General features: G+C 73.5%; 52 protein-coding genes and 1 pseudogene. 33 read left to right on the forward strand and 20 right to left on the reverse strand.

Annotated elements, in window-relative coordinates; genetic code table 11:
* Positions 1-218: 218 nt before the first annotated feature.
* Positions 219-1,253 carry a LacI family DNA-binding transcriptional regulator gene (locus tag AC0B61_RS22970; RefSeq protein WP_471742594.1) on the forward strand — a complete coding sequence of 345 codons (1,035 nt, stop codon included), beginning with the start codon at positions 219-221 and terminating at the stop codon, positions 1,251-1,253.
* A 25-nt stretch (positions 1,254-1,278) separates the two neighbouring features.
* Here the strand turns inward: AC0B61_RS22970 and AC0B61_RS22975 are convergent, their stop codons facing one another.
* Both AC0B61_RS22975 and AC0B61_RS22980 read right to left on the reverse strand, forming a co-directional pair.
* A complete protein-coding gene (locus AC0B61_RS22975; protein WP_471742595.1) occupies positions 1,279-2,316 on the reverse strand; it encodes a sphingomyelin phosphodiesterase in 1,038 nt (345 codons plus the stop codon).
* A 230-nt stretch (positions 2,317-2,546) separates the two neighbouring features.
* The gene (locus tag AC0B61_RS22980) at positions 2,547-3,065 is read right to left on the reverse strand and encodes a GNAT family N-acetyltransferase (RefSeq protein ID WP_471742596.1); all 519 of its coding nucleotides are present in this window, start codon (positions 3,063-3,065) and stop codon (positions 2,547-2,549) included.
* 450 nt (positions 3,066-3,515) lie between these two features.
* On the opposite strand from AC0B61_RS22980, the gene AC0B61_RS22985 reads away from it, so the two are divergent.
* Together AC0B61_RS22985 and AC0B61_RS22990 are read left to right on the forward strand one after the other, a co-directional pair.
* Positions 3,516-3,887 (forward strand): YciI family protein, encoded by a 372-nt coding sequence (locus AC0B61_RS22985; protein ID WP_471742597.1) that lies wholly within the window; start codon positions 3,516-3,518, stop codon positions 3,885-3,887.
* A 93-nt stretch (positions 3,888-3,980) separates the two neighbouring features.
* Entirely contained in the window at positions 3,981-5,231 is a 1,251-nt protein-coding gene (locus AC0B61_RS22990) for an RNA polymerase sigma factor (RefSeq protein ID WP_471742598.1), read from the forward strand.
* A 40-nt stretch (positions 5,232-5,271) separates the two neighbouring features.
* On the opposite strand, the gene AC0B61_RS22995 is transcribed toward AC0B61_RS22990, so the two are convergent.
* Complete coding sequence (locus tag AC0B61_RS22995) at positions 5,272-5,739, reverse strand: MarR family winged helix-turn-helix transcriptional regulator (protein WP_471742773.1); 468 nt, start codon at positions 5,737-5,739, stop codon at positions 5,272-5,274.
* A gap of 173 nt (positions 5,740-5,912) precedes the next feature.
* On the opposite strand from AC0B61_RS22995, the gene AC0B61_RS23000 reads away from it, so the two are divergent.
* A complete protein-coding gene (locus AC0B61_RS23000) occupies positions 5,913-6,695 on the forward strand; it encodes a dioxygenase family protein (protein ID WP_471742599.1) in 783 nt (260 codons plus the stop codon).
* A gap of 61 nt (positions 6,696-6,756) precedes the next feature.
* Here the strand turns inward: AC0B61_RS23000 and AC0B61_RS23005 are convergent, their stop codons facing one another.
* Complete coding sequence (locus AC0B61_RS23005) at positions 6,757-7,404, reverse strand: NAD(P)-dependent oxidoreductase (RefSeq protein ID WP_471742600.1); 648 nt, start codon at positions 7,402-7,404, stop codon at positions 6,757-6,759.
* Between the two features lie 148 nt (positions 7,405-7,552).
* On the opposite strand from AC0B61_RS23005, the gene AC0B61_RS23010 reads away from it, so the two are divergent.
* On the forward strand, positions 7,553-8,158 hold the full coding sequence (locus tag AC0B61_RS23010; protein WP_471742601.1) for a maleylpyruvate isomerase N-terminal domain-containing protein: 606 nt from the start codon (positions 7,553-7,555) through the stop codon (positions 8,156-8,158).
* 71 nt (positions 8,159-8,229) lie between these two features.
* Here the strand turns inward: AC0B61_RS23010 and AC0B61_RS23015 are convergent, their stop codons facing one another.
* From AC0B61_RS23015 to AC0B61_RS23025, 3 genes are read right to left on the reverse strand one after another with little or no spacing between them, the layout of a single operon-like run.
* On the reverse strand, positions 8,230-8,616 hold the full coding sequence (locus AC0B61_RS23015) for a VOC family protein (RefSeq protein ID WP_471742602.1): 387 nt from the start codon (positions 8,614-8,616) through the stop codon (positions 8,230-8,232).
* Positions 8,617-8,621: 5 nt separating this feature from the next.
* The gene (locus AC0B61_RS23020) at positions 8,622-9,248 is read right to left on the reverse strand and encodes a GNAT family N-acetyltransferase (protein WP_471742603.1); all 627 of its coding nucleotides are present in this window, start codon (positions 9,246-9,248) and stop codon (positions 8,622-8,624) included.
* Positions 9,245-9,706: a group II truncated hemoglobin gene (locus tag AC0B61_RS23025; protein WP_471742604.1), complete on the reverse strand. Its 462-nt coding sequence runs from the start codon at positions 9,704-9,706 to the stop codon at positions 9,245-9,247. Before AC0B61_RS23025 ends, AC0B61_RS23020 begins: the two co-directional genes overlap by 4 nt.
* Positions 9,707-9,927: 221 nt before the next feature.
* On the opposite strand from AC0B61_RS23025, the gene AC0B61_RS23030 reads away from it, so the two are divergent.
* The 3 genes from AC0B61_RS23030 to AC0B61_RS23040 all read left to right on the forward strand — a co-directional run bounded on the left by AC0B61_RS23030 (position 9,928) and on the right by AC0B61_RS23040 (position 12,817).
* Positions 9,928-10,689 (forward strand): SDR family NAD(P)-dependent oxidoreductase, encoded by a 762-nt coding sequence (locus tag AC0B61_RS23030; protein ID WP_471742605.1) that lies wholly within the window; start codon positions 9,928-9,930, stop codon positions 10,687-10,689.
* Positions 10,690-10,719: 30 nt separating this feature from the next.
* The gene (locus AC0B61_RS23035; RefSeq protein ID WP_471742606.1) at positions 10,720-11,085 is read left to right on the forward strand and encodes a MerR family transcriptional regulator; all 366 of its coding nucleotides are present in this window, start codon (positions 10,720-10,722) and stop codon (positions 11,083-11,085) included.
* A 196-nt stretch (positions 11,086-11,281) separates the two neighbouring features.
* Complete coding sequence (locus tag AC0B61_RS23040; protein ID WP_471742607.1) at positions 11,282-12,817, forward strand: AMP-binding protein; 1,536 nt, start codon at positions 11,282-11,284, stop codon at positions 12,815-12,817.
* 65 nt (positions 12,818-12,882) lie between these two features.
* On the opposite strand, the gene AC0B61_RS23045 is transcribed toward AC0B61_RS23040, so the two are convergent.
* Positions 12,883-13,638, reverse strand: a complete 756-nt coding sequence (locus tag AC0B61_RS23045; protein ID WP_471742608.1) for a helix-turn-helix transcriptional regulator — start codon at positions 13,636-13,638, stop codon at positions 12,883-12,885.
* Positions 13,639-13,855: 217 nt separating this feature from the next.
* Here AC0B61_RS23045 and AC0B61_RS23050 point away from each other — a divergent pair, with 217 nt between their 5' ends.
* Positions 13,856-14,683, forward strand: coding sequence for a TIGR03084 family metal-binding protein (locus AC0B61_RS23050; RefSeq protein ID WP_471742609.1), 828 nt, complete (start codon positions 13,856-13,858; stop codon positions 14,681-14,683).
* 31 nt (positions 14,684-14,714) lie between these two features.
* Positions 14,715-15,332: a hypothetical protein gene (locus AC0B61_RS23055; RefSeq protein WP_471742610.1), complete on the forward strand. Its 618-nt coding sequence runs from the start codon at positions 14,715-14,717 to the stop codon at positions 15,330-15,332.
* A gap of 84 nt (positions 15,333-15,416) precedes the next feature.
* On the opposite strand, the gene AC0B61_RS23060 is transcribed toward AC0B61_RS23055, so the two are convergent.
* The 3 genes from AC0B61_RS23060 to AC0B61_RS23070 all read right to left on the reverse strand — a co-directional run bounded on the left by AC0B61_RS23060 (position 15,417) and on the right by AC0B61_RS23070 (position 21,229).
* On the reverse strand, positions 15,417-18,737 hold the full coding sequence (locus AC0B61_RS23060; protein WP_471742611.1) for an error-prone DNA polymerase: 3,321 nt from the start codon (positions 18,735-18,737) through the stop codon (positions 15,417-15,419).
* Between the two features lie 73 nt (positions 18,738-18,810).
* Positions 18,811-20,472, reverse strand: a complete 1,662-nt coding sequence (locus tag AC0B61_RS23065) for a DNA polymerase Y family protein (RefSeq protein WP_471742612.1) — start codon at positions 20,470-20,472, stop codon at positions 18,811-18,813.
* A gap of 1 nt (position 20,473) precedes the next feature.
* On the reverse strand, positions 20,474-21,229 hold the full coding sequence (locus AC0B61_RS23070) for a hypothetical protein (protein ID WP_471742613.1): 756 nt from the start codon (positions 21,227-21,229) through the stop codon (positions 20,474-20,476).
* A gap of 229 nt (positions 21,230-21,458) precedes the next feature.
* Here AC0B61_RS23070 and AC0B61_RS23075 point away from each other — a divergent pair, with 229 nt between their 5' ends.
* From AC0B61_RS23075 to AC0B61_RS23125, 11 genes are all read left to right on the forward strand, one after another.
* Positions 21,459-21,644, forward strand: a complete 186-nt coding sequence (locus tag AC0B61_RS23075; protein WP_471742614.1) for a hypothetical protein — start codon at positions 21,459-21,461, stop codon at positions 21,642-21,644.
* Positions 21,645-21,875: 231 nt separating this feature from the next.
* Positions 21,876-22,448, forward strand: a complete 573-nt coding sequence (locus tag AC0B61_RS23080) for a YceI family protein (protein ID WP_471742615.1) — start codon at positions 21,876-21,878, stop codon at positions 22,446-22,448.
* Between the two features lie 123 nt (positions 22,449-22,571).
* The gene (locus tag AC0B61_RS23085) at positions 22,572-23,099 is read left to right on the forward strand and encodes a hypothetical protein (protein ID WP_471742616.1); all 528 of its coding nucleotides are present in this window, start codon (positions 22,572-22,574) and stop codon (positions 23,097-23,099) included.
* 96 nt (positions 23,100-23,195) lie between these two features.
* A complete protein-coding gene (locus tag AC0B61_RS23090) occupies positions 23,196-23,912 on the forward strand; it encodes an ArsR/SmtB family transcription factor (protein WP_471742617.1) in 717 nt (238 codons plus the stop codon).
* Positions 23,909-24,646 carry an SRPBCC family protein gene (locus AC0B61_RS23095; RefSeq protein WP_471742618.1) on the forward strand — a complete coding sequence of 246 codons (738 nt, stop codon included), beginning with the start codon at positions 23,909-23,911 and terminating at the stop codon, positions 24,644-24,646. The genes AC0B61_RS23090 and AC0B61_RS23095 overlap by 4 nt, the downstream gene beginning before the upstream one ends.
* Positions 24,647-24,768: 122 nt before the next feature.
* Complete coding sequence (locus AC0B61_RS23100) at positions 24,769-25,341, forward strand: dihydrofolate reductase family protein (RefSeq protein ID WP_471742619.1); 573 nt, start codon at positions 24,769-24,771, stop codon at positions 25,339-25,341.
* 90 nt (positions 25,342-25,431) lie between these two features.
* On the forward strand, positions 25,432-26,022 hold the full coding sequence (locus AC0B61_RS23105; protein WP_471742620.1) for a DinB family protein: 591 nt from the start codon (positions 25,432-25,434) through the stop codon (positions 26,020-26,022).
* Between the two features lie 359 nt (positions 26,023-26,381).
* Positions 26,382-27,503, forward strand: a complete 1,122-nt coding sequence (locus AC0B61_RS23110; protein ID WP_471742621.1) for an SUKH-4 family immunity protein — start codon at positions 26,382-26,384, stop codon at positions 27,501-27,503.
* A 36-nt stretch (positions 27,504-27,539) separates the two neighbouring features.
* Entirely contained in the window at positions 27,540-28,118 is a 579-nt protein-coding gene (locus tag AC0B61_RS23115) for a hypothetical protein (protein WP_471742622.1), read from the forward strand.
* 110 nt (positions 28,119-28,228) lie between these two features.
* Positions 28,229-29,239: a DUF2332 domain-containing protein gene (locus AC0B61_RS23120; RefSeq protein WP_471742623.1), complete on the forward strand. Its 1,011-nt coding sequence runs from the start codon at positions 28,229-28,231 to the stop codon at positions 29,237-29,239.
* 224 nt (positions 29,240-29,463) lie between these two features.
* Positions 29,464-30,222: a MerR family transcriptional regulator gene (locus tag AC0B61_RS23125; protein ID WP_471742624.1), complete on the forward strand. Its 759-nt coding sequence runs from the start codon at positions 29,464-29,466 to the stop codon at positions 30,220-30,222.
* A gap of 70 nt (positions 30,223-30,292) precedes the next feature.
* On the opposite strand, the gene AC0B61_RS23130 is transcribed toward AC0B61_RS23125, so the two are convergent.
* The gene (locus AC0B61_RS23130; protein WP_471742625.1) at positions 30,293-32,713 is read right to left on the reverse strand and encodes an FtsX-like permease family protein; all 2,421 of its coding nucleotides are present in this window, start codon (positions 32,711-32,713) and stop codon (positions 30,293-30,295) included.
* A gap of 64 nt (positions 32,714-32,777) precedes the next feature.
* Positions 32,778-33,491 carry an ABC transporter ATP-binding protein gene (locus tag AC0B61_RS23135; RefSeq protein ID WP_471742626.1) on the reverse strand — a complete coding sequence of 238 codons (714 nt, stop codon included), beginning with the start codon at positions 33,489-33,491 and terminating at the stop codon, positions 32,778-32,780.
* Between the two features lie 279 nt (positions 33,492-33,770).
* Between AC0B61_RS23135 and AC0B61_RS23140 the strand changes: the two genes are divergently transcribed.
* The 4 genes from AC0B61_RS23140 to AC0B61_RS23155 all read left to right on the forward strand — a co-directional run bounded on the left by AC0B61_RS23140 (position 33,771) and on the right by AC0B61_RS23155 (position 38,314).
* Entirely contained in the window at positions 33,771-35,234 is a 1,464-nt protein-coding gene (locus AC0B61_RS23140) for a sensor histidine kinase (RefSeq protein ID WP_471742627.1), read from the forward strand.
* The gene (locus AC0B61_RS23145; protein WP_471742628.1) at positions 35,186-35,833 is read left to right on the forward strand and encodes a response regulator; all 648 of its coding nucleotides are present in this window, start codon (positions 35,186-35,188) and stop codon (positions 35,831-35,833) included. The genes AC0B61_RS23140 and AC0B61_RS23145 overlap by 49 nt, the downstream gene beginning before the upstream one ends.
* A 397-nt stretch (positions 35,834-36,230) precedes the next feature.
* Complete coding sequence (locus AC0B61_RS23150) at positions 36,231-37,310, forward strand: isopenicillin N synthase family dioxygenase (RefSeq protein ID WP_471742629.1); 1,080 nt, start codon at positions 36,231-36,233, stop codon at positions 37,308-37,310.
* Positions 37,311-37,555: 245 nt separating this feature from the next.
* Entirely contained in the window at positions 37,556-38,314 is a 759-nt protein-coding gene (locus AC0B61_RS23155; RefSeq protein ID WP_471742630.1) for a MerR family transcriptional regulator, read from the forward strand.
* Positions 38,315-38,365: 51 nt separating this feature from the next.
* Here AC0B61_RS23155 and AC0B61_RS23160 read toward each other — a convergent pair whose 3' ends face one another.
* From AC0B61_RS23160 to AC0B61_RS23175, 4 genes are all read right to left on the reverse strand, one after another.
* A complete protein-coding gene (locus AC0B61_RS23160) occupies positions 38,366-40,603 on the reverse strand; it encodes a 3-hydroxyacyl-CoA dehydrogenase NAD-binding domain-containing protein (RefSeq protein ID WP_471742631.1) in 2,238 nt (745 codons plus the stop codon).
* Between the two features lie 32 nt (positions 40,604-40,635).
* Positions 40,636-41,850, reverse strand: coding sequence for an acetyl-CoA C-acetyltransferase (locus AC0B61_RS23165; protein ID WP_471742632.1), 1,215 nt, complete (start codon positions 41,848-41,850; stop codon positions 40,636-40,638).
* A 75-nt stretch (positions 41,851-41,925) separates the two neighbouring features.
* Positions 41,926-43,068, reverse strand: coding sequence for an acyl-CoA dehydrogenase family protein (locus AC0B61_RS23170; RefSeq protein WP_471742633.1), 1,143 nt, complete (start codon positions 43,066-43,068; stop codon positions 41,926-41,928).
* A 2-nt stretch (positions 43,069-43,070) separates the two neighbouring features.
* On the reverse strand, positions 43,071-44,318 hold the full coding sequence (locus AC0B61_RS23175; protein WP_471742634.1) for a CaiB/BaiF CoA transferase family protein: 1,248 nt from the start codon (positions 44,316-44,318) through the stop codon (positions 43,071-43,073).
* 170 nt (positions 44,319-44,488) lie between these two features.
* On the opposite strand from AC0B61_RS23175, the gene AC0B61_RS23180 reads away from it, so the two are divergent.
* The 5 genes from AC0B61_RS23180 (at position 44,489) to AC0B61_RS23200 (ending at position 48,996) form a co-directional block, all read left to right on the forward strand.
* Entirely contained in the window at positions 44,489-45,031 is a 543-nt protein-coding gene (locus AC0B61_RS23180) for a GNAT family N-acetyltransferase (RefSeq protein WP_471742635.1), read from the forward strand.
* Between the two features lie 81 nt (positions 45,032-45,112).
* Positions 45,113-46,198 (forward strand): hypothetical protein, encoded by a 1,086-nt coding sequence (locus AC0B61_RS23185; RefSeq protein ID WP_471742636.1) that lies wholly within the window; start codon positions 45,113-45,115, stop codon positions 46,196-46,198.
* Positions 46,195-47,460, forward strand: a complete 1,266-nt coding sequence (locus AC0B61_RS23190; RefSeq protein ID WP_471742637.1) for a sensor histidine kinase — start codon at positions 46,195-46,197, stop codon at positions 47,458-47,460. The genes AC0B61_RS23185 and AC0B61_RS23190 overlap by 4 nt, the downstream gene beginning before the upstream one ends.
* Positions 47,457-48,233 carry a response regulator transcription factor gene (locus AC0B61_RS23195; RefSeq protein ID WP_471742638.1) on the forward strand — a complete coding sequence of 259 codons (777 nt, stop codon included), beginning with the start codon at positions 47,457-47,459 and terminating at the stop codon, positions 48,231-48,233. The genes AC0B61_RS23190 and AC0B61_RS23195 overlap by 4 nt, the downstream gene beginning before the upstream one ends.
* A 112-nt stretch (positions 48,234-48,345) precedes the next feature.
* Positions 48,346-48,996, forward strand: a complete 651-nt coding sequence (locus AC0B61_RS23200; protein WP_471742639.1) for a Pr6Pr family membrane protein — start codon at positions 48,346-48,348, stop codon at positions 48,994-48,996.
* 86 nt (positions 48,997-49,082) lie between these two features.
* Here the strand turns inward: AC0B61_RS23200 and AC0B61_RS23205 are convergent, their stop codons facing one another.
* Positions 49,083-50,690, reverse strand: a complete 1,608-nt coding sequence (locus AC0B61_RS23205; RefSeq protein ID WP_471742640.1) for an ABC-F family ATP-binding cassette domain-containing protein — start codon at positions 50,688-50,690, stop codon at positions 49,083-49,085.
* A 569-nt stretch (positions 50,691-51,259) separates the two neighbouring features.
* Here AC0B61_RS23205 and AC0B61_RS23210 point away from each other — a divergent pair.
* The 3 genes and pseudogenes from AC0B61_RS23210 to AC0B61_RS23220 all read left to right on the forward strand — a co-directional run.
* Positions 51,260-52,495, forward strand: coding sequence for a trypsin-like serine peptidase (locus AC0B61_RS23210; RefSeq protein ID WP_471742641.1), 1,236 nt, complete (start codon positions 51,260-51,262; stop codon positions 52,493-52,495).
* Positions 52,496-52,622: 127 nt separating this feature from the next.
* Positions 52,623-54,278 carry an ABC-F family ATP-binding cassette domain-containing protein gene (locus AC0B61_RS23215; protein ID WP_471742642.1) on the forward strand — a complete coding sequence of 552 codons (1,656 nt, stop codon included), beginning with the start codon at positions 52,623-52,625 and terminating at the stop codon, positions 54,276-54,278.
* Positions 54,279-54,408: 130 nt separating this feature from the next.
* Positions 54,409-54,657, forward strand: a pseudogene (locus AC0B61_RS23220) (nitroreductase family protein); the annotation flags it as partial.
* Between the two features lie 19 nt (positions 54,658-54,676).
* Here the strand turns inward: AC0B61_RS23220 and AC0B61_RS23225 are convergent.
* Positions 54,677-54,730 carry a hypothetical protein gene (locus tag AC0B61_RS23225; protein ID WP_471742774.1) on the reverse strand — a complete coding sequence of 18 codons (54 nt, stop codon included), beginning with the start codon at positions 54,728-54,730 and terminating at the stop codon, positions 54,677-54,679.
* On the reverse strand, positions 54,724-55,176 hold the full coding sequence (locus tag AC0B61_RS23230; protein ID WP_471742643.1) for a DUF6325 family protein: 453 nt from the start codon (positions 55,174-55,176) through the stop codon (positions 54,724-54,726). Before AC0B61_RS23230 ends, AC0B61_RS23225 begins: the two co-directional genes overlap by 7 nt.
* Positions 55,177-55,251 lie beyond the last annotated feature (75 nt).

Consider the following 55,251-nt stretch of genomic DNA (forward strand, 5'->3'; position numbering starts at 1 on the left):
CTCCTGAAGACCGCCCCTGACGGACAATCAGCCCACTACACTGCACCACGCAGCCTCTGACCAGGCAAAACACCGAAGTCCTGCTGGAGTACTAGCTGTTCCGACCCGTGAGGCGGACGCCACTGACCGGGCGTGCGCCCGGGAGCCGCCCCGCAGCCGACCGGTGTGCGGAAACGCGCTGGTCGGGGTGTCGGAGGTGCTGTGTAGGCTCAACGCTCATGGCGAGGGTGACGAGGGACGATGTGGCGCGGGCGGCGGGGACGTCCACGGCGGTCGTGAGTTATGTGATCAACGACGGGCCGCGGCCGGTGGCGCCGGCGACCCGGGCGCGGGTGCTCGCGGCGGTCGACGAGCTCGGCTACCGGCCCAACCGGGTCGCCCAGGCCATGGCGCGGCGGCGGACCGACCTGCTCGGGATGGTCGTGCCGGACGCCCGCCAGCCGTTCTTCGCCGGGCTCGCCCACGCCGTCGAGCAGGCCGCCGCCGAGCACGGCCGGCTGCTGCTGATCGGCAACTCCGACTACGCCGACGAACGCGAGGCGCACTACATCCGGGCTTTCCTCGGGATGCAGGTGGACGGCCTGATCCTGGTCACCCAGGACCCGGCCACCCCCGGGCTGACCGGCTTCGACGTGGCCGACGGCACCCCGGTCGTGCTGCTGCACCACCGGGCGGAGAGCGCCGACGGCGTCGCCGTGGTCGCGGACGACGAGGGCGGCGCCCGCGAGGTGGTCCGCCACCTGCTGGGGCACGGGCACGCCGGGGTGCACTGCTTCGGCGGCACCCGCGCCCTCAGCCCGCACGACCCGGTGACCGGCCGGACGGCCGGCTGGATCGCCGCGCTGGAGGAGGCCGGGCTGTCCACCGAGGGTCAGCTCACCCCGGCGCCGTTCGACCGCGTCCGGGCGCACGCCGAGGCGCTGGCGCTGCTCGCCCGGCCCGACCGGCCGTCCGCCGTGTTCTGCGCGACGGACGACCAGGCGATCGGCCTGCTGCGGGCCGCCGACGACCTGGGGATCCGGGTGCCGGAGGACCTCGCGGTGGCCGGTTTCGACGACATCGCCGAGGCGGTGATCGCCGGACCGGCGCTCACCACCGTGACCACCGCGCAGGACGAGATGGCCCGCGCCGCGCTGGAGCTCGTGCTCGGCGGGGCCGAGCGCCGCGCCACCGGCGCGCGGACCTTTCCGGCCCGGCTGGTGGTGCGGCGCTCCTGCGGCTGCCCGGCGCCGGGCCGGGCGGCCCTGGGCTGAGCCGCCGACTCGTCCTCGCCGGGCGTCAGTTCAGCTGGAACGCGGCCTCGACCGGGTAGTGGTCGCTGGGCGCGTTGGTGTCGGGCTGCCCCGGCGCCCAGCCCGGCTGCGGGTCGAAGTCGACCTTCACGGTCGACATCGCGGTCGGCACCGGCCGGCCCGGGGCGTTGAGGTAGCCGATGTAGTCGAGGTCGTCGCGGTAGTCCTTGGGGAAGGTCTCGACGCCCGCCATGTACTGGCACCAGGCGGAGACCGGGCAGTCCATGGTGGCCAGGCTCTGGCCGGGGTCGGTGGCCGGGGTGCCGAGCACGCCGTTCACCGCGTTCTGGGCGTTGGCGTAGTCGCCGCGGGCCTGCCCGTGGTCGTACTCGACGTTGAGGTCGCCGCCGATCAGCACCGGGGCGCCGCTGCCGACGATCCCGTCCACCCAGGCGCGGATCTCGGCGAGCTGGCCGAGCCGGGTGGACTGGGTGGTGTCGGTGGAGACGTCCGACTCGTCGGCCTGCAGGTGGGTGCCGACCACCCAGGCGGTGCTGCCGTTCTTGGTCACCTTCACCAGTGCCGCGCCCTTGTTGGCGTGGTAGTCCCAGGTGCCGTACGTCGAGTTGCCGAACACGTGGGCGTACTGGGCGGCGATCGGGTACTTGGAGAGGATCATCGTGCCGCCGTTGATGACGAACCACGAGCTGGAGCAGTTGCCGCTGACGCCCGTCCAGCCGCCGCCGGAGCAGGTGCCGCCGACCACCGGGGTGCGGTACGGGTAGAGGTCGGCGAGCTTGCTGTTGATGTCGGCGGTCGAGCTGTTGTTGAACTGCTCGTCCAGGATGACGACGTCGGCGTTGTGCTGACGGACGATCTGCTCGATCACCGGGGTGCGGCGGGCGGCCTGCTCGTTCTGGGTGCTGTCGACGACGGCGGTGCCGAGGTCGACGTTGAACGCGAAGACGGACAGCGTGGTGGGGCTCGCCGGGGTGCCGGCGATGGCGCTCGGGGCGGTGCCGCCGAGCAGCAGTGCGGCGGCGGCCGCCGAGGTGAGGGCGGTGGCCGTGCGACGCGAGAGCATGGGCGTTCTCCTGGGGGATTCGTCTACCCTGCGGGCCCGGCAGCCGGGTTGACCGGCGGCCGGGGACTGGCGGACGAACGTTAGCTACCGCCCGGTACTTGGGGAAGAACGCCAGGAGAGCAGCTCCGGCCGATCACGTGGCCGCGAGATGTCTGTACAGGTCACGGCAGGTGGGTGGAAAGATGTCTGTACACCCTCGCACCGTCTGCCGGAGTCCGCGCGAACCGCCGTCAGTCCTCCAGCAGTTCGTCCGCGAGCAGATCCATCAGCAGGTTGTCGTGCCAGGTGCCGTCCGAACCGCGCTCGTACTGGCGCATGGTGCCGACGGTCCGGAAGCCGACCTTGGTGTAGCAGCGGATAGCGGCGAGGTTGTCCGCGGCCGGGTCGATCACCAGCCGGTGGTAGTGGTGCTCGTGCACCAGGTGCCGGGCCATCGTGCGCACGGCGTCGGTGCCCAGGCCCACGCCGTGCACCGACGGGTCGAGGTAGAGGTCCATCCCGGCGTGCCGGTACTCGTCGTCGTTGTTGGCGTACCACTGGATGGCGCCGACCACCTGGCCACCCACGTCGATCGCGAAGGTCTCGGTGTCGGGCGATTCCAGGTCGTTGGCGACCTCGGCGGGCAGGTCGTCACCACCCCGCCAGCGGGCGAACACCTCGGGCGTGCCACGGATGGCCGCCAGGGCCGGGATGTCCTCGACGGTGGCCGGGCGGAGCGTGACCAGGGTGCCGTGCAGAATCGTCCCCATATGGGGCATGTTGGCACGGAAACCCGGCTCCTGCGAGCGCTTTTGCCACACTCTTCCCAAGGCGCCACCGCGGACCGCGGGGTCACGCGGTGCGGTGCAGCTCGACGGGCCGGTCGAGGTGGCCGTGCAGCCGGACGGTGGGTCTCACGGGGGTCAGGGAGCTCATGACGCTCCCTCCTTCCGGGCCGCGGCGCTGCGACCCGGAGGAGGAGCACCCGAGGGACGGGCGTGACATTCGCAGCTGCGGTACTGAAAGGCGTTATTCATCCGCAGATGCCATGGTGAAGGCGGGGTTTCCTCGGGGTCTGCGGCACGGGCGATCCCGGAAGTCGCGGAACCGTGGAAACCTGGGGAAATTTTCTTCGCGGCGGGTGTCGATCCGGCGCGAGCCCGTTCGACGCAGGGGTGAGAGGCGGGGAGAAGCCCCGCCCGACCAACCGAGGAGTCACCATGCCGCGCTTCATGACGCTGATCCGGATCGACGAGCAGGCCCGCACCGGATGGGAGCCGGACCCGGAGTTCGACCAGCGGATGGGGGCCCTGTTCGAGGAGATCACCAAGGCCGGGGTGATGCTGGAGACCGCCGGGCTGACCCCGACCTCCCAGGGCACCCGGGTGGCCTGGAACGACGGGAAGATCGGCTACACCGACGGGCCGTTCACCGAGACCAAGGAGGTCATCGGCGGCTACGCCATCCTGCAGTGCAAGGACAAGGCGGAGGCCCTGGAGTGGACCCGCCGCTTCCTCAGCATCCACCCGGCCCAGTGGCGGGTCGAGTCGGAGGTCCGGCAGATCGAGGAGATGGTGCAGCCCCCGCAGTGATCCCCCGCGGTGATTCCCCGCGGTGATTCCCGTGGCAACGGTGGCCGCGGCGGTGTTTGCCTCCCTCTCCGCCGACTGCTCTGATGGGTGGCCGTGACGGAGAGGGATGCGGCGGCGGCCGTCGAGACGGTGTTCCGGATCGAGTCCGCACGGATCATCGCGGGGGCCGCCCGGATCGTACGGGACGTGGGCATCGCCGAAGAGCTGGCGCAGGACGCGCTGGTGGCCGCGCTGGAGCGGTGGCCCCGGGAGGGCGTCCCGGACAGTCCGGGCGCCTGGCTGACGGCCACCGCCAAGCACCGGGCGATCGACCTGGTCCGCCGCCGGGAGGCCTACGCCCGCAAACTCGCCGAGGTGGGGCGGTCGTTGGCGGATGCACCGCCCCCGGAGCCGGCCGAGCCGGACGACATCGACGACGACCTGCTGCGGCTGATCTTCACCGCCTGCCACCCGGTGCTGTCGGCGGAAGCGCGGATCGCCCTCACCCTCCGGCTGCTCGGCGGGCTGACCACGCCGGAGATCGCCCGCGCGTTCCTGGTGCCCGAGTCGACGGTGGCGCAGCGGATCGTCCGGGCGAAGCGGACGCTGGCGAAGGCCGGGGTGCCGTTCGAGGTGCCGTCCCGCGAGGACCGGGCGCAGCGGCTCTCCTCGGTGCTGGAGGTCATCTACCTGATCTTCAACGAGGGCTACTCGGCGACGGCGGGGGACGACCTGCTGCGCCCGGGCCTGTGCGAGGACGCGCTGCGGCTGGCCCGGGTGCTGGCCGCGCTGATGCCCGCCGAGCCGGAGGCGCACGGGCTGGCCGCGCTGCTGGAGTTCCAGGCCTCGCGCACCGCCGCCCGGACCGGGCCCGACGGCCGGCCGGTGCTGCTGGCCGAGCAGAACCGGGCCCGCTGGGACGGGCTGCTGGTCCGGCGCGGCTTCGACGCCCTGCGGCGGGCGGGCACCGGACCGTACTCGGTGCAGGCCGTGATCGCCGCCTGCCACGCCAAGGCGCGACGCTACGCGGACACCGACTGGACGATGATCGCCGCGCTGTACGAGCGGCTGCTGGTGCTGTCGCCGTCCCCGGTGGTTGCGCTGAACCGGGCGGTGGCCGTCTCGATGGCCCGGGGCCCGGCCGCCGCACTGGAGTTGGTGGACGCGCTGGCGGCCGAGCCGGCCCTCCGCGGCTACCACCTGCTGCCGAGCGTGCGGGGCGATCTGCTGGCCCGGATGGGGCGGACGGGCGAGGCGCGGGCGGAGTTCGAGCGGGCGGCGGAGCTGACCCGCAACGAGCGGGAGCGGGAGCTGCTGCGGGAGCGGGCGGCAGGGCTCGGGGACGGCGGGCCCGTTCGGGGTTAGGCCGGGGTCGGGTCAGGGCCCGCCGACGGCCAGGTCGGGGTCAGGGTGTCTCATCCAGGCGCAGCCGGGCGCTGACCTCGCCGAGGCCTTCGGCGAGGACGGCCAACTGCTCGCGGGTGAGCACGTCGATCAGCAGCTCGCGCACCAGGGCGACGTGCCCGGGCGCGGCCCGGCGGAGCATCTCCCGGCCCTCGTCGGTGAGTTCGGCGATGACGCCGCGCACGTCGCTGGGGCAGGAGCGGCGGACGACCAGGCCGATCCGTTCCAGTTGGGTGACCTGGTAGGTGAGGCCGCTCTTGGAGGTGACCAGCCGGTCGGCGAGTTCGGTCATCCGCAGCGAGTCGCCGGGGGCGGCGGACAGGTGCACCAGGATCTCGTACTGCTGGTGCGAGAGGCCGGAGTCCTCCTTGAGCTGGCGTTCCAGCCGGCGGTTCAGCAGGTTGCTCGCGACGACGAAGCCCCGCCAGGCGGCCATCTCGTCCGGGTCCAGCCAGCGGGGTTCGTTCAGAGAGGACATGGGGGAAGCCTACTCCCGTTGTTCAAATTCGAACGAAGGTGTACCGTCGATCGGAGTAGAGGTTCAAATTTGAACAACATGGGTCGCGTCCGGCACCCGCGAACCCGCCCGAACCTGCCAGAACCCGCCTGAACCAGCCCGATCCGGTCCCCGAGGAGGACGCCATGAGCGCCGCGGCCCCCGAGCGCATGCCCGCCCTGTACCTGTCGCACGGCGCCCCGCCACTGGCCGACGACCCGGTCTGGCCGGGCGAGCTGGCCGCCTGGTCCGCCGACCTGCCCCGGCCCAAGGCCGTGCTGATGGTCTCCGCCCACTGGGAGGAGGCCCCGCTCGCCCTCGGCGCCGTCACCACCACCCCGCTGGTCTACGACTTCTGGGGCTTCCCCGAGCACTACTACCGGGTCCGGTACGCCGCCCCCGGCGCGCCGGAACTCGCCGAGCGCGTCCGCAAGCTGCTGCGCTCCCCCGGCACGCCCGTCCAGGACATCCCCGACCGCGGGCTCGACCACGGCGCGTACGTCCCGCTGGTGGAGATGTACCCGGAGGCCGACCTGCCCGTGCTGCAGGTCTCGCTGCCCACCCTCGACCCGCAGCGACTGCTGGAGATCGGCCGCAAGCTCGCCCCGCTGCGCGACGAGGGCGTGCTGATCGTCGGCAGCGGCTTCTTCACCCACAACCTGAGGGCACTCAGCAGCGACGGCCGGATCACCTCGGTGATGGCCGAGTTCGACGACTGGGGCCGGCGCGCCCTGGAAGCCCACGACCTCGACGCGCTGCTCGACTTCGAGCACAAGGCTCCCGCCGGGCGCCTCGCCCACCCGCGCACCGAACACTTCGCCCCGCTGTTCGTCACCCTCGGCGCCGGCGAGGCCGACCTGGACAGCCAGCGCAGCGTCATCGACGGGTTCTGGATGGGGCTGGCCAAGCGCTCGATCCAGCTGGGCTGAGAACCCGGTCCAGCTCCGTCCGGTACAGCCCCATGCAGTTTCACCCCGCCCCCGCTCGCCGCTACAGCGAGCAGCAGGTGAAGCGCTCGCCGATGTGCTCGGGCTGCTCGATCTCGTCCACCAGGGCGACCGCGTAGTCCGGCACCGAGATCCGGCTGCGCCCCTGCTCGTCGGTGAGCAGCTGCTCCAGCCCGGTGCGGTAGCGGCCGGACCGCTCCCCCGGCCCGATCTCGGCGGCCGGGCTGAGCACCGTCCAGCGGATGTCGGAGACCATCCGGTAGAAGTCCAGCGCCGCGCCGTGCGCGTGCATGATCTGCAGGATCGGTTCCGGCAGCCCCGGGGCGTCCCAGACCCGCACGCCCGGCGCGGTCTCCAGGCTGCCCGCCCCGCCGACCGCGACGAGCCGGGGCGCGGCGTCGCCGAGCAGGCGCAGTCCCTCGACCAGGGAGCGGGCGGCGGGCTCGATCAGCGCCAGGTGGCCGGGGCCGTCGCCCCCGCCGACTGCGCTCACCAGCACGTCCCGGCCGGCCGCGACCCGGGCGACGTCCGCCGGGTCCAGTACGTCCGCGCGCTCGACCAGGGCCGCCCCGCCCTGGTAGCGCTCCGGGTTTCGGACCACGGCGGCGACCTCGTGCCCGCGCGCCGCAGCCTCCGCGACGACCGCGCTGCCGATGGTGCCGTTGGCGCCGATCACGGCGATTCTGGCCATGGAGTACCTGCCTGTCAGCTCGGTGGGGGCCGCACGCGCCGAACGGCGTCGGACAGGTTGATTATCGGACGGACTCCCGGCGGCGGCCCGGGGCTTCGGCCTATCGTGTGACGGCCCGTGCACGTGCCTCCGAAGGAGCGGCCGAATAATGATCATGATGGACGGCGACCCCGTACGGGACGCCCTCGACGCCTCCCTGCGGATCCTCGCCCCGCACACCGAGGACCGCGACTGGAACACCCCGGCCGGGCCCGTGGAGTGGAGCTGCCGCGACACCGCCGCCCACATCGCCCACGACCTGCTCGCCTACGCCGGCCAGCTCGCCGCCCGGCCCCGGGACCGCTACCTGCCGTTCGACCTCACCGTCCACCCCGAGGCCGGGCCGGCCCAGGTGCTCAGCGTCGTCACCGCCGCCGGGCGACTCCTCGCCACCACCCTCGACGTCACCCTGCCCGACCTGCGCGCCTACCACCACGGGCCGTGCGGCCCGCGGGGCTTCGCGGCCATGGGCGTCGCCGAACTGCTGCTGCACACCCACGACATCACCCTCGGCCTCGGCCTGCCCTGGCAGCCGCCCGAAGAACTGTGCGCCTTCGTGCTCCACCGGCTCTTCCCCGACGCACCGCGCGAGGAGGCGTCCGCACAGCCCGAGGCCACCACCCTGCTCTGGTGCACCGGGCGCGGAGAACTGGACGGCCGCCCGCGCACGTCCACGTGGCACTGGCGGGCGGCCATGGGCGAGTGGGACGACTAGCCGGGACCGGCCGGGGTCAGCCGGTGCCAGGCGCGGGATCGGCCCGGGTCAGGAGCGGGATCGGCCGGGGGTCATGCGTCGCCGGTGGCGACGCGTTCGGCCCTGCTGCGCTCGACACAGAACTCGTTGCCCTCCGGATCGGCCAGGGTGGCCCAGCCCTTGCCGTCCGGGGTGCGGTGGTCGGCCAGCACGGTGGCGCCCAGGGCGACCAGGCGCTCCACCTCCTCGTCCCGGCTGCGGTCGTGCGGCTGCAGGTCGAGGTGGACCCGGTTCTTCGCCGACTTGCCGTCGGGCACCCGGATGAACAGCAGCGAGACGCCGGCGGAATCCACCACCGCCTCCTCGTCGCCCGGGTTGTCGTCCTCCCCCAGGGTGCCCTCCAACGCCCGGGCCCAGAACGAGGCCAGGGTGTGCGGGTCGGCGCAGTCGATCGTCACATGTCGTACCAGAGAAGCCATGCGGCCTACTCTGACGGGCGTCGTTCGGATCCGTCCAGCCTTTTCCGGGCGTGCCGGTGACCGTCCCGAGGGTACGGCGGGAAGGCCGGAACGATCTCCTCGAACCGGTAGCCGCACTTCTCCGCGACCCGGCAGGAGGCCTGGTTGTCGCCCTCGTGCAGCAGGTCGATCCGGTGCAGGCCGTCGTCGGCGAAGACGGCGAAGGCCCAGACGGTGAGCGCCTCCACCGCGCGCGGGGCCACGCCCCGGCCGCGGGCCGGGCCCGCCGTCCAGTACCCCACCTCGGCCGTCCCCCCGCTCGGGGCGCCGCGCTTGAGCACGACGTTGCCGACCAGTTCGCCGGCGTCCAGGACGGCGAAGCTGTACCGGGTGCCGGCCGCCCGGCCCTCGTACTGCAGGGCCAGCCAGTGCGCGGCCTGCTCGGGGTCCTGCACCGGGTTGCGGGTGAAGCGGCGCAGCGTCTCGTCCCGGTAGACCGCGACCAGGGCCGGCGCGTCGGCATCCTCGAAGGGGCGCAGCACCAGGCCCTCCGCGGTCGGGGGCGGGATCATCGGACGCGGGATCGCCGGGTGCGGGATTCTCGGGTGCGCGATCGTCGGGTCCGGGATGGTCGGGTGTGCGGTGGCGGTCACTTCTGCAGCCCCTGCCAGCCCCAGCGCGGGGTCGGGCCGGGGTCGCCGAGGTCGGTGCCGGCCGGGGAGGCGGACACGTCCTCGGCGATCTTCGTGCCCCAGTCGAAGTACTCCAGCACCCGGCGGCGCAGCTGCTCGTCCTCGGGCAGTTCCTCGCGGACCGCCTCGGCCATCAGCTCCATCCAGCGCAGCCGCTGCTCCTCGGTGATGGCCAGGCCCAGGTGGGCGCGCAGCAGGGCCTGGTGGCCCCCGAGCCCGTCGGTGAAGCCGGTCGGGCCGCCGAAGACCTCGGCCAGCCAGACGGCGACGTGCTCGATGTGGGTGGGGGTGAAGTCGGCGAAGACGGGGGCGAGCAGCGGGTCGGCGAGGACGCCCCGGTAGAAGGTGTGGCTGAGGCGGCGCAGGGCGTCGATGCCGCCGACGGCGTCGTAGAGGGTGTCGGGCCGTTGGTCGTTCATGAGTGTGCTCCCCGTGGGTGTGTGCCGTGCAGTGCGACCTTCCTAGCAGGCGGGCGGCGGCTGCGCCGGTGCTGCGGGCCGCCGTTCGCGTCGGGCTCAGCAAGCGGAGGGCGGTGTTCCTGCTCCCGGGCCGGAGTCGGTCGTGCCCCACGCCCTGGCGGACGGCGCCCCGACGCTCCCGCTTGACCCTGCCACTGGCGGCAGGGTCGGAGGGTTGCCGCATGGACACTGTGAACGCAGCAGAGGGTCGGGTCGTGGTGGTCACCGGGGCCGGGACCGGGATCGGGCGCGAGACCGCGCGGGCCTTCGCGGCCGAGGGCGCGCGGGTGCTGGCGGTCGGGCGGCGGCCGGAGCCGCTGGCGGAGACGGCGGCCGCGTACCCGGACCGGATCGACCCGCTGGTCGCGGACGTGACCGGGCCGGGCGCGCCGGAGGCGATCGTCGAGGCGGCGCTGGACCGGTTCGGGCGGCTGGACGTGCTGGTGAACAACGCGGGCGTCAGCGGCGGCGGGCAGCTCGGCGGGTACACCCGCGAGGGCATCGAGGCGTTGCTGGGCACCAACCTGGTCGCCCCGGTCCTGCTGGGCCAGGCCGCCCTGCCGGCGCTGGCGGAGAGCCGGGGCGTCATCGTCAACGTCAGCACCGCCGTCGGGCAGCGCGGCTGGCCGTCCAACGCGGTGTATCCGGCGGGCAAGGCCGCGCTGGAGACGGTGACCCGCAGCTGGGCGGTCGAGCTGGCGCCGCGCGGGATCCGGGTGGTGGCGGTGGCTCCGGGAGCCGTCGACACCCCCATCGGCGAGCACGCGGGGCACAGCCCCGAGCAGTCGGCGGCGCTGCGGGCCTGGCAGATCGCCCACACCCCGCTCGGACGGATCGGCCGCCCCGCCGAAGTGGCCTGGGCGATCGTGCAACTCGCGTCCCCGCAAGCCTCGTTCGTGACCGGCGTAGTGTTCTCCGTCGACGGGGGCGCGCTGGTGGGCTGACGCGCGGACGACGAGGAGGAGGCCGTACGGATGCGGATCGGCGAGCTGGCACGGACGACGGGTGCGACCGTCCGGGCGCTGCGGCACTACGAGCAGACCGGGCTGATCGACTCCGAGCGCGAGCCGAACGGCTACCGCGAATACCCGCAGTCGGCGGTCGTCCGGGTGCGCAACATCCGTGCGCTGGTGGCCGCCGGGCTCACCCTGGCGGACATCCGGCCGCTCCTGGGCTGCCTGGACGGGGACGTGCTGTCGCAGCGCCCGTCGGAGCGGGTGCTGCGGATCACCCGGGAGCGGCTGGCGGTGGTGGAACGGCGGATCGCCGTCCAGACGGAGGCGCGGGACCGGCTGCTGGCGGCCCTCGCGGCGGCCGCCGGAAGCCCGGCGCAAGGGTGACACCAGCGCGGGGACGGCGAACCGGCGCAAGGGTGACACCCGCGCGGGGACGGCGAACCGGCGCAAGGGTGACACCCGCGCGGGGACGGCGAACCGGCGCAAGGGTGGCACCCGGGCGATGACCGTGACCCGGCGCAGGGGGCGGCACCCCCGATCGGGGGTATGCGGGGGGCCGACGGGAGGGGACAGTGGGCGCATGCAGATTCCACTCTCCGTGATGGACTTCCTCGACCGGGCTGAGCTGGTCTACGGCGACCGGGTCGGCATCGTCGACGAACCGGTGCAGCCGGCCGAATCCTGGGGCGAGCTGAGCTACCGCCGGATCGCCGAACTCGCCCGGGCCCAGGCGGCCGGGCTGGACCGGCTCGGAGTCGGGCCCGGCGAACGGGTCGCGATCGTCTCGCACAACTCGGCGCGGCTGCTCACCTCCTTCTTCGGGGTCAGCGGATACGGCCGGGTGCTGGTGCCGGTGAACTTCCGGCTGAAGGCCGAGGAAGTGTCGTACATCGTCGAGCAGAGCGGCGCCTCCGTCCTGCTGGTCGACCCCGAGGTCGCCGACGAGCTGAGCGGGGTGGTGGCCGAGCACAAGTTCGTGCTCGGCGCGGACAGCGACGCCGTGCTGTACGACGGCGACCACGCCCCCCGCCGGTACGCGCTCTCCGAGAACGACACCGCCACCATCAACTACACCAGCGGAACCACCGCCCGCCCCAAGGGCGTTCAGCTCACCCACCGCAACGTCTGGCTGAACGCGACCCTGATGGGCCTGCACTACGGCGCGAACGACCGCGACGTCTACCTGCACACCCTGCCGATGTTCCACGCCAACGGCTGGGGCATGCCGTTCTCCCTCACCGGGCTCGGCGCCCGGCACATCGTGCTGCGCAAGGTGGACGGCGCCGAGATCCTGCGCCGGGTCGAGCGGCACGGGGTGACCTTCCTGTCCGGCGCACCCGCCGTGGTCCAGATGGTGCTGGACGCGGCCGCCGACTGGGACGGCCCGGTGCCCGGCCGGGACCGGGTGCGGATGATCGTCGCCGGCGCCCCGCCGCCGACATCGGTGGTGCAGCGCGTCGAGGAGGAGCTGGGCTGGGAGTTCATGCAGCTCTACGGCCTGACCGAGACCTCCCCGATCGTCACGGTCAACCGCTCGCGGGCCGAGTGGGACGCGCTGCCGGCCGCCGAGCGGGCCGAGAAGCTCGTCCAGGCCGGATCCCCGGCGCTCGGCACCCGACTGCGGGTCGACGATCAGGGCGAAGTGCTGGTGCGCTCCAACACCGTCCTGGCCGGCTACTGGCAGCAGCCGGAGGCGACCGCCGAGGCACTGCGGGACGACTGGTTCCACACCGGTGACGGGGGCACCCTGGAGGACGGCCGACTGACCATCTCGGACCGGAAGAAGGACGTCATCATCAGCGGCGGGGAGAACGTCTCCTCGATCGAGGTGGAGGACTGCCTGTACAGCCATCCGGCGGTCGCGGAGGCGGCGGTGATCGGGGTGCCGCACGAGAAGTGGGGCGAGACGGTGAAGGCGCTGGTGGTGCTCCGGGAGGGCCACGAGGGCGTCACCGAGGCCGAGTTGATCGCGCACTGCAAGTACCGGCTGGCCGGCTACAAGTCGCCCACCACGGTGGAGATCCGGGAAACCCTGCCGCGCACCGCCACCGGGAAGCTGCAGAAGTTCCGGCTGCGCGAGGCGTACTGGACCGGGCGGGAGCGGCAGGTCAACTGATGCGGCGGCTCGGCGAGTCGGTGACCCGACGGCTTGGCGAGTCGGCAAGTCGGCAAGTCGGCGGCTCAGCCGACCAGGCCTGACTCCCGAGCCGCCAGGGCGAGTTCGGTCCGGTTGCGGACGCCGAGCTTGTGCATCGCGGACTTGAGGTAGCCCGTCACGGTGTTGCGGGTCAGGCCCAGTCGGGCGGCGATCTCCGGGTTGGTCCGGCCGGTCGCCGCCCAGCGCAGCACCTCGTACTCGCGCGGGGTCAACGGCCGGACGGGGGCGGCCGGTCGGGACTTCTCGCGGCTCCAGGCGGCGGCCCCGGCGAGCGCCCGGGCCGCCGCCTGGGCCAGCTTTCCGACGGCGGAGATCCGGACGTCCCCGAACGGCACGACGGCGCGCACCGAGGCGTACACCACGCCGTGCACGGTGCCGCCGTCCAGCAGGGGGACGGTGAGCATCGCGTACAGGTCCTCGGCGGCCACGGCGGCGTCGTACTGGTGCGAAATGGTCGTGTCCGCACGGTAGTCGGGCACCCAGGTGGGTGCCCGTTCGGCGAGGGCGCGCCCGCCGAGACCGAGGCCGACCGGGACGGCCACGTCGTGCAGCAGGTCCCCCCGGGTGCCGGCCCAGTGGCGCAACACCATGCCCTCACTCCCGACCCGGCTCCCGGGCAGCCGCTCGGGCACGCCGACCAGGCCGACATCGGCGCCGCACTCGGCCACCACCCGCCGGGCGAGGTCGCCGAGCACCGCGTCCCGCACCAGTTCGGCGGCGCGCGCGGCGACTTCGGGGTCGTCGGGGCGCGCGGCGTGGGGGGTGTCCGCGCTTTTCATCGCGCGATTGTCACACGCGGCGGGGCCGGTGGCGAGAGTCCTGACGTGCGTCTTCGGTGGAATCGCGGGCGGGGCCGGCCGGGCCCCGCGTAGGGTGCGGGCCGGGATTACCGACGGGTAACACGCTTGGTCGAGAAGCGACGAAACGACGAGAAGTCCAGAAGAACCAGAAGATCAGAAAGCCAGAAGACGAGAAGACGAGAAGACGGGGAAGACGATGACCACGGACCGGAACACCCCTGCAGACGTCCTGGGCGGACTGCTGGAGGACCTGCACGCCGAGAGCGCGGCCCTGGACGGGCTGGTCGCCGCCCTGCCCGCAGCCGACTGGGCCCGCCCGACACCCGCCGAGGGCTGGACGATCGCCCACCAGATCGCCCACCTGGCCTGGACCGACGACTGGACGGCGCTGGCCGCACGCGACCCCGCGGGCTTCGGCGCGGCACTCGGCGACCGCTTCGGCGAGCTGTCGACAGCCGGCGCCGACCCGGTCGAGGACGGTGCGCGCGAGGGCGCGGCCGCCGAACCTGCGGCGCTGCTCGCCCGCTGGCGGGCCGGACGGGAGGAGGTGCGGGCGGCCCTGACCGCCGTGCCCGCCGACGTCCGGCTGCCCTGGTTCGGCCCGCCGATGAAGCCCGCCTCGATGGCGACCGCCCGGCTGATGGAGACCTGGGCGCACGGCCAGGACGTCGCGGACGCGCTCGGAGCCACCCGCGAGCCGACCGCCCGGCTGCGGCACATCGCCCACCTGGGGCTGCGCACCCTCGCCTTCGCCTTCTCCGTGCACGGCCTGCCCGCGCCGGAGCGCCCGGTCCGGCTCGAACTGACCGCCCCCGACGGCGGGACGTGGACCTTCGGCCCGGCCGGGGCGGAGGACGTGGTGGCCGGCCCGGCCCTGGACTTCTGCCTCCTGGTGACCAGGCGCCGCCACCGGGACGACCTCGCCCTCACCGCCACCGGCCCCGTCGCCACCGCCTGGCTCCCGATCGCCCAGGCCTTCGCCGGAGCCCCCGGCAAGGGGCGGCCGCCCGGGTCGGGTTCGTAGACCGCCCGACCCCCGGGGTTCAATGGCGGGTATGGACAACCTGCTCGGGCGCCTGCCCGCCATCCCCGACCTGCGCGACCGCTGCCGCGCGCTGGCCGCGCTCGACGCGATCCTCAGCCCGGACGACTGGGAGTCGCGCTACCACTCCTTCGACGCCTCCTGGGACGAGGACGAGCACGAGGAGCTGGCCTCGATGCGCAACGGCCAGGGCGACGACTGGATCGTGGTGTTCTCCCCCGCCGGCGCCTACGGTCGCGGCTTCGACCACGAGGCGCCCAACACGCCGGAGCTGCTCGCGGCCGTACCCGAGGAGTTCCGCCGCTTCGCCGAGGAACCCGCCTTCGGGGACGAGGACGGGCCGACCGTGACGGTCTGCTTCTGGCGCGCACCGGACGACGACGCCTGGCATGGCGTGGCCGCCGAACGCGGCGGGGAGGACCTGTGGGACCTGCTGCTGGACGGCTCGGCCGAGGCCTACCGGGCCTGGGCCGAGGACTACTTCGAGCCGGAGCACGACCTCGACCCCGCCGCGATCGGGCACGTCCTGGCGCTGCGCCCGCTCACCCCGGCCGTGGTGGCGGCGCTCAACCCGGACACCGACCTGGAGGAACTGGCGGCGGACCTCGCGGAGATCGGCTACCCGGGCTGACACCTCTGAGCGGGGCGGATGGGGCGGGCGGCAGGACGGGGCGGGTGGGCCGAACAATCCGAACGAGCCGGGCGGCCCTCACGTTCAGAGGCCGATCCGGAGCGGCGTGAGCCGGGTGGCGATCAGGTTGGTCGCCCCCCGGTCGCGCTCGATGTGGCCGTGGACCAGCAGTCCCGCCCGGTCCAGGGCGGTGCGGCGCTGCGACTCCCAGACCGGTCGGCTGCAGATCACGTTGATCAGGCCGGTCTCGTCCTCCAGGCTGAGGAAGAGCACCCCGCCGGCCGTCGGCGGCCGCTGCCGGTGGGTGACCAGGCCGCCGACCACCACCGCCGTTCCCGGTGGCACGTCCGGCAGTTGGGCGGCGGACAGGGCGCCGCCGCGGTCCAGGTGGATGCGCAGGTGCTGGAGCGGGTGACCGGTGGCGGAGGTGCCGGTGGCCCACAGGTCGGCGATGGTCTCCTCGACCGGGCTCATGCCGGGCAGGTCCGGCGCCTCGGCGCCGGGCGTGGTGCCGGGGAGCAGTTCGGCCGATATCCCGGCGAACGCCCCTGCCATCCACAGTGCTTGACGACGCGTCAGGCCGAAGCAGTCGAAGGCGCCCGCGGTAGCCAGCGCCTCCAGGACGGGAGCGGGCAGACCGGTGCGGCGGGCGAAGTCCTCCAGGTCGGCGTAGGGCTGCCCGGCCACGATCGCCTCGGCCTGCGGGGTGCCGATGCCGCGGACGGTCTCCAGGCCGAGCCGGATCGCCGGCTGCGGGCGCCCGGCGGTCAGCGGCGGTGTCGGGGTCGGCCCCCGGTACGGCTCCAGGGTGGGGCGCGCGCCGCTGGCGTTGACGTCCACCCCGCGCACCCGCACGCCGTGCCGTCGGACGTCCGCCACCAGGCTGAGCGGCGAGTAGAAGCCCATCGGCTGGTTGGCCAGCAGGGCGCAGGTGAAGGCCGCCGGGAAGTGGTACTTGAGCCAGGCGCTGGCGTACACCAGGTAGGCGAAGCTGATCGCGTGCGACTCCGGGAAGCCGTAGTTGGAGAAGGCCTCGATCTTGCCGTACACGTCCTCGGCGACCTCGGGCGGGATGCCGCGCTCGGCCATCCCGCCCAGCAGCCGATCGCGCAGCCGGGCGACCCGCTCGTGCGAGCGCTTGGCGCCCATCGCCTGCCGTAGCCGGTCCGCCTCGGCGGGGCTGAACCCGGCGCAGTCGATGGCGAGTTGCATCATCTGCTCCTGGAACAGCGGCACCCCGAGAGTCTTGCCGAGCGCGTTCTCCATCAGCGGGTGGGGGCAGCCGGCCGGTTCGACACCGGCGCGGCGGCGCAGGTACGGGTGGACGGACCCGCCCTGGATCGGGCCGGGGCGGATCAGCGCGACCTCGACCACCAGGTCGTAGAAGTGGTCCGGCTTGAGCCGGGGCAGGGTCGCCATCTGCGCCCGGGACTCGACCTGGAACACGCCGACGGTGTCGGCCCGGCGCAGCATCGCGTACACGCCCGGGTCGTCGTCCGGGATGGTGGCCAGGTCGTGGTGCAGGCCGTGGTGTTCGGCGATCAGGTCGCAGGCGTCGTGCAGTGCGGCGAGCATGCCGAGGCCGAGCAGGTCGATCTTCACCAGCCCGGCGCCGGCCGTGGACTCCTTGTCCCACTGCAGGACGGAACGCCCGGGCATCCGGGCCCACTCGGTCGGGCAGATCTCGCCGATCGGCTCCTTGGTGAGCACCATGCCGCCCGAGTGGATGCCCAGGTGGCGGGGCAGGCCGTGGAGTTGGCCGGCGAGCGAGAGCACGTCGGCGGGGATGACGGCGTCCGCCCCGGGGGCGGAGCGGAAGTCGGTCTGCCGGCTGAACGCGTCCACCTGCCCCTGCGGGTAGCCGAGCACCCGGGCGGCGTCGCGGATCGCCAGCCGGGGCCGGTAGGTGATCACATTGGCGACCTGGGCGGCGTGCTCGCGCCCGTAGCGGCCGTAGACGTACTGGATGACCTCCTCGCGGCGGCGGTTCTCGATGTCCAGGTCGATGTCGGGCGGCCCGTCGCGGGCGGTGGAGAGGAAGCGCTCGAACAGCAGCCGGTAGTGGATCGGGTCGACGGCGGTGATCCCGAGGGCGTAGCAGACCGCCGAGTTGGCGGCCGAGCCACGGCCCTGGCACCAGATGTCCTGGCGCCGGCAGAAGTCCACGATGTCGTGCACGATCAGGAAGTAGCCGGCCAGGTCGAGGTCCTCGATCACGTCCAGCTCCTTGGCGAGCTGGCGGCGGGCGACGGCGTTGCCGGGGCCGAAGCGCGCCGGGCCGCCGGCCGCGACCAGCGCGCGCAGGTGGCCGATTTCGGTCCCGCCCTCGGGGACGGGGAAGCCCGGCAGCTCCGGGTCCAGCCGGGCGAAGTCGAAGGCGCAGGCGCGGCCGAGCTCGACGGTGGCCCGCTGCACACCCGGGAAGCGGGCCAGCCGACCGGCCATCTCGCGGCCCGAGCGCAGGTGCGCGGTGCCGGCCGCCCGGGTCCAGCCGACCGCGTCCTGCAGGGTGCGGCGCCCCTGCAGCGCGGCGAGGCTCTGCGCGAGGCGGCCCTGGGCGGGGCCGGCGTGGTGGGCGTTGGTGGAGGCGACGGTGGTCAGCCCCTGCCCGGCGGCGAGCGCGGCGAGGGCGTCGTTGCGCCGGTCGTCCCCCGGCAGCCACTGGTCGATCAGCTCGACGTACACGTTCTCGCGGCCGAACGCCTCGGTGAGGCTGCGCAGTCGGCGCTCCGGGTCGCCCTTCCCGGCGAGGGCCGCGGGAACCCGCCCGAGGCGGCAGCCGGTGAGCACCGCCCAGTGGCCGTCATGCGCCCCGGCCAGGGCCGCCAGGTCGTACACCGGGCGGCCCTTCACGCCGCCGGCCAGCTGGGCGGCGGCGATCGCGGCGGAGAGGCGGCGATATCCCGCCGGGTCGCGGGCGAGGACCAGCAGGTGCTCGGTCTCCTCCGGGGGGTGGCGGGGTGGTTCGTGGAGGGGCGGTTGGTGGGGTGGTTCACGGTGGGGCGGTTCGCGGTGGGGCGGTTCGCGGCGGGGCGGTTCGCGGCGGGAGGGTTCACGGCGGATGGTCAGCTCGGCGCCGAACACGGTGGCCACGCCGGTGCCCCGGGCCGCCTCGGCGAGCCGGACGGCTCCGTACAGGCCGTCGTGGTCGGTGATCGCGAGGGTCTCCACGCCCAGCCGGGCCGCCTCGGCGACCAGGTCCTCCGGGTCGCTGGCGCCGTCCAGGAAGCTGAAGGCGGAGTGGACGTGCAGTTCGGCCCAGGGTTCGGCGGAGTCCTTTGGGGCGGCCGGGGGCTCCGCCGCAACGGGGCGGCGCAGCGGAACGACCGTACGGTCCGGCGCCGCGCCGGTCAGCCGGCGGTGCAGTTCGCTCCAGGGGAGGGTGGGGTGGCTGGTGAAGCCCATCGGGGGTTGCCTTCGTCGCTCTCGTGTTCGTCCTGCCCTGCCCCCCTGCCCTGCCCCCCTGGCCGGTCGCCGATCAGTCGTAGCCGGCCTCCAGGTACCACGCACCCCCCTCCACGGTGAGCAGCAGCGCCCGGCCGCCGCCCACCACGACCTGGAACCGCGCCCGACGGCGGGCGAGCGCCTGGTCCCACCAGTACTCGACCGCCGGCCAGGGCCCGGTCCAGCCGTCCACCGGCTCCTCCCGCCCCCGGACCACGACCAGGGCCGGCCGGGCCGACACCCCCGCCCGGCCGTCCACCGTGACCGGCTGCCCGGCCTCGTCCAGCACCCGCACCGGCGCGGGCTCCCGCAGCACCACCGTCGGCCACACCTCCGGCAGCCGCCCCGGCCAGGGCGCGTCGGCCGGCACCGCCGCCTCGTACGGCTCGCCCCACGGCACCTTGACGGCCTGCTCGCCCGGACCACGCCCGCCGGCCGGCTCGATCCGGCGCAGCCCGGCGTGCCCGAGCACCGCCTGCACCCGGGCGACCGCGCGCTCCACCCGGTCGTCGGCGACCGCCTGGCCCCACAGCGCCAGCTGGCGGCCCTGGTCCGGGGAGAGGCCGTCGGGGGCCAGCCGGAGCAGGGTGAAACCGGCGTCGAGGCCCTCGCCGACAGCCTCGAAGGTGCCTGCACCCTGCCAGGCCTGGAGCTGCCAGCGGACCCGCTCGGCCAGCGCCGTCGCCGACAGCCGCCCCTCGTGCCGCCACAGCCGGGACGCCGTCCGGCCGTCCGCGCAGGCCACTTCGACGGCCACCCGACGACAGGTCAGCCCCGCCCCCGCCAGCCGCTGGTGCAGCGCCTCGGCCAGCGTGCGGGCGACGAACACCAGCGGCTCGGCCAGCGGCTCCGGCGGGTCGAAGCGCTGCTCGACGGCGAGGTCCGGCTCCTGGTCGCGCGGCACCAGCGGGCGCGGCTGCAGCCCGCGGGCCAGCCGGTGCGCGACCGTCCCGGAGGGGCCGAAGCGGTCCGCGACCGCATCGGACGGCAGCGCGGCGAAGGCCCCGACGGTGGGCAGGCCGAGCCGCCCCAGCAGCTCGGCCGGCGCCTCGTCGCCCAGCGCGCTCACCGGGTACGGGGCGAGGAACTCCGCCGTCCGCCCGGCCGGGACCAGCACCCCGGCACGGGCGGCCAGCACGGCGGCGAACAGGCCGTCGGCGACGCCGACCTGGGCGTGCGGGGGTGCTGGGCGCGGGGCTTCGGGGGCAGGGGTTTCGGGGGTGGGGGTCTCAGGTGTGGGGGATTCGACGGTCACCGCGCCCGGGACGGCGTCCGGGACGGGCGGCTGCCCGAGGGCGTCCGCCACCGCCGTCCGGACCTTGGCGGCCAGCGCCTCCTCGCCGCCGAAGTAGCGGCCCGGCCCCTTCACCGGAATCGCGCACAGGCCCGGGCGGACCACCTCCACCCGGGGCGTGAACGCCTCCACCGCCGCGACCACCGGTTCGAAGCGGCGGGCCTCCGCCTCCGGGTCGCGGTCGCGCAGCTCCAGCGCCGGGCAGAGCCGCTGGGCCAGCTTGAGCCGCTGCCCCTGCCGCACCCCGGCCGCCCGGGCGCCCGCCGAGCAGGCGAGGATCCGGCCGCCCTCGGTCACCGCCACCGGGTCGTCGCCGGTGACGGCCACCACCGGCCAGTCCGGGCACCAGACCACCAGCACCCGGGGGGTCCGCTCCTCCGCCATCCCAGAAATCTCGGACATCTCAGACCACCGCCGCGACGCGTGGTTCCGTCGGCTCCGTCACGGCCTGCGGCTGCTCCCGCAGCGGGCGCACCGCGCCGTGCTCGTCCGGCAGCCAGAGCCGGGCCGTCCGACCGCGCACCGCCGAGCCGCGGCCCTCGGCCACCACCTCCACCTGCCGGCCGGTGAGCTGCCCGTGGCCGTCGCCCAGCCCGAACCAGCGCCCGGACCGGACCCCCAGTCGCAGCGCCGCGCCCGGCCACGGCCCGGCCACCAGCAGCACGCAGCCGCTGCGCCGCAACACCGCCGCGAGCCGGGCGGCCAGCTTCGGCGGCACCGGGCCGTCCGGGCGCAGCATGATCAGTTCGACCGCCCCGGCCAGCACCGACACCACCTCGGCCCAGTGCGACCCCGGGTCGTCCGCGACCAGCAGCCGCCGCAGGTCCAGCCCGTACCCCTCCGCGGCGGCCAGCCCCAGGTCCGGCAGCCCGACCGCCGCGGCCCAGCCGCCCTCGGTCTCCCGCACCCCGGCGGCGAGCGCCAGCAGCAGCCCGGAGTCCCCGCCGGCCACCGACACCGCGGTCCCCCGCCGCAGCCCGGCGTCCGGCAGCACCTCCCGCAGGGCGGGCGGCACCGGCAGCAGGCCCCGGGTCTCCGTCTGGCCGTCGGCCGGTTCCCGTTGTTCCCCCGGCAGGGCAGCCGGGAGCGCCACCGGCCGGAGCGCTGGGCGCGCGGGCTGCTCGGCGGTGGATTCGAAAACAGATTCGAAAACGGGCACAACCCCAGGATCGAACATTCGTTCGCAAAGATTCAAGTCCGATTCGACAGCCCCACCCGTCACTCCTGCCACTGACCGGAGACGCCCCATCGGGTGTCGACCTGCGACCGTCACGCTAAGTGGCCAAGCGCGCCTCTCTGTGGAACTCGCCTACCCGGAAGCGTCACTGCGTGATCGTCTGGCCCTCGAGTCCGAGTCCGAGTCCGAGTCCGAGTCCAGGGAGGCCCCCGTGTCCCGAACGCCGCAGGAGATCTTCGAGAGTTACGTCTACGCCGGTGCCCTGACCCGGAATGCCGAGGCTCTCGCCGAGAACTTCACTGCGGACGTGGCCGTCTCGCTGGTGCAGATCTTTCGCATCCGCGACGGGAAGACCGCTCGACCGCGTGACTGCTTCGCCCCCGAGCTGATGAGCTGAGGACGTCCGAGCAGTTCCCCCCGCAGACATGCGCCGAGTGACGAGTGACCGCCTGGTTCCAACAATCGCTTGGTTCCAACAACCGCGTCACGCCATCCGGTTCGTCGTCGAGGCGGATCGCCACCACTGTGCCCAGCCCGCCGCAGACCATCCGCACAGCGCACCACCGAGCCGCCGGCAGGCCGCCGTCCTACCCTTGCAGAAGGGGACGAACGCGTCGAGGAGCTGCCAATGGCGACGGCGAGATGGTTCTTCGAACCCGGTCACACCGCGGCCGAGTTCAGCGCCAGGCACATGATGATCACTTACGTGCGCGGCCAGTTCAAGAACGTGCACGGCTTCCTGGAGGTCGATCCGGACGCCCCGGAGCACGCCACCGTCGAAGCGACGATCGACGCCACCCAGGTGTACACCGGCCAGCCCGAGCGCGACGCCCATCTGCGCAGCGCCGACTTCTTCGACGTCGAACACCATCCGACCTGGACGTTCACCGGATCGCGCATCCAGCAGGTCAGCGCGACCGAGTACGAGGTCACCGGCAACCTCACCATCCGCGGCACCACCCGCCCGGTGACCTTCGACGTGACCTACCTCGGCCAGTGGAACACCCCGTGGTGGGAGGACGGCCGGAACCTCGGCACCCGCCGCCGCGCCGGCTTCGTCGCCCAATCCCGCATCAACCGCCATGACTTCGGCGTCAGCTGGAACGACACGGTCGACCGTGGCGGCGTCGTCGTCAGCGACACCGTCGACGTCGTCGTCGACATCGAGGCCGTCCTCGACACCACCGCACCGGCCGCCTGACACGCGCGCGCCGGCACCGAAGCGGCGCCAGCACCGAAGCCACCCTGCCCGAAGCCCTGCCCGAAGCCGCCTTCGCGCTCCACGATCGGACGATGGCACCACGCGGTCAGCGAGGAGAAGCCCATGGACGCGTCCCGCCCCGGCCACACCGCAGAGCTTCTGAGGCACTTCGCCGACCTGCGCGACGGCACGCACGGAAACGCGGTGTCCCGTCAGGACAAGGAGCGGCTCTTCGCCGAAGCGGTACCGCTCCTCGACCCCTACGCGCGGCAGGCGCTCAGCGAGATCAATGCGGACCTGCTCCTTGGAACCGGAGAGATCCTGGCCACCGGGATCCGCTCGACCCAGGACGGCGTCGACGCGATCTGGGCCCTGACGTGGCCCGAGCAGCGGGCTGCGGGCATCGACCCGATCACCCTGCACGCCTTCTACGGCGCCGAGTTCCACCACCCGCATCTGCGCGGAGGCACCGTGCACGACTGGCCGCTCAACGTCTTCACCGAGGAGCAGGCCGCCGCGAAACTGACGACCTTCCGGGAGATCGCGTCTGCGGAGGTGCACAACCTCGTCTTCCAGCGGGACTACCGGATCATCCCGGCCACAGTGCGGCAGCGCACGCGTCCCGCCGAACCGCCGAATCCTGGTCGCTGACAGCCGCCGCCGGACGGGCGAAGGGGTTCGACCGACCGGGGTACCGACAGACTATTTTTCCTTGACAAATTTTTTTGTCGGTTGGAGGCTGGAAGGGTGCTGGACGTCGCCGTGATCGAAGAACCCGCCGCGGCCGAGGCGTCCCTGGACCCGATACGGTCCCGGATCCTCGCCGCCCTCGCCGAGCCCGGCTCGGCCGCCATGCTGGCCACCCGCCTGGGCCTGCCCCGGCAGAAGGTCAACTACCACCTGAAGGAACTGGAACGGCACAACCTCGTCGAGCTCGCCGAGGAACGACGCAAGGGCAACGTCACCGAACGGGTGTACCGCGCCACCGCGGCCTCCTACGTGATCTCCCCCAGCGTCCTGGCCGCCATCAGCCCGGACCCCGCCCGCTCCCCCGACCAGCTCTCCGCCCGCTGGCTGCTCGCCCTGGGCTCCCGGCTGGTCCAGGAGGTCGGAACCCTGCTGAGCGGCGCCACCCGAGCCCGGCAGCGGGTCGCCACCTTCGGTATCGACGCCCAGGTACGGTTCGCCTCCGCCGCCGACCGGACGGCCTTCGCCGAAGAACTGGCCCAGGCCGTGGCGACCCTCGTCGCCCGCTACCACGACGAGTCCGCCGCCGAGGGCCGCAGCCACCGGGTGGTCGTCGGGCTCCACCAGATCCCCGCGGCGCCGGCGGCGCCCGCCACCGCACCGGAGACGAACGGAGCCGGGCCGAGCGAAGCGGAGCCTGCGACGACCGGGTCCGGCCCGAGCGGAGCCGGGCCGGAGAGCACCGGGACCGGACCCAACCAGGAGACCCCACGATGACGCACCCGTTCGAGATCGAGCTGGAGACCACCCTGCCGGCGAGCCCGGAGCAGGTCTGGGAGGCGATCGCCACCGGGCCCGGGATCGACTCCTGGTTCATGGGCCGCAACGAGCTGGACCCGCGCGAGGGCGGCACCGCGACCATGGAGACCGGGGGCCACCGCGAGGAGGCGGTGATCACCGCCTACGAGCCCGGGAAGCGCCTGGCCACCCGCACGGCCACCACCGCGGACGGCCGCTTCATGGCCTTCGAGTACCTCATCGAGGGCCGGGACGGCGCCGCCACCGTGCTCCGCGTCGTCCACAGCGGCCTGCTCGGCGACGACTGGCAGGACGAGTACGACGCGCTGCGCCGCGGCTGGCCCTTCCACCTCCACACGCTCCGCGAGTACCTGGCCCACTTCCCGGGGCGCACCGCCGTCCCCGTCTTCGCCGCCGCACCGTCCGCCGGACGGCCGGAGCGGGAAGTCCGCGCGGCCCTCGCCGACGCCCTGTCGCTGCCGCTCCCGGTCGCCGTCGGCGCGCGGGCCCACGGCGAGCCGTCCGGACTGCCGCCGCTGGACGGCGAGGTGGTCTGGGCCGACGACGAGCGCTTCGAAGTCCGCACCGCCGACGGGCTCTATGCCTTCCACCACGGCTCGGGGCTGATGCTGATGTTCCACCACCTCTTCGCCCCGTCGTCGGACGGAGCCGAAGCGGCCTGGCAGCGGTGGCTGACCGGGCTCCTCGACTGACCCAAGGGCACAAGTCCCGCAGACGCAGCCGGACTTACCACCCCCTTCCAACCCCGCAGATACAACCCCGCAGATACAACCCCGCAGACCCGCAGACCTGCACGAGAACTGAGGGATCACCCATGCGCACCCTGATCAGCACCGCTTTCATCTCGCTCGACGGCGTCGTCGAGGCCCCCGGCGGCGAGCCCGGCTACCGGAACTCCGGATGGACCTTCAAGGACGTCGAGTTCGTCCCCGAGGCGTTCGAGATCAAGGGACGGGAGCAGGAGGAGGCCACCGCGATGCTGCTGGGCCGGGTCAGCTACCAGGCGTTCAGCCCGGTGTGGCCGGACATGGCGGAGTTCCCCCGCTACAAGACCATGCCGAAGTACGTCGTCTCCACCACCCTCACCGACGACGACCTGGTCCCGAACTGGGGCGAGACCACCATCCTGCGTTCGATCGACGAGGTCGGCGCGCTGAAGGAGACCGAGGGCGGCCCGATCATCGTCCACGGCAGCGCCACCCTGAACCACGCCCTCTCGGACGCCGGCCTGATCGACCGCTACCACCTGCTCGTCTACCCGCTGCTGCTCGGCGCCGGCAAGCGCCTGTTCAGCACCACGGACAAGGACGCCCAGAAGCTGAAGCTGGTCGAGCACGAGACCTACTCCAACGGCCTGCAGAAGCAGGTCTTCGACGTGGTCCGCTGATTTCCGCCCCCTTCACGGTGATTGACGTCTCGTCAATCACCGTGAAGGGAAACCGATGGACAGTCCCCCCGTGATCACCAGACTGATCCCATGACTGTGACGGACGACAAGACCGACCTGCGGATCTATCTCCAGGACGCCCGCGACGCCCTGCTCTGGAAACTCGACGGCCTCCCCGAATACGACCTGCGCCGCCCCCTCACCCCGACCGGGACCAACCTGCTGGGCCTGGTCAAGCACGTCACCGGGGCCGAGGCGCTGTACCTCGGCGAGACCTTCGGCCGGCCCTTCCCGGAACCGACCCCGCTGTGGTTCCTCGGCCAGGCCGAACCGAACGCAGACCTGTGGGCGCGGGCGGACGAGACCACCGAGGAGATCGTCGGGCGCTACCGGCGGATCTGGGCGCACGCGGACGCCACCATCGAAGCGCTGCCACTCGACGCGACCGGCGAGCTGCCGTTCGGCGACCGGCCGCGACAGACCCTGCACCGGGTCCTCGTCCACCTGATCGCCGAGACCCACCGCCACGTCGGCCACGCCGACCTGGTCCGCGAACTCGTCGACGGCGCCACCGGCCAGCGCCCCGACGGCGCCAACACCGCCGACGGCGACGCGCACTGGTGGCAGGCCCACCACGACCGCGTGGAACAGGCGGCCCGGGAGGCCGGCGGACTCGGCTGACCGGCCGGGCATGGTGCCCGGGCGGACCTGTCGGAGGGGCGCAGGCGCGGGGCGACGGGGGCGGGTCCGGGGGCGTGCCGTTCACCGGGCGCGGGTTCCGTCCGCCTGACGGAGGTTCCGGCGGTCGGGTAGGGCGAGGGTGAGGGCAGGGCGAGGGTGAGGGCAGGGGCGAGGGTGAGGGCAGGGCGAGGGTGAGGCGCGAGTACTGGGCGTCGCGCGGATTCCTCCGTGGCGGAACCTCCCCGCCGCCGCGCCCCTCCCCCGTCTCCGGGGCGAAACCGGCGTGGCGATGTCCGGCGGTGCCGCTAGGGTCTGGGGGTCAGGGCCGGGGAGGGGTGGGATACGTGGGGTGTGAGCAGGTGGCGGGTTTGCCGAGTGCGGTGGTGCACGTCGGGAGCCGGGAGTTCCTGGCGCGGGAGGAGCTGCCCGCCACGGGGGCGTTCCTGGACTTCGGGGCGCTGCGGCCGTTCCCGTCGGATGCCGAGCGGCTCGTCGTCCTCGGCGAGACGGACTACTGCACGCCCTTCGCCGCCGTCGGCAACCTGGTGCTGCTGGACGGCACCACCGGCGAAGTCTTCCTGGACAACGGCGGCCCGCGACGGGACCTGCTGGCCTCCGATCTGACCGCGCTGGCCGGGCTGGTGCGGGAGGTGGAGGCGGTGGCCGGGGCGGCCCGGCGGCCGGAGGCACTGGACGGGCGGCGCGGGCCGGCGGTGGTGGCCGAGGTGATGGCGGGGGCCGAGCAGCGGATGCGGGAGATCGATCCCGGGCTGTTCGGGGACGGCACCACGCCGCCGGCCCACTGGGGCACCGCCCTGCTGGTGCACGCGCTGGGCTGGGGTGCGCTGCCGGGCGGTCCTGACGGGCCCGCCTACGAGGTCGGCCCGGAGCTGGTGGCGGAGCTCGCGGCGCTGACGGACGAGGACGACGGCCCCGGCGAGGTCCACCGCTTCCGGTCCGAGTACCTGCCCGCCGCCCTGCTGCACGAGCCGACCCGACGGCTGCTGACCGAGGTCGGGCTGCCGGTGGGCGGGGCGATGTTCGGGGTGTGCGAGGAGCCGCTGGTCACCATGGGCGAGGCGTACCCGGAGTACTTCGACGGCGAGGAGGAACGCCCGTACCAGCGGGACTTCATCGCCCTCGGGGACTGGCCGACCGACCTCACGATCGCCCTGGACGGCGCCACCGGCCGGCTGGAACTGCCGGACTGGTACGACGACGGCCAGCCCGAGGCCTACCTGAACCGGGACCTGTCCGCGCTGCTCTACGCCCTCTGGACGTACGAGCGGCTGCGCGCCGAGTGGGAGCGCTGGGACTACGGCCGGGGCCGGGACGCCTGGGCGGTGTTCGACCCGCAGTCCCTGCTGAGCACGGTCGTGGACCAGCTGGTGGAGGCCGTCGACCCGGAGGCGTTCGCCTCGCCCGGCTGCTCCTGGCGGCTCCTCGCCGAAGACGGGCACATGGGCGGCCTGCTCGGCTGACCGGAGCCGGGCGCGGCCGGGCAGATACTGACCGGCATGCCGTCGATAGCCACGCTGACGCTGACCTACGTGGACAGCCCCTTCATCAACTTCCGGGACTTCGCCTTCCCTGACGGGCAGGGGCACGGGTACCGGTGGGTCCAGATGAAGCGTTTCCACCTGCCGTCCGACGCGCCAGACGACGGGCCATCCGACGCGCCGGACAACGCGCCAGACAACGCGCCAGACGACAAGGCACTGCTGACCGCCCTGATCGCACATCCGGAGTTCCGGGACACGTACGACGGGGCCGGCGTGTGGCACGAGCCGCGCCATGGACCGTGGTGGTCAGACCACATCACTCCGGACACCTACCTGGCCGTCGACGAGGTGACCGCCACTGCCGTGATCGGTTCATGGGCCGCTGACGGCGCGGGAGTCCCCGCCGAACTCGACGAACGACTGCAGGACATGGTCTATACACCGATCCGCCAGGCAACGAGCCGGTATGCACTGGGGGACCTCCCCGACGAGGCGCACCACGACTACGGCCGCGTCCACATCGAGTTCCACGAACTCGTTCTCGTCGATCGTCGTGCGGGTGTCCTCACCCTGCTGGTCGCCGCCGACGACTGAGGAAAGGCGGCCGGAAAGGGGGCCGGGAAGGCAGGTGAGGTGGACGGCGGGGGCGCGGTGGGCCGAGCGTAGGCTGTGCCGGTTCGATCACCTGAAGGGACATGTGAGAGATGCACAGCGATACGGGGGACCTCTACCGCGCGTTCGCGGAACAGGAGGCTCGCGGCAACTCTGCGAGCTACCAGGACCTGGCCGAACGCGTCGCCGGGGACGGGCGGTTGCTCGCCCTGCTGGACGGACTGCCGGCCGCGAAGCGGCAGCCGAACCTGCTGTTCGGCGCCGTCCGCCACCTGGGCGGGCCGGTGACGGCGGGCTGGCCGGCCTTCCGTGACTGGGTGGCGGGCCATTGGGACGAGGCGTCGGCGACGATGCTGGCGCGGCGGACGCAGACCAACGAGGCGGGCCGCTGCGCCACCCTGCTGCCACTGTTGGCGACGCTGCCGCAGCCGCTCGCGCTGATCGAGGTGGGCGCCTCGGCCGGCCTCTGCCTGTACCCGGACCGGTACCGCTACCGGTACCGGTCGGCGGACGGGGCGTCCGCCGTGGTCGCCGAGTTCGGCGCGGCGGCGAGCCCGGTGACGCTGGACTGCACGGTGAGCGGGCCGGTGCCGCTCCCGGCGTCGCTGCGGGAGCAACTGCCCGAGGTGGTGTGGCGGGCCGGGATCGACCTCAACCCGCTGGACGTCCGCGCCGAGGACGACATGCGCTGGCTGGAGTCGCTGGTGTGGCCGGAGCAGACCCACCGGCTGGAGCGGCTGCGCGGCGCCGTCCGGGTCGCCCGGGCCGCCCCGCCGCTGCTGGTGCGCGGCGATCTCAACGCGACGGTACGGGAGTTGGTGGCGCAGGCGCCGGCGGGGGCGACCCCGGTGGTGTTCCACAGCGCCGTCCTCGCCTACCTGCCGCCGCAGGCGCGGGAGGAGTTCGCGGCGACCGTGCGCGAGTTGCCCGGGCACTGGATCTCCAACGAGGCGGTGCCCGTGCTGCCGACCGTCGCCCGGCGCCTCCCCCGCCCGGCCGCGGCCGGATCCGGGCTGTTCGCCCTCGCCCTGGACGAGCGGCCGGTGGCGTTCACCGGGCCGCACGGGCAGTCCCTGGACTGGTTCGGCGCCGCCCTGGGCTGACCCCGGAAGTCCGGGTTTGGATCCGGGCTTGGATCCAGGTGTGTGAATCCGGGCTTGGATCCAGGCGTGAATCCGGGCTTGGATCCAGGCGTGAATCCGGGCTTGAAGCTGCCGCAGCGGCAGCCTCTACCGTCGTGACCAGGGCCGGAGGAACCGGCCCTGGTCCGACGAACGTACGGCTCTGGGACTCGGTGACGCAGGGACTCGGAAGCGAGGAGGTAGCCATGGCCTGGCCGATTGCGGACGTCGCCCGGATGTCCGGGGTGACTGCCCGGACTCTGCGGCACTACGACGAGATCGGGCTGTTGCCCCCGGCCTGGATCGGCTCCAACGGCCACCGCTACTACGAGGAACGACAGTTGTTGCAGCTGCAGCAGATCCTCGTGCTGCGGGCGCTGGGCGTGGGGCTGGCCGAGGTCGCCCGGATTCTGGGCGACCAGGTGGACGAGCTGGACGCCCTCCGGGGCCACCACCGGCGGCTGGTCTCCGAACGGGACCGGTTGGACGCCCTGGCCGGCACCGTGTCCCGCACGATCGCGGACCTGGAACGCTCCCGCAAGGACGGCACTGCCATGACCATCAACCGACCCGAGAACCTGTTCGAGGGCATCCAGCCCGCCGACGTCGACGAGAGCCTGCGCGACTTCCCCGAGCACGCCGAGGCAGCCCGGCGCGCGACCGCCGCGATGAGCCCGGCCGAGATCGAGGCCGGGCAGCGCGAGCGGACCGAGCGCATGATCCGCATGGCGGAGCTGCTGGCGGCCGACCACCCGGCGGACGCCGAGCCCGTGCAGAGCCTGATCGACGGGGAGTACCGCGTGCTCTGCGAGATCCGGCCGGTCCCGACGGTGGAGTACCTGGCGATCGCACGCTCCTGCACCGGGAACGAGCAGTGGAACGCCGCGTACGAGGCCATCGCTCCGGGCCTGGCCGCGTACCAGCGTGCCGCCATGGAGGCGTACGCGGCGGCGCGGCTGACCTGACCCGCCCGGCGGAGGGGCGTTCCCCTCTGCCGCCACTCCCAGCCGCCGCTCGCAGCCGTCACCCCCGCCATCACTCCGTCCGCAGCGCCGTGACCGTCCTGGTCCGGGCCGCCCAGGTGGCGGGGAGGGCGGCGCCCAGGAGCGCCAGCACCAGGCCGCCGAGTATCAGCGGCCCCACCACCGCCGGGTCGAACACCCCGAGGTCCGCGTCGGGCACCCTTATCCCGGCGGCGCGGGCCATCGCGGGCATCACCTGGTGGTGCACCAGGATCCCGATCGGCACCCCGATCAGGCCGGCCGCCAGCCCGCTGCCGCAAACCGAGGTGAGCACCATGCCGACGGTCTGCCGGGGCGACATCCCGAGTGCCTTGAGCACCCCGAGGTCGTGCACCCGCTCTCGGGTGTCCAGCAGCACGGTGTTGAGCACCCCGAGCCCGGCGACCACGGCGAGCAGCAGGGTGAGTGTCCCCGCCAGGGTGTTCATCGCCAGCACCACGATGTTGATCTGCTGCTCGCCCGGCTCGGCGCCCAGCCCCATCGACCGGACCGCGCCGTCGAGCGCGTCGGCGTACGCCTTCGCGTCGGTGCCCGGGGTGAGGTCGATGCGGAAGGTGATCGCCTCGGCGGCGACGGTGCTGCCGAGCGGGGCCAGCGCGGCCCGGTCCACGAACACGAAGTCACCGGTGGTCAGGACCTCGCCGGTGATCTTCGCCGGCGTGCTGCGCCCGTGGTCGGTGAGGCTGACGGTGTCGCCGACCTTCGCCTGGTTGGCACGGAGGTAGGCGGTGCCCACCACGACCTCGCCGGGGCCGCGGAACCAGCGTCCGGAGACCAGCTGGTAGCCGCCCCAGGAGGCGTCGCCGCTGAACGCGACCACCTCGGAGCGCCCGGTGTCGCCGGCCACGGCCACCGGCGCCGGGACGCTGCTGTACCAGGCCCGGGTGCCCGGGCGGCCCTCGATCGCCTTGGCCACCGCCGCCTCGTCCACCTGGTCGGCGGGCTTGGCGGGGCCCTCCATCGGGGCCTGGACCACGACCTTGCCGCCGTGGCCGGCCTCCAGGCCGTCCTGGACCAGGCCGAGGGAGAGCGTCAGGCCGACGCAGAGGGTGACCCCGGCGGTGCCGAGCACCACCGCGGCCGCCGTGGTCGCCGAACGGCCCGGCCGGTTGAGCGGTCCCGCCAGCCCGAGGCTCAGCGCCCGCGGCACCGGCAGTCGGCCGAGCCCGTTCTGCAGCCGCGTCAGGAGGCCGGCCGTCCCGGTCCGGCCCCGGGTGCCCGGAGTGCCTGGGGGCGCCGCAGCCGAAGCCGCAGCCGCCCGCTTGGCGCCCGGCGCCGTCCGGCCGACCGCGAGTGCCTCCACCGTGCGCAGCCGTCCGGCCCGCAGCGCGGGCGCCAACGCGGTGCCCGTCACGGCGGCCAGGGCGGCCGCCGGGACCGCGAGGTCCACCCAGAGCGGGATGCCCAGCAGGCCGCCGCGCAGGGCCTTGTGGGCCAGACCGAGGACCGGCACGGAGAGCAGGTTGCCCCCGAGCACTCCCAGCGCCGTGCCGACTCCGGCCGGGATCAGCGCCTGGCCGACGTAGGCGCGCGCCACCTGGGCCGGGGTGAAGCCGAGGGCCTTGAGGATGCCGATCCGGCGGGTGGCGGCGGTGACTGCGCCGCTGACCACGACGCCGATGATCAGCACCGACATGGCGAGGCCGAGCAGCCCGAAGGCCGTGACGAACGGGACGAACGTCGAGGCCGTCCGGTTGGCCTCCGCCTGGACGGGCCGGTAGGACGTCGCCCTGGTGAGCGCGCCGGCCGGCACCGCGGCGGCGATCGCGGCGTGGTCGGCCTCCACCTCGGCGTCGGTGCCGGCACGGGCGAAGCGGTAGAGGTACTGGGCGGCGGGCGTCGTGCCGGGCGCGGCGAGCCCGGCGACCTGCTCGGGGGCGACCCAGCCGTCCGCGCTCCAGGAGACGGAGGCGGCCAGGCCCACGACCTTGAGCGTCGGCTGCCCGGGCAGGTCCGGGAACCGCATGCTGTCGCCGACGGCGAGCGGGGAGTGGCCGTCCAGGAACACCACCTCGCCGGGGTCCTCGACCCAGCGGCCCATGGTGATCCGCAGGCCGTCCATCGGGCCGTCCATCGCCCGGCCGACCAGCGTCGTCGGCGGGAGCAGCGTGCCGGGCAGCGGGAACGTGGTGTCCGGGCCCGAGCGCGGCTGCACGGTGACCGCCGGGTACGGGCCGGCCGAGGCCGTCACACCGGGTGCGTGACCTGCCGCGGCCAGCTGGGCGGGGCTCGCCTTGGCCGGGTCGTACAGCACGTTGAGGTGCGCGCCGTGCTGGTCGGCGAAGGAGCGCTGGTACGGGCCCTGGGCGGCGACCAGCAGCCCGACCGCGAGGATGCACGCCGTCACCGACATCATCGTGGTGAGCACCATGACCAGGGTCTGCACCCGCTTGCGGCCCACCCCGGCCCGGACCACCTTGCCGAGCGCGCTCATGCGTCCACCCCGTTTCGCCCGGCCGGGGCCTGCGCCCGCTCGCGCCGTCCGTCGTTCCGCCCGCTCACTGCACTCCCCCGGAGGTCGCCACGGCCGCCGTGTCCCGCACCAGCCGGCCGTCGAGCAGCTCGATCGTCCGGTCGGCGCAGGCCTCGGCGAGCGCGGTGTCATGGGTGACCAGCAGGATCGTCTGGCCCTGCGCGTTGAGCCCGCGCAGCAGGTCGCGGACGTCGGCGGCCGAGGCGGTGTCCAGCGCGCCGGTGGGCTCGTCGGCCAGCAGGAGCGGTGGACGGTTCATCAGCGCCCGGGCCACCGCGACCCGCTGCCGTTCGCCGCCCGAGAGCCGGCCGGGGAAGGCCTTCGCGTGCCGGGCCACCCCCAGCCGCTCCAGCAGCTCCCCGGCCCGGGCCCGGGCCTGCTCCCGCCGCATCCCGGCCAGCTGTGCCGGGAGCAGCACGTTGTCCTCGACGTTCAGGTCGTCCAGCAGGTTGAAGAACTGGAACACCATGCCGATCCGCCGCCGCCGGTACTCGGCCAGCGCCGTCTCGCCCAGCCCGTGGACGGCCACGCCGTCCACCTCGACCTCGCCCTCGCTCGGCCGGTCGAGGCCGGCGATCAGGTTCAGCAGGGTGGACTTGCCGCTGCCCGAGCGGCCGAGCACGGCCAGCGCCTCACCGGCCCGTACCTCCAGGTCGAGCCCGGCCAGGGCGGGGCGGGCGGCATCGGATCGGTCGTACGTCTTGCTGACGCCGCGGATCCGGATGATCGGCGCGTTCACGGGCCCTCCACTGTTCTGGGTCCGGCACCGGGTGAACCCGGGACCGGCTGACGGGACATGACGCTACGGAGTGCGACGAGGGTGCTGACAGCCGTCTGGACGGCCTCTCGGAGGTGTATCCAGGTACACCCCGAACTGGGTGTTCAGGCCTAGAGCGCCGGCCGCCCCGGCCGGGCAGACTGAGCCACCGAAAGATCGGACCCGGGCTCCGCGGGGGCTTCGGGACCGGATGCTCCAAGGCCTCCGGACGGGGGCTCGGAAACGGAGAGGGGGCGCGTCATGACGGCGGGAACGGGTACGGGCGTGGCGGGTCGGGAGGCTCGGCGGGTGGGCCGGGCCTGCGTGGACGGGGTGCGCGCCTGGTACCTCGTCACGATGGCCGTGACCGGACTGATCGCGCTGCTGGCCGGCCCGGTGCTGCTGGCCGCAGCGCTGTTCGGCCCCGACGAGTCCCGGCCGTTCGGGCCGGGCGGCGCGCTCGTCCTGGCGGTGCCGATGGCTCCGGTCGCCCTCTGGGCGCTCTGCTGGGCCACCGGGGGCGGCGGCCGGGCGGTCGGGGCCGCCCTGTTCGCGCCGGGCACGCTCGCGGTGATGGCGACGCACCTCTACGGCGGTGCGGCGCCCGGCGGCCGGTCCGTCTCGCTCTGGCTGGCGCCCTCGCTGCTGGTGCTCGCACTGTTCGGCACGCGCTGGATCGCGACGGAGAGCAGGCGGACCGTCGGGAAGTGGAGCGGGCGGCCGGTCCCGGTGCCGTACCGCCGCGCACCCGGCGCCCTCGGCCCCTGGCAGCGGCTGCGGGCCGGCGGCTGGCTGACCGACCCGGCGACCTGGCGGGACTTGGCCTGGGCACTGCTCACCGGCTTCACGGTGGTGCTCACCGCAGCGATCGTCCTGGTGACCCCGCTGGCCCTGGAGGTCTTCGGCCGGAACGGTCCGTTCTTCCCGCTGGCCATGGTCTACGCGATGGGCCTCTGCGTCGCCCCCGCGGCCGCCCTGTGGGCCGCTCCGCCGGTCCTGCGGATCCACGAGAGGGCCGCCCGGGCCCTGCTCGGGCCCTCGCGGCGGGCCGAACTCGCCCGCCGGGTCAGCCACCTGGCGCGGACCAGGGCGGACACCATCGACGCCGGCGCCGCCGAGCTGCGCCGGATCGAGCGGGACCTCCACGACGGGGCCCAGGCCCGGCTGGTGGCCCTGGGCATGCTGCTGACCGTGGCCGAGCAGCTGAAGCACGACCCGGACGCCCTGGGCCCGCTGCTGGTCGAGGCCCGGACGTCCTCCGTCAGGGCGCTGAGCGAACTACGGGACCTGGTCCGCGGCATCCACCCCCCGGTACTCGCCGACCGCGGGCTGGCCGACGCGGTGCAGGCGACCGCCCTGGACCTGCCGCTGCCGGTCACCTTCACCGGCGCCCTGCCCGCCCGGGCACCCGCCCCGGTGGAGTCGGCCGTCTACTTCGCGGTCACCGAACTCCTGGCCAACGTGGTGAAACACGCAGAGGCCTCGCACGTGTGGATCGAGATAGGGCACAGTGACGGGCTGTTGCGGATATCGGTGACCGATGACGGGCGCGGCGGAGCCGACCCGTCCCGGGGCACCGGCCTCAGCGGAACCGAACGCCGACTGGCCGCCTTCGACGGAGTGCTCGCGATCAGCAGCCCGCCCGGTGGTCCGACCATCGTGAACCTGGAGATCCCGTGCGCGTTGTCATCGCCGAAGACCTCTTCCTCCTCCGGGACGGCCTGACCCGGCTGCTGGAGGCCAACGGCATGAAGGTCACCGCGGCAGTCGAGAACGGTGACCAACTGCTCGCCGCGGTGGCCGCCGACCGGCCGGACATCGCCGTGGTCGACGTCCGACTGCCGCCGAGCTTCACGGACGAGGGCCTGCGGGCCGCGCTGGCCGCCCGCCGGGCCCACCCGGGCCTGCCCGTCCTGGTGCTGTCGCAGTTCGTGGAACAGCTGTACGCCCGCGAGCTGCTGGCCGGCAGCACCGGCGGGATCGGCTACCTGCTCAAGGACCGGGTGATGGACGGCACCCAGTTCATCGACGCCGTCCGGCGCGTCGCCCAGGGCGGCACCGCGATGGATCCCGAGGTGATCACCCGGCTGCTCACCCACAACTCCTCGGCCGGGCCGGTCTCCACGCTCTCCCCGCGCGAGCGGCAGGTGCTGACCCTGATGGCGGAGGGCCGCTCCAACGCCGCCATCGCCCAACAACTGGTGATCACCGAACGGGCGGTCGCCAAGCACACCGCGTCGATCTTCGTCCGGCTCGACCTCCAGCCCTCCGACGACGACAACCGCCGGGTCCTGGCCGTCCTGGCGTACCTCAACAACACCTGATCTGAAAGGGGCCGTGTGAAAGGGATCGCACTCGGGCGCTCGAGCACACGGGCACTCGGCGCTCGGGCGCTCTCGGGCAACCACCTTCACCGCCTAAGAACTCACCGACAGTAGCCAATGGCCCTCCGCCGCAGGGGGCTCGCCCACCGCCGAACGGGTCATTTAGTCTAGGGACGTGCTCATCCTTGTTCGCCGCCGCCACGTGGACCTGCTCCGCGTGACCACCATGTCCTGTCGACGCTCCGGCTGAACCTCGCGCCACCCACCCTCAATGGCAGCCCCCACCCGGCCGCCGCCACCTCCCGGCCCCCGGAGCACCAGCCGCACCAGGCGCTGCTCCGACCGCCCCCGGTCGACCACCGGAGCCGGCCGGGACGAGACCCAGCGGATGTCACACATGACGCAGCAGCACACGCCCATATCCGAAACCGGCTCCGAAACCGGCTCCGGCACAGGCACCAGCACCAGCTCCGGCACCACCCCGGCGGGCGCCCTCCCGGTGATCGACCTCTCGCTCGCCGACGGCAGCCCGGACGACCGCCGCCACCTGCACGACGAACTCCGCGCCGCGGCCACCGGCGTCGGCTTCTTCCAGCTCGTCGGCCACGGCGTCACCCCGGAGGAGACCGCCGCGCTCACCGGGGCCATGCGCGCCTTCTTCGCGCTCCCCCAGGCCGACCGGCTCGCCGTGAGCAACCTCAACTCCCCCCACTACCGGGGCTACACCCGCACCGGCGACGAGCGCACCGGCGGCAGCCAGGACTGGCGCGACCAGCTGGACATCGGCGCCGAACTGCCCCCGCACGTCCCCGGCACCGGCGAGCCCCCGTACTGGTGGCTGGAGGGCCCCAACCAGTGGCCCGAGGCGCTCCCCGAGCTGCGCACCGCCGCACTCGGCTGGATCGACCACCTCGGTGGGGTCGCCCGGCGGCTGCTGCACGAACTCCTCACCGCGATCGGTGCCCGCCCCGACTTCTACGACGACGCGTTCGCGGGCCACCCCCACCTGCGCCTCAAGCTGGTCCGCTACCCCGGCACCTCGCCGGACGGCGCCGGCCAGGGCGTCGGCGCCCACAAGGACTACGGCTTCATCACCCTGCTGCTCCAGGACACCGTGGGCGGCCTCCAGGTCGAGCGCGCGGACGGCACCTTCCTGGACGTCCCGCCGCTCGACGGCGCCTTCGTCGTCAACCTCGGCGAACTGCTGGAGGTGGCCACGGACGGCTACCTGAAGGCCACCAGCCACCGCGTGGTCAGCCCGCCCGGTGCCCGTGAGCGCTTCTCCATCCCGTTCTTCTACAACCCGCGCCTCGACGCCCACATCGCGCCGCTGGACTTCCCGCTCGCCCACCACGCCCCCGGCGCCACCGAGGACCCGGACAACCCCCTCTTCGCCGACTTCGGCCTCAACGAGTGGAAGGGATACACCCGGGCCCACCCCGAAGTCACCCGCCGCCACCACGCCGCCCTCGCCTGACCCCGCCCCACAGCTGCGGGGCACGCTAGGCCGACCGCGACGCCCCGGCCCAACCAAGACCCCCGGCTCAAACAAGACCCCCCTGCCAAACCAGGACGCCCCGGCCCGAGCCGCATTACCGGCGCAGGGCAGGGGCGGCCGGCACACCCGCCCCACCAGGGCGACGGCTGCCGGTGGACCGGTTCGGGCGGCACTGTCACACTGCTGCTGTCACAGCGGGAGTGTGCCAGCACGGGAGGCAGCAGATGGGGGAGCACGGCGCCGTAACGGGCGAGGTGCGGCTGACGGTCGACGAGTTGGCGGCCCGGGCGGGGGTGACGGTGCGGACGGTGCGGTTCTACGGGACGAGGGGGCTGCTGCCGCCGCCGGAGCTGGGGCCCCGGCGGGTGGGCCTGTACGGCGCGGCGCACCTGGACCGGCTGGAGCTGATCGAGGAGTTGCAGCGGCAGGGCCTGACGCTCGCGGCGATCGAGCGGTACCTGGCGCGGCTGCCGCAGGACAGTACGCCGCTGGACCTGGCGATCCACCGGGCGCTGGTGGCCTCCTGGACGCCCGAGGCGGCCGAGGAGCTGGGGCGCGCGCAGTTGGAGCGGCGGGCCGGGCGGGGGCTGTCGGAGGAGCAGGTCGGGCGGCTGGTGGCGATGGGCGCGCTGGAGCGGACCGGCGACCCGGAGGTGTTCCGGGTGGATCCGGGCCTGTTGCCGTTGGGCGTCCGGGTCCTGGACGTGCCGATCCCGCTGGAGACGCTGCTCGCCGCCCGGGCGGTGGTGCTGGAGCACAGCCGGGCGACGGCGCGGGAGTTGCAGCGGCTGTTCCGGGAGACGGTCTGGAAGCCGTACCGGGAGAGCGAGCCGGCGCCGGTGGAGCTGGCCCGGATGAAGGCGCTGACGGACCACATCCAGCCGATGGTGGCGCAGGCCCTGGTCACGGCGTTCCAGCGTTCGCTCCGGGAGGAGTTGGGTGAGGCCGTCCTCGACACGGCCTCACCCGAGCACGGCGAGTAGGACGGTCGCAGTAACCGACCGTCGGTCGCCCGCGTCCCGCAGGACCGACCGTCAGTCGCCGAACGTCCGTCCCTCCGCCGCGATCCGCTCCAGCAGGGCCGGCGGCGCGAACCGCTCGCCGTAGGCGGCGGCGAGTTCGCGGGCGCGGGCCGCGAATCCGGCCGGGCCGCCCTCGTACCCGTTGATGTACTGGAACACGCCGCCGGTCCAGGCCGGGAAGCCGATGCCGAGGATCGAGCCCACGTTGGCGTCGGCGACCGAGGTCAGCACACCTTCCTCCAGGCAGCGCACCGAGTCCAGGGCTTCGCTGAACAGCATCCGTTCCTTGAGGTCCTCGAAGGGGACGTCGAACCCGGTCGCCGCAGAGCCCGCCGCAGCCCCCGAACCCGCAGAACCCCCCGCAGCCCCAGCCCCCGCAGCCGCGAAGTGCTCCAGCAGTCCCGGCCACAGCCGCCCGCGCTTGCCGTCCGAGCCGTACTCGTAGAAGCCCGCGCCGCCGCTGCGCCCGGGCCGGCCGAACTCGTCGACCATCCGGTCGACGACCGTGTCCGCCGGGTGCGGCGTCCAGGTGCCGCCGACGGCCTCGACCGAGCGCCGGTACTCGTCGCGGATCTTGCGGGGCAGGGTGAGGGTGAGTTCGTCCATCAGGGAGAGCACCTTGGCGGGGTAGCCGGCCTGGGCGGCGGCCTGCTCGACGGTGGCGGGGTGAATGCCCTCGCCGACCATGGCGACGCCCTCGTTGAGGAACTGGCCGATCACCCGCGAGGTGAAGAAGCCGCGGGAGTCGTTGACCACGATCGGGGTCCGGTCGATCTGCCGGACCAGGTCGAAGGCTCGGGCCAGGGCCTCGTCGCCGGTCTGCGGGCCGCGGATGATCTCCACCAGCCGCATCTTGTCGACCGGCGAGAAGAAGTGCAGGCCGATGAAGTCGCCGGTGCGCCGGACGCCTTCGGCGAGCAGGCCGATCGGCAGGGTGGAGGTGTTGGAGCAGAGCAGGGCGTCGGGGGCGAGGACGTCCTCGATCTCCTGGAACACCTTGTGCTTGAGTTCGGTGTTCTCGAAGACCGCCTCGATCACGGCGTCGCAGCCGGCCAGGTCGGCGGCGTCGGCGGTGGGGGTGATCCGGGCGAGCAGTTCGTCGCGCTGGGAATCGATGGCGCGGCCGCGGGCGACGGCCTTGTCCAACAGCCCTTCGGAGTAGGCCTTTCCGCGCTGGGCGGCCTCGGCGCTGACGTCCTTGAGCACGACCTCGATGCCGGCCTTGGCGCAGGCGTAGGCGATGCCCGCGCCCATCATCCCGGCGCCGAGCACGGCGACCTTGCGGACCGTGCGCTTCTCGATGCCCTTGGGGCGCCCGGCACCGGAGTTGACCGCCTGCATGTCGAAGAACAGGGCCTGGATCATGTTCTTGCTGGTCTGGCCGCAGGCGAGCTCGGTGAAGTAGCGGGCCTCGATCACCATCGCGGTGTCGACGTCCACCTGGGTGCTCTCGACCGCGGCGGCCAGGACGTTGCGCGGGGCCGGGTAGGGGGCGCCGTTGAGCTGCTTGCGCAGGTTGGCGGGGAAGGCGGGCAGGTTGGCGGCGAAGGCCGGGGTCGCGGGGGTGCCGCCGGGGATCTTGTAGCCCTTGACGTCCCAGGGCTGGACGGCGGTCGGGTTGGCTTCGATCCAGGCGCGCGCCCGGGCGGTCAACTCCTCGGGGGTGTCGACGAGTTCGTGCACCAGTCCGTGCTCGAGCGCCTGCGCCGGGCGGTACTGCCGGCCCTGCAGCAGGAACTTGAGCAGGGCGTCGGTGATGCCGAACAGCCGTACCGTGCGGACCACTCCGCCGCCGCCCGGCAGCAGGCCGAGGGTGACCTCGGGCAGGCCGATCCGGCTGGCGGGCGTGTTCAGTGCGACCCGGTGGTGGCAGGCGAGCGCGATCTCCAGGCCGCCGCCGAGCGCGCTGCCGTTGACGGCGGCGACGACCGGCTTGCCGAGGGTCTCCAGTGTGCGCAGCGAGCGCTTGATCCGCATCGACTTCTCGAAGACGGCCTCGGCGTCCCCGGGGCGGGCGGCGGAGAGCATCCGGAGGTCTCCCCCGGCGAAGAACGTCTTCTTGCCGGAGGTGATCACGACGCCGCGCAGTCCGCCGTCGGCGGCGAGGCGGGCCAGCCGTTCGACGACGGTCTCGAAGTCGGCGGTGAAGGCCTCGTTCATGGTGTTGACGGACTGGGTGGGGTCGTCGAGGACGAGGGTGACCACGCCGTCCTGGTCCTGCTCCCAGCGGATGGTGGTGGTGTCGCTCATGAGTTCACGGTCTCCAGATCTGCGGGAGGGGGTCAGACGCGTTCGACGATGGTGGCGATGCCCATGCCGCCGCCCACGCAGAGGGTGATCAGGCCGTAGCGCAGGTCGCGCCGCTCCAGTTCGTCGACCACGGTGCCGAGCAGCATCGCGCCGGTGGCGCCGAGGGGGTGGCCGAGGGCGATGGCGCCGCCGTTGACGTTGACCTGGTCGGGGCGGAAGCCGAGTTCGCGGATGAAGCGGAGCGCGACGGCCGCGAAGGCCTCGTTGATCTCGACGAGGTCGATGTCGGCGGCGGTGAGTCCGGCCTTGGCGAGCGCCTTGCGGGTGGCGGGGGCGGGGCCGGTGAGCATGATGGTCGGCTCGGAGCCGGAGACGGCGGCGGAGACGATCCGGGCGCGCGGGCGCAGCCCGTACCGTTCGCCGATCTCGCGGTTGCCGATGGCGACCAGCGCGGCGCCGTCCACGATGCCGGAGGAGTTGCCCGCGTGGTGGACGTGGTCGATGGCCTCGACCCAGTGGTACTTCTGCAGGGCGACGGCGTCGAAGCCGCCGGCCTCGCCGATGGCGGCGAAGGAGGGCTTGAGGCCGGCCAGGGTCTCGACGGTGGTGCCGGGGCGGATGAACTCGTCGCGCTCCAGCACGACGAGGCCGTTGCGGTCGCGCACGGGGACCACCGAGCGGTCGAACAGGCCGTCGGCCTGGGCCTTGGCGGCGCGGGCCTGGGACTCGGCGGCGAAGGCGTCCACGTCGGTGCGGGACAAGCCCTCGATGGTGGCGATGAGGTCGGCGCCGATCCCCTGCGGGACGAAGTCGGTCTCGTAGGCCGTCATCGGGTCGGCGAACCAGGCGCCGCCGTCGGAGGCCATCGTGACCCGGGACATCGACTCCACGCCGCCGGCCAGGATCAGGTCCTCCCAGCCCGAACGGATCTTGGCGGCGGCCATGTTGACGGCTTCCAGGCCGGAGGCGCAGAAGCGGTTCTCCTGGACGCCGGCGACGGTGTCCGGCAGGCCGGCCGCGACGGCGGCGATCCGGGCGATGTCGGAGCCCTGGTCGCCGACCGGGCTGACCACGCCGAGCACGATGTCGTCGATCGCCGCCGGGTCCAACCCGGGGTAGCGGCGGCGGAGTTCGTGGATCAGGCCGACGACCAGGTCGATCGGCTTGGTCCCGTGCAGTGAGCCGTTGGCCTTGCCCCGGCCGCGCGGGGTGCGGATCGCGTCGTAGACGTACGCTTCGGTGGTCACGATGGAAGAGCCTTTCGGGGCGGGGGCTTGGCGCAGGGCGGGCCTGCCAGGGGCCGGGGGCTGGGCGGACGGAGGTCAGCCGAGGATGGAGCGGCCCACGATCTCCTTCATGATCTCCGTGGTGCCGCCGTAGATGGTCTGGATGCGGCCGTCGGTGAACGCCCGGGCGACCGGGAACTCGCTCATGTACCCGTAGCCGCCGTGCAGTTGGAGGCACCGGTCGGCGGTGCGCTTCTGCAGCTCGGTGGCCCACCACTTGGCCATCGAGGCGTCGGCCGGGGTGAGCGCGTAGCGGTTGTGCTCGGTGATGCAGCGGTCGACGAAGGTCCGGGTGACGGCGCACTCGGTGGCCAGTTCGGCGATCTCGAAGCGGACGTGCTGCAGCTTGGCGAGCGGGCGGCCGAAGGCCTCGCGCTGCTTGACGTAGTCGGTGGTGATCTCGACCAGGTACTCGGCGCCGGCGATCGCCGCGGCCGCGATGGCCAGCCGCTCCTGGGCGAGGTTCTGCATCAGGTGGACGAAGCCGCCGTGGAGCTCGCCGACCAGGTTCTCCTTGGGCACCCGGACGTCCTCGAAGAACAACTCCGCGGTGTCCTGGGCCTTCTGGCCGATCTTGTCGAGGTTGCGGCCGCGCTCGAAGCCGGGTGTGCCGCGCTCGACGGCCAGCAGGCTCAGCCCGCGCGCGCCGCCCTCGGGGGTGGTGCGGGCGACCACGATCACCAGGTCGGCGAGGATGCCGTTGGAGATGAAGGTCTTGGCGCCGTTGAGCAGGAAGTGGTCGCCGTGGTCGACCGCCTGGGTCCGGATACCCTGCAGGTCGGAGCCGGTGCCGGGCTCGGTCATCGCGATCGCGGTGATCAGCTCGCCGGAGCAGAACCCGGGGAGCCAGCGGCGTTTCTGCTCCTCGGTGGCGAGGGTGGTGAGGTAGGGGCCGATGATGTCGTTGTGCAGGCCGATCGCCAGCCCGGCGGCGCCGGCCCGGGCGAACTCCTCGGCCAGCACGGCGGCGTAGCGGAAGTCCGGGGTGCCGCCCCCGCCGTACTCCTCCGGGACGGCGATGCCGAGGAGGCCCTGGCGGCCGGCCGCGAGCCAGGCGGAACGGTCGACGATGCCCGCCTTCTCCCAGCGGTCGTAGTGCGGCAGCACCTCCTTGGCGAGGAAGGCGCGCACGGCGGCCCGGAAGTCGTCGTGCTGCTCGGTGAAGATCTCGCGCTGCAACGCTACTCTCCTTGCTCGTCGTGCTTCTCGGGTTCTTCGGGCTTCTCGGGCTTCTCGTACTCTTCGGGCTTCTCGGGCTTCTCGTACTCTTCGGGCTCTGCCTTGGCGTCGAGGCCCGGGACGCCCCAGTCCCGGGCCACCTCCGCGGTGTCCGCGCCCGGCCGCGCGGGCGGGCGGCGCAGCGCGCCGGGGGTGGCGGAGAAGCGGGGGGCGGGGGCGGGCTGGGTGACGCCGTGCGCCTCGACGTACGTCCCGCGCGCCGACAGGTGCCCGTCAGCGGCGGCCTGACGCATCGTCAGGACGGGTTCCACGCAGGCGTCGGAGCCGGCGAAGACGGCCTCCCACTCGGCCCTGGTCCGGGTGGCGAAGCGGGCAGCGACCAGGGCGCGCAGTTCGGGCCAGCGGGCGAGGTCGTACTGTCCGGGTGCGTCCGGGCCCAGTCCCAGCAGGCGGGCGAACTCGGCGTAGAAGCGCGGCTCCAGCGCGCCGACGGCCAGGTGTCCGCCGTCGGCGGCCCGGTAGACGGCGTAGAACGGTGCGCCGCCGTCGAGCAGGTTGCCGCCCCGGCGGTCCTGCCAGTGGCCGGCCGCGAGCAGGCCCCACAGCATGCTGCCGAGGTGCGCCGCGCCGTCCACGATCGCCGCGTCCACCACTTGTCCCTCGCCGGTGGACCGGGCGTGGTGCAGCCCGGCGAGCAGGCCGACGACCAGGTAGAGCGAGCCGCCCGCGTAGTCGCCCAGCAGGTTGGCCGGTATGCCGGGCGCCTCGTCGGCACCGCCCGGCGCCGCTACGACCCCCAACACTCCGGCCACCGCGGTGTACCCGAGGTCGTGCCCGGCGGTCGCCGCCCGGGGCCCCTGCTGCCCCCACCCGGTCATCCGCCCGTACACCAGCGCCGGGTTGCGGGCCAGGCACGCCTCCGGGCCGACTCCGAGCCGCTCCGCGACGCCCGGCCGGTAGCCCTCGATCAGCAGGTCCGCCCGCTCCACCAGGTCCAGCACCCGTCCGGGCCCGTCGGGCGACTTCAGGTCGATCAGCACCGAGCGCTTGTTGCGGTTGGTGAGGTCGTACGCCGGGTCCGTGCCGAGCGGTGACGGCTCCGGGCGGTCCACCCGGACCACGTCCGCCCCGAGGTCCCCCAGCAGCATCGCCGCGAACGGCCCCGGGCCGATCCCGGCGAGCTCCACCACCCGCACACCGGCCAAGGGGCCCCGGGCGCCCTCGCCCGCCGGACTGCTCGTGTCACGCACTGGCCGCGAACCCTTCAGGGTTTGACAGTAAAGCTGTAACACTCGGGATGATAGAGAAGCGACCCGCCGGTAACAAGGCCTCGACTCCCCGGGGAAATGGACAGGCGCTCCTCAGTCGTAATGGTCTATCTTCCATCTCAGCCATTACTGCCGATGACGGGGGAAGCGCCGTGACCACCACCGACCTGATCGAACGCACCGGACGCACGGTCGTCACCGTCTCCGAGCGGCTGGTGCTCACGCAGCCGCGGCACGGCGACGTCGACGCCGTGTTCGCCGTCCACGGGGATCCGGAGACCAACCGGTACAACCCGCACGGGCCGCAGCGGGACGTCGCCCAGGCCGGGGACATGCTGGACGGGTTCGTGGCCGACTGGGAGCGGGACGGGGTCGGGTACTGCGCCGTGTCGACGCGGGAGGAACCGGAGGTGATCATCGGGTTCGCCGGGCTGTACCTGCACACGCTGGACGGGGAGCGGGTGTTCAACCTCTACTACCGGTTCCGGCCGTCCGCCTGGGGCCTGGGGTACGCGGCGGAGGCGGCACGGGCGGCGATGGCGCAGGCGCTGCCGCGCTTCCCCGGGATCCCGGTGGTCGCACTGATCCGGGCGGACAACCTGCCCTCCCGGCGGCTCGCCGAGCGGCTCGGACTGGTGGCGGACCCGGACGGACGCGTCGACCACGAGGACCGGCTGATCCACCGCATGGCGTGAGCCGAAGATCCCCCGCCGGGGGGAGGGGGATCGCGCCCCAGGCGGAGGACCGGGGCCGGGGCGCCGCGGAACCGTAAGGACATGAGGATCAACGAAGGCACTGTACGGGCCGGAGCGGCATGGACGGCGGTGGCGGCGACCGGGCCGTACCTGGCGCTCAAACTCCTGTGGCTGACCGGGCATCCGGTGGGGTCGGGCGACCCCGCCGGGATGGACCGGCTGTGGCTGGTCAACCTGCTCACCTTCGGCATGGACGCGATCGCGGTGGCCCTGGCGCTGACCTTCGTACGGCCGTGGGGGCGGCGCGTGCGGGCCGGCCTGGTGGCGTTCCCGATGTGGGTCGCGACCGGGCTGCTCGGCACGATCCTGGTGGCGCTGCCGGTGGACCTGCTGACCGTCCTGGCGCTGGGGCCCGGGCCCGACAGCGGCCCGGGCGACGACCGGGGCCTCGCCGGCTGGGTGTTCGCCGTCGTGTACGGCGGGTTCGCGGTGCAGGGTCTCGCACTGATCACCGCCTTCGTTCTTTACGCCCGGCAGCGTTGGGCCGCGCTGCTGCGTGAGCGGATCGGCGACCTGCCGCACTCCCCCACCTTGGCCGTGCAGCGCGCCCTCGCCTGCGCTGCGGCGCTGCTCGCCGTCGGTGTCGCGGCAGCCCGGGCGTACTGGGCGGCGGGCGGCGCGGTCGGGGTGCCGATCGCGATGGCCCAGGAACGGGACCGGGGCGTGGCCGTGATGAACGGGGTGACCGCGCTGATGGCGGTGGCCGCGGTGACGGCGCTGCTGGTCCTGGTGTTCCGGTTCGGGCCGCGCCGGCGACTGCTCGGGCCCCTGCTGGTGGCGTGGACGGCGGCCGGCTCCCTGTTCGGCTGGGGCAGCTGGCAGCTGGTGGCCTTCGGCGCGGGGGCGTCCCGGGTGACGGACCTGCGGATGGCGGTGCCCGGGACGATGTCCCTGGTGCAGACGGCGCAGGTGGTGGCCGGGGTGCTCGTCCTGGCCGTCGGCGCGATCGCCCTGACCGAGCGGGCGGCGTACGCGGCCACCGGCACGGCCGCGGGCCCCGCCGTACCCACTGCGGGAACTACCGGGGCTACGGCCACCGGGCCTGCCGGGGCTGCTCGAACCGCCGCACCGGCCGACGCCCGGGCTGACGTACAGTCACCCGGGTGAACACGGGGGCGCGGCTGCGGCGTGCGGCGGAGGCGGTGGTCGGGCGGCGGGCCCGGCTGCGCTGGGTGCACCTGGTGCTGGGCGGCGCGCTGCTGATGCCGTACTGGCTGCTGTCGGTGGTGATGCTCGGCGCCCTCAACCGGGAGCAGACGCCCGCCGCCCAGGCGCTGCTGCAGTTCCTCTCGTTGTTCACCTCGCTGCCGATGGCCGCCGTCACGGCGCTGGTGCCGACGGTCCGCGGGCTGGAGGGCGCGGCGGCTCGGGCCCTGTGCTCGGCCGCGCGGCCGGAGGAGCTGGCCGCCGGACCGGCCCGCTCGTGGTCGGCCCGGTGGCGCACCGCGCTCTGGTTCGTGCTGCACCTCTTCTTCGGCGGGGTGGTCGCCGGGATGACGCTGGCCGGCGCGCCGTTCGCGATCGTGCTGATCTTCAGCTTCGGCGCGGCCCAGGACCTCATCCGCTTCTGGGAGGACCGTTTCCCCGACTGGGTGTTCACCGGCCCCACCCTCGGCCTCGCCATCCTGCTGCTGATCGTCCTCGTCAACGCCGGCTGCGGGGCGCTGCTCGCCCGCTGGGCGCCCGCCCTGCTCGGCCCGACCCCCGAGGAGCGGCTGGCCACCGCCGAACGCCGGGCCACCGTGCTCGCCCAGCGCAACCGGCTGGCCCGGGAGCTGCACGACTCGGTCGGACACGCGCTCAGCGCGGTCGGCATCCAGGCCTCCGCGGCCGCCCGGGTTCTGCGCACCGACCCGGACTTCGCCGCCGAGGCGCTGCAGGCGATCGAGGAGACCGCGCGGGCGGCCGTCTCCGAACTGGACACCGTGCTCGGCCTGCTGCGCGAGGAGGAGTCGGAGGCGGCCGGACCGGCCGGGCCCACCCTCGCCGGCCTGAACGACCTGCTGCGCCAGCTCGCCCGCACCGGGGTGGCGGTGGACGCCGAGCTGGCCCCGGGCCTGGCGGGGCTGCCCGCCGCGGTCTCCCGCGAGGCGTACCGGATCGTGCAGGAGGGCCTGACCAATGTGCTGCGCCACGCCGGGCCCGCCCCGGCCGGGCTGCGGGTCGGGCTGGCCGGGGACCGGCTGGAGATCGAACTGACCAACCCGCTGGGCGCCGCCCGCCCGAGCCGCCCCGGCGGCGGGCGCGGGCTGCGCGGCATCGGGGAGCGCGCGGCGGCCCTGCGCGGCGGCAGCACGGCCGGGCCGAGCGCGGACGGAACGACCTGGCGGCTGGCCGTGTGGCTGCCGGTGGAAGGGACCGCACGATGAGGGACACGGACACGGTGAGCAGCGGGGGCACGGTGAACAGCGGGGGCGCAGTGGGCAACGGGGACGCAGTGAGCAGCGACGGCAGCAGGGACAGCGGGGACAACGGCAAGGCCCGCCTCCGCGTGGTGATCGCGGACGACGAACGGCTGGTACGGATGGGCCTGCGGGTGGTGATCGACGCCGAGCCGGACCTCACCGTGGTCGGCGAGGCCGCCGACGGGGCCGAGGTCGTCCCGCTGGTGCGCGAGCTGCGGCCGGACGTCGTGCTGATGGACGTCCGGATGCCCGGCATCGACGGGATCCGGGCGACCGAGCAGTTGGTCGCCGGCATGGCCGAGCCACCGAGGATCCTGGTGGTCACCACGTTCGAGCACGACGACTACGTCTACGACGCGCTGCGCGCGGGCGCGGCCGGGTTCCTGCTGAAGCGGGCCCGGGCCGAGGAGATGGTGCAGGCGGTGCGGCTGGTCGCGCGCGGGGACTCGCTGCTCTTCCCGGCGGCCGTCCGTGAGCTAGCGCTGCGCCACGGCGCGGACCGGCGCCGGGCGGACGCGGCCGGTCGGGGGCCGGTCGGGCGGCTGACCGAGCGGGAGGGTCAGGTGCTGCGGCTGATGGCCACCGGGCTCAACAACGGCGAGATCGCCCGGCAGCTGGTGGTGAGCCCGGAGACGGTGAAGACGCACGTCGGCAGCGTGCTCGCCAAGCTGGGCGCGCGGGACCGCACCCAGGCGGTGATCGCGGCGTACGAGTCGGGGTTCGTGCTGCCGGGCTGAGGCCGCCGGAATCGCACGCGGGTTCCACGTCACGGGTACCAGCGAGTAGAGTGCGACCTTCCCCTCAGCCGTCCGATACCTCCCGTATCGCCTGGAACGAACTGGTGGCCGCATGACAGTCCGGACCCGCCCCGCGCTGTGGTGGCGCATGGGAATCGTGCTCTCGGCGGGCCTGGGCCTGTCCCTGGGGACCGCGCCGCTGGTGTACTTCACCGTGCAGAGCAATGTGATCGTGCTCGGCTACTTCATCGGCGCGGTGTACTGGATGACCAAGCGCGGCACCGTGGACGCGCCCGCGCCCCGGCTGCGCGGCGCCGCGACGCTGTACATCCTGATCACCGGGCTGGTCTCGCACGTCCTCCTGCAGCACGGCGCCAGCCCGCTGCCCGGGCTGGTCAGCGGGCCGGACCGGCTGGCGCACTGGTCGTCGTTCTTCCTGCACTACGTGACGCCGGTGATGGTGATCGCCGACTGGCTGGTGTTCAAGCCGCGCAACGCGGCGGCCTGGAAGGACATACCGCTCTGGCTGGCCTTCCCGCTTGGCTACGCGGCGATCGTGCTCACCCGCAACGCGCTGTTCGACGACTACCCGACGCCCTACCCGTACTTCTTCTTCGACCCGACCACCAAGGGCTACGGGTACGTCTGGGGCCAGATCGCCCAGCTGACCGTCGAGTTCGTGGTGCTCGCCGCACTCGTCGTCGGGCTGGACCGGCTCGGGACGCTGGTCGCGGGCAGGCTGCGGCCCGCGCCGCAGGCCTGACCCCGGGGGCGCGCCGGGCGGGAGTACCGGCCCACCCCCGCCCGGCGCCGGGCGCCCGCGAAACAGCCGCCGCGAGCCGCGAGCCGCTACATCGGTTCCACCGCCCGCAGTTCGCCGTCCAGCTCCAGCCACCTGGTCAGGCCCAGGCCGCGCAGGAACGGCAGGTCGTGGCTGACCACGATCAGCGCGCCCTGGTAGGCGGCCAGGGCCTGGGTGAGCTGGCGGACGCTGGCGAGGTCCAGGTTGTTGGTCGGCTCGTCGAGCAGCAGCAGCTGCGGCGGCGGGTCGGCCAGCAGCAGGGCGGCCAGCGCCGCCCGGAACCGCTCGCCGCCGGACAGGGTGCCGGCCGGCTGCTCGGCCCGGGCGCCGCGGAACAGGAAGCGGGCGAGCCGGGCGCGGATCGCGTTGTCGCCCGCGGCGGGGGCGAACAGCTTGACGTTCTCCACGACGCTGAGCTTGTCGTCCAGCAGGTCGAGCCGCTGCGGGAGGTACCGCAGCGGCACCGGGGTGGTGACCTCTCCTTCCAGCGGGGCGAGTTCGCCCGCGATGGTGCGCAGCAGGGTGGACTTGCCGGCGCCGTTGCGGCCGACCAGGGCGATCCGCTCGGCACCGCGCAGGTCGAGGTCGGCGGTGGTGCCGTAGGGCAGCCGGACCTTCTGCAGGGTGAGCACGGTGCGCCCGGCCGGGACGGCGGTGCGCGGCAGGTCGATCCGGATCTCGGCGTCGTCCCGGACGGCCTCCTCGGCCGCGCCGAGCCGCGCCTTGGCCTCCTCCAGCCGCTCGGTGTGCATGCCCTGGAGCCGCCCGGCGGTCTCCTGGCCCTTGCGTTTGAGCATCCCGGCGAAGATGTGCGGGTCGTTGCGGGTGACCGACCGCTTCTTGCCGTACGCGGCGCTGCGCTCCAGCCGGGAGCGGGCCTCGACCAAGTCCCGTTTCTGGCGCTGGACATCGGCCTCGGCGTTGCGCAGCAGCCGCTCGGCGGTCTCCTGCTGGGCGGCGAGGGTGCGCTCGTACGCGTCGAAGTTCCCGCCGTACCAGGTGACTTCGCCGTCCCGCAGGTCCGCGATCTGGTCGACGTGCCGGAGCAGTTCGCGGTCGTGGCTGACGATCAGCAGCACGCCGTGCCAGCCGGCCACCGTCTCGTAGAGCCGCTCCCGGGCGGCCCGGTCGAGGTTGTTGGTGGGCTCGTCGAGCAGCAGGACGTCGGGGCGGGCCATCAGCAGGGCGGCCAGCCGCAGCAGCACCGCCTCGCCGCCGGAGAGCTCGCCGGTGGTGCGGTCGAGGCCGAGGCGGTGCAGGCCGAGCCGGTCGAGGGTGGCGCGGGCGCGCTCCTCGACGTCCCAGTCGTCGCCGACGGCGTCGAAGTGGCGCTGGTCGGTGTCGCCGGACTCGATGGCGTGCAGGGCCTCGCGGGTGGCGCGGATGCCGAGCGCTTCGTCCACCCGCAGGGTCGTGTCGAGCGTCAGGCCCTGCGGCAGGTAGCCGAGTTCGCCGTCGACCCGGACGGTGCCGCCGGTGGGGGTGAGTTCGCCGGCGATCAGCCGCAGCAGGGTGGACTTGCCCGCGCCGTTGAGCCCGATCAGGCCGGTGCGGCCGGGGCCGACGGCGAGGTGGAAGCCCGCCAGGACGGGCTTGCCGTCCGGCCACTCGAAGGTGAGGTCGGTGCAGAGGACGGCGGTGGTGGGTTGTGCCATGAAGGGACTCCCGGGGTGGTTGCCGAAGGGGTGGTGAGCAACACGGGGAGACACCGCGGGTGCGGGACGGGGACGGCCGGAGGACAGGAAGGCGGCGGAATGACGCGCCACGGGGCCGTTACTGAGGTCGCACACTCTTGCACCGCGCGGCGGATCGGCCTGCGCGGAGGGGCGGTGTCCCGGGACCTCAGTAGAGCAACGGCCTTCTCCTTGCCTGGCTGACGAGTCTGGCTGACGACCCGGACAACGCTAGGGACGTCAACAGACGTGTGCAACCGGTTATTCGGGCCCGGCGGACCGGATCGCGCGCCCGGCGGATTGCGTCGCGCCCCCGGCGGATCACATCGCGCGCCCGGCGATCGGGCCGGGCCCTCGGGCCAAGTCGGGCCCGGCAAAGGCCCCGTGCGGATCCGGTGCCGATCCGGTGACGGCGCCGTCCGAGCCGGGGGTGGAGTCAAGGAGCCCTTTGTCCGCATGGCAGACTCCCACCTGCCATACCTGCGGCCCGGTAGGCCGTACCCGAGGAACGGACTGTATGGCGGTAGTAGTCAACAGGGGGATTTGAACGCATGTCACCGATATCCCGGCCGAGCCGTGCCGTCCTGGGCGCCTCCGTCGCCGCGTTGACCATGGTGGTCGCCACCGCGTGCGGCCCGGACAACAGCGACCCGTCCGGAGCCGCGACCGGCGCTCCCACCGTCGCGGCCAGCGCGAGCGCCTCCGGCAAGCCGGGCGCGGCGCCGATCAAGCTGCCGACCGTCGAAGAGCTGAAGACGTGGAAGCTCGACGACTGGGACAAGTGGGCCCAGGCGAACGTGGTCACCCCGGCGGTCAAGGGCTACTGGACCCTGCAGAAGCTGCTGAACGCCAAGCCGAAGCCGCTGCCGCAGGCGCCCGCCCAGGACCCGACGCAGGCGCCCGCGCAGCCCACCACCCAGCCGCCCGCCCAGCCGACCGGCGCGGCCCCGGCCCAGCCCACCGCCGCCCAGCCCCCGGCCGGCCCGGACCAGCTGCCCGCCATGGTGCCGGCGAAGCCGGTGGCACACCCGTTCCCGAAGAACATGCACGTCAACGGCAAGATCTTCTTCAAGGACGGCAACGAGGACTACGTGTGCTCCGGCACCGTCATCTCCGACCCCGAGCACCCGGGCAAGAGCAACCTGGTGTGGACCGCGAGCCACTGCCTGCACGGCGGCAAGGGCAACAAGTACTACACCGACATCACCTTCGCCCCGGCCTTCAACAGCAACGGCGTGCTGAGCGGCGCCGGCCGGCAGCAGGCCAAGGTGGAGGACGCCGAGCCGTACGGCGAGTGGGGCGCGACCGCCGGCATGGTTTCGCCGCAGTGGACCGGCGAGGCCGACCCGGAGAAGGGCGGCCCCTGGAGCCAGTACGACTTCGGCATCATCAAGGTGGCCAACCCCGACGGCAGCGCCAAGTCGCTGGAGGAGACCGTCGGCGGCTCCGTCCCGCTCTGGTTCAACGCCCCGCGTGACCAGCTCGCCGCGGTCAGCAACTACGGCTTCCCGGAGGGCAAGCCCTTCGACGGCGCCGAGCTGGAGCACTGCGACGGCGGCAAGCCGTCCAAGAAGACCGGCGACCCGAGCCGCCCGGCGATGCTGCTGATCGGCTGCAACATGACCGGCGGCAGCAGCGGCGGCGGCTGGTACGCGACCAAGGACGGCAAGCCCGCCCTGGTCAGCGACACCTCCATCGGCAACGGTGCGAACACCTACGAGGCCGGTCCGTACCTGGAGGACGTGGCCCAGCACATGTTCGACTACTTCGCGAAGAAGGCCAAGTGACCCGCTGAGCGGTGATCCCGGCCCGGGGGCGGCGGCTGCCACAGCCACTGCCCCCGGGCCGTTCGCGTCTGCGCCGCCGTCCCGTTTTTCCGCCACCGGGCCCGCTCCTCCTACAATCGGGCTCATCATGAGCGCGACACTCGTAGTCAAGGACCTCAGCGCCGGCCACGGCGAACGCACCCTCTTCTCCGGGCTGGACCTGGTGGTCGCCCCCGGCGACGTGATCGGCCTGGTCGGCGTGAACGGCGCCGGCAAGTCGACCCTGTTGCGGCTGCTGGCGGGCCTCGACACCCCGGAGGGCGGCTCGCTGCGGCTGAGCCCGGCCAGTGCCAACGTCGGACACCTGCCACAGGAGCCGGAGCGGCGCGAGGGCGAGTCCGTGCGCGGGTTCCTGGCCCGCCGCACCGGCGTGGCGGCCGCGCAGGCCGCCCTGGACGACGCCACCGAGGGCCTGGTCGAGGGCCGGGCGGGCGCCGACGACGCGTACGCGGCGGGCCTGGACCGCTGGCTCGACCTCGGCGGCGCCGATCTGGAGGAGCGCGCCGAGGAGGTCGCCGACTCGCTCGGGCTGAAGGTCTCACTCGACCTGCCGATGACCGCGCTCTCCGGCGGCCAGGCCGCCCGGGCCGGCCTCGCCTCGCTGCTGCTCTCCCGCTACGACCTCTTCCTGCTCGACGAGCCCACCAACGACCTCGACCTGGACGGCCTGGAGCGGCTGGAGGCCTTCGTCAAGGGCCTGCGCGTCGGCACCGTGCTGATCAGCCACGACCGCGAGTTCCTGGCCCGCACCGTGAGCAAGGTGCTGGAGCTGGACCTGCACCAGCAGCAGGTCAACCTGTACGGCGGCGGCTACGACGCGTACCTGGAGGAGCGCGCCGTGGCCCGTCGGCACGCCCGTGAGGAGTTCGAGGACTACGCCGACACCAAGGCCTCGCTGGAGGCCCGAGCCCGGATGCAGCGCGGCTGGATGGAGCACGGCGTGCGCAACGCCCGCCGCAAGTCCTCCGACAACGACAAGATCGGCCGCGCCATGCGCTCCGAGTCCACCGAGAAGCAGGCCTCCAAGGCCCGCCAGACCCAGCGGATGATCGAGCGGCTGGACGTGGTCGAGGAGCCGCGCAAGGAGTGGGAGCTGCGGATGGAGATCGCCACCGCGCCGCGCTCCGGCTCGGTGGTCGCCACCCTGCGCGGGGCCGTCGTCCGCCGGGGCGACTTCACCCTCGGCCCGGTGGACCTGCAGATCGACTGGGCCGACCGGATCGCCATCACCGGCGCCAACGGCGCGGGCAAGTCCACGCTGCTGGCCGCGCTGCTCGGCCGACTCGAACTCGACGGCGGCAACGCCTCGTTGGGCTCCGGCGTGGTGGTCGGCGAGGTCGACCAGGCGCGCGGGCACATCTTCAAGAACGAGCACAGCCTGCGCGGCGAGCCCCTGGCGGAGGCCTTCGCCGCCGCCGTGCCGGAGCTCACGCCGGAGGACGTGCGCACCCTGCTGGCCAAGTTCGGCCTCAAGGCGGTGCACGTGAAGCGCCCCGCCGCCACCCTCTCCCCCGGCGAGCGCACCCGGGCCGCGCTGGCGCTGCTGCAGGCCCGCGGGGTCAACCTGCTGGTGCTGGACGAGCCGACCAACCACCTGGACCTGCCCGCGATCGAGCAGTTGGAGTCCGCGCTCGGCTCGTACACCGGCACGCTGCTGCTGGTCACCCACGACCGGCGGATGCTGGACACCGTCGCGGTGAACCGGCGGATCGAGGTCCGGGACGGGCGGGCGCACGAGCTGTAGCCGACCGCGCCGGCCGGCTCCCCCAACCACCGGTCCCTCCCGGAATTGGTCTCGACCTCTTCCCGGAGGGAAGCCGTCATGTGCTGTGTGTCCGCCATGGTTGACAGTGCAGATAGCGCCGTGGATTCCGGGGGTGGTCGACTGGGCGGTGCGGACCGCGAGCACCGCGCCCAGCGGCGCGCACGTCCAGCCCTGGCGGTTCGTAGTGATCACCGACCCGGAGCGCAAGCGGCGGCTGCGCGAGGCGGCGGAGGCCGAGGAGCGCGAGTTCTACGGCCACCGGGCGTCCCAGGAGTGGCTGGCCGCGCTCGCGCCGATCGGCACCGACTGGCGCAAGCCCTTCCTGGAGGACGCGCCCGCCGTAGGACTGCCCCGGCCGGGGAAGCGCGGCCGGGGCGTCAGGTACTGAGGATCCTCGCCTTCTGGGCGGCGAACTCCTCCTCGGTCAGCACTCCCTGTTCCTTGAGGGCGGCGCCAGGACGTCCTGGACCGGGATCCTCCCGCTGGCGACCAGCTGGGCGCCGGCACGGCGCAGGGCTGCCGCCAGCGGAGCGGCCCAGAGGTTTTCGTAGACGAGGACGGCGGCCGAGCTGCCGGGTTCCAGGGCCTTCGCGGCCTCACTGAGATCGTCGTTGCCCAGCAGGCCCGAGGAGGCCCCTTCGAACACTGCGAGGTCGAGCTGCCCGTCGCCGGTGAGATCGGCGACCTCCGGCACGGCCAGGGTGCCGTCCGCTTCCTTCTTGACGAAGGTCAGGTCCAGAATCCGGATGATGCGCCGTTCGACCAGGTCCAGCAGCAGCGGCATGCCCTCTCCGGTCAGGTGGGTGCCGGGGAACTCGACGATCAGATAGTCGATCGGACCGGTTTCGTTCAGTTCGTCATCGGTGGCATTGCTCATGGCAGCTCCTCGGAGCGGGTCGGAGGGTGATGCGCGAGGGGACCGTCGTGGCGTGTTCCAGCGTGTGGTGGAAGC

The organism is Kitasatospora sp. NPDC023385 (genome assembly GCF_055664045.1).

What these genes read in the sequence shown, in the direction of transcription:
- AC0B61_RS23050 (WP_471742609.1), top strand. Translation starts at nt 13,856, where the DNA reads ATGACCACGGACCGGAACACCCCTGCAGACGTCCTGGGCGGACTGCTG.
- AC0B61_RS23105 (WP_471742620.1), top strand. Translation starts at nt 25,432, where the DNA reads ATGACTGTGACGGACGACAAGACCGACCTGCGGATCTATCTCCAGGAC.
- AC0B61_RS23005 (WP_471742600.1), bottom strand. Translation starts at nt 7,404, where the DNA reads ATGGCCAGAATCGCCGTGATCGGCGCCAACGGCACCATCGGCAGCGCG.
- AC0B61_RS23085 (WP_471742616.1), top strand. Translation starts at nt 22,572, where the DNA reads ATGGACGCGTCCCGCCCCGGCCACACCGCAGAGCTTCTGAGGCACTTC.
- AC0B61_RS23060 (WP_471742611.1), bottom strand. Translation starts at nt 18,737, where the DNA reads ATGGGCTTCACCAGCCACCCCACCCTCCCCTGGAGCGAACTGCACCGC.
- AC0B61_RS22985 (WP_471742597.1), top strand. Translation starts at nt 3,516, where the DNA reads ATGCCGCGCTTCATGACGCTGATCCGGATCGACGAGCAGGCCCGCACC.
- AC0B61_RS23010 (WP_471742601.1), top strand. Translation starts at nt 7,553, where the DNA reads ATGATCATGATGGACGGCGACCCCGTACGGGACGCCCTCGACGCCTCC.
- AC0B61_RS23185 (WP_471742636.1), top strand. Translation starts at nt 45,113, where the DNA reads ATGAGGATCAACGAAGGCACTGTACGGGCCGGAGCGGCATGGACGGCG.
- AC0B61_RS23195 (WP_471742638.1), top strand. Translation starts at nt 47,457, where the DNA reads ATGAGGGACACGGACACGGTGAGCAGCGGGGGCACGGTGAACAGCGGG.
- AC0B61_RS23035 (WP_471742606.1), top strand. Translation starts at nt 10,720, where the DNA reads ATGCGGATCGGCGAGCTGGCACGGACGACGGGTGCGACCGTCCGGGCG.
- AC0B61_RS23025 (WP_471742604.1), bottom strand. Translation starts at nt 9,706, where the DNA reads ATGAACGACCAACGGCCCGACACCCTCTACGACGCCGTCGGCGGCATC.
- AC0B61_RS23120 (WP_471742623.1), top strand. Translation starts at nt 28,229, where the DNA reads ATGCACAGCGATACGGGGGACCTCTACCGCGCGTTCGCGGAACAGGAG.
- AC0B61_RS23095 (WP_471742618.1), top strand. Translation starts at nt 23,909, where the DNA reads ATGACGCACCCGTTCGAGATCGAGCTGGAGACCACCCTGCCGGCGAGC.
- AC0B61_RS22980 (WP_471742596.1), bottom strand. Translation starts at nt 3,065, where the DNA reads ATGGGGACGATTCTGCACGGCACCCTGGTCACGCTCCGCCCGGCCACC.
- AC0B61_RS23080 (WP_471742615.1), top strand. Translation starts at nt 21,876, where the DNA reads ATGGCGACGGCGAGATGGTTCTTCGAACCCGGTCACACCGCGGCCGAG.
- AC0B61_RS23125 (WP_471742624.1), top strand. Translation starts at nt 29,464, where the DNA reads ATGGCCTGGCCGATTGCGGACGTCGCCCGGATGTCCGGGGTGACTGCC.
- AC0B61_RS23115 (WP_471742622.1), top strand. Translation starts at nt 27,540, where the DNA reads ATGCCGTCGATAGCCACGCTGACGCTGACCTACGTGGACAGCCCCTTC.
- AC0B61_RS22970 (WP_471742594.1), top strand. Translation starts at nt 219, where the DNA reads ATGGCGAGGGTGACGAGGGACGATGTGGCGCGGGCGGCGGGGACGTCC.
- AC0B61_RS23040 (WP_471742607.1), top strand. Translation starts at nt 11,282, where the DNA reads ATGCAGATTCCACTCTCCGTGATGGACTTCCTCGACCGGGCTGAGCTG.
- AC0B61_RS23205 (WP_471742640.1), bottom strand. Translation starts at nt 50,690, where the DNA reads ATGGCACAACCCACCACCGCCGTCCTCTGCACCGACCTCACCTTCGAG.
- AC0B61_RS23130 (WP_471742625.1), bottom strand. Translation starts at nt 32,713, where the DNA reads ATGAGCGCGCTCGGCAAGGTGGTCCGGGCCGGGGTGGGCCGCAAGCGG.
- AC0B61_RS23150 (WP_471742629.1), top strand. Translation starts at nt 36,231, where the DNA reads ATGACGCAGCAGCACACGCCCATATCCGAAACCGGCTCCGAAACCGGC.
- AC0B61_RS23055 (WP_471742610.1), top strand. Translation starts at nt 14,715, where the DNA reads ATGGACAACCTGCTCGGGCGCCTGCCCGCCATCCCCGACCTGCGCGAC.
- AC0B61_RS23140 (WP_471742627.1), top strand. Translation starts at nt 33,771, where the DNA reads ATGACGGCGGGAACGGGTACGGGCGTGGCGGGTCGGGAGGCTCGGCGG.
- AC0B61_RS23100 (WP_471742619.1), top strand. Translation starts at nt 24,769, where the DNA reads ATGCGCACCCTGATCAGCACCGCTTTCATCTCGCTCGACGGCGTCGTC.
- AC0B61_RS22975 (WP_471742595.1), bottom strand. Translation starts at nt 2,316, where the DNA reads ATGCTCTCGCGTCGCACGGCCACCGCCCTCACCTCGGCGGCCGCCGCC.
- AC0B61_RS23065 (WP_471742612.1), bottom strand. Translation starts at nt 20,472, where the DNA reads ATGTCCGAGATTTCTGGGATGGCGGAGGAGCGGACCCCCCGGGTGCTG.
- AC0B61_RS23200 (WP_471742639.1), top strand. Translation starts at nt 48,346, where the DNA reads ATGACAGTCCGGACCCGCCCCGCGCTGTGGTGGCGCATGGGAATCGTG.
- AC0B61_RS23000 (WP_471742599.1), top strand. Translation starts at nt 5,913, where the DNA reads ATGAGCGCCGCGGCCCCCGAGCGCATGCCCGCCCTGTACCTGTCGCAC.
- AC0B61_RS23160 (WP_471742631.1), bottom strand. Translation starts at nt 40,603, where the DNA reads ATGAGCGACACCACCACCATCCGCTGGGAGCAGGACCAGGACGGCGTG.
- AC0B61_RS23015 (WP_471742602.1), bottom strand. Translation starts at nt 8,616, where the DNA reads ATGGCTTCTCTGGTACGACATGTGACGATCGACTGCGCCGACCCGCAC.
- AC0B61_RS23030 (WP_471742605.1), top strand. Translation starts at nt 9,928, where the DNA reads ATGGACACTGTGAACGCAGCAGAGGGTCGGGTCGTGGTGGTCACCGGG.
- AC0B61_RS23230 (WP_471742643.1), bottom strand. Translation starts at nt 55,176, where the DNA reads ATGAGCAATGCCACCGATGACGAACTGAACGAAACCGGTCCGATCGAC.
- AC0B61_RS23045 (WP_471742608.1), bottom strand. Translation starts at nt 13,638, where the DNA reads ATGAAAAGCGCGGACACCCCCCACGCCGCGCGCCCCGACGACCCCGAA.
- AC0B61_RS23155 (WP_471742630.1), top strand. Translation starts at nt 37,556, where the DNA reads ATGGGGGAGCACGGCGCCGTAACGGGCGAGGTGCGGCTGACGGTCGAC.
- AC0B61_RS23210 (WP_471742641.1), top strand. Translation starts at nt 51,260, where the DNA reads ATGTCACCGATATCCCGGCCGAGCCGTGCCGTCCTGGGCGCCTCCGTC.
- AC0B61_RS23215 (WP_471742642.1), top strand. Translation starts at nt 52,623, where the DNA reads ATGAGCGCGACACTCGTAGTCAAGGACCTCAGCGCCGGCCACGGCGAA.